This window comes from Pantoea sp. KPR_PJ, from assembly GCF_041386365.1.
Lineage (GTDB): Bacteria > Pseudomonadota > Gammaproteobacteria > Enterobacterales > Enterobacteriaceae > Pantoea.
This window is the reverse complement of record NZ_JABMIK010000012.1, coordinates 1-55,383: the sequence shown is the minus strand read 5'-3', so window position 1 is coordinate 55,383 and position 55,383 is coordinate 1. Positions and strand designations below refer to the sequence as shown.

Below are 55,383 nucleotides of genomic sequence, written 5' to 3'. Positions count from 1 at the left end.
ATGAAAACCCGCGATGCGCAGACGATGCAGCAGGCGCTGAGCAACATGCGTCAGGCAGCGGAAGACGCGAAAAAATCGACGCCGGAGAAACTGGAAGGTCAGCCAGCAGACAGCGCACAGATCAAGGATTATCACGCCGGGCTAGACTCGCTGATTGCGCAGATCGACGTGGTCAACGAACTGGCAAAAGCGAATAATGTGGACGGTGCGAAAACCGAAGCGCAGAAGCTGGCAGATATCCGCAACGCCAATCATAAAAAATTTCGCTGACTTTCAGGCCGGTCCGCGCGACCGGCTTCACTTCATCATCGGCTTTTCTTATCTCATTCCGTTTTTAATCTGCGCTCCGCGCCGCGCTCTGCACGATTCCCTTTTGACCTTGGCTGTTAACGCTCAGATCCGTGCATAACGCGGCCTGTATCACACAATCCATGCATCCTGCGATCTGGCGCACAGACTGCCCTGCGATTTCCACTTCAATGCGGAAAAAGTGCGCCTGCACTTAAGCAGCGTCTGGCCGTAATTTATTTGCAACGCGAATTTTCGTGAACAGGAGTAGCAAGGTGAGCAGCAACGGAGCTTCGGTACAGCAGGCCACGCCAGAAGAGATTCAGGCGCTGGCCGACACGGTCATGACGCAAATCGCGGCGATCTATGCCCAACACACTATAGAGCCAAACGCGGTGCAGCAGCAGATGCTGGCTTCACACGTGCATGCCATGGCGCTGCGTTCACTGACCGGCGAACCGCTGCCAGAGGTTGAGGCGGAACTGTTTGAGGATATATCGCCAGAAACGATGCAGCTGGCGCAACAGGTGGTCGATCTCTTCGGCAACCTGCCGCGCGAGGAAGCCTGGCTTCTCTCCGTCCATATTGAAGTGGCACGTTCTAACTAACTGTTAAATGAGGAAATTATGATGGTAACTGTCGTAATCGGCGATCGTTTAGGTAAAGGACAGAAAGTGGCTGCCGGGATTGAAAAAGCGGGCGGGCGGGCTGTAGTGGTGCCGGGCGTCGCGGCAGATATGAAGCTGGGCGACGTGATGAAGGCTGAAAATGCTGACTTTGGCATCTCCTTCTGCGGCAGCGGTGGCGCAGGGGCGATCACTGCACAGAACAAATATGGCTACAAGGCGCGCCACGGTATGCGTTCCATTGACGAGGGTGTGACTGCCATTAACGAAGGTGCCAACGTGCTCGGCTTCGGCTTTATGGACAAAGAGGAGTTGGGCGAACGGCTGGTGCAGGCCTGGAACAAGAAGCACGGCAGCTAACGATGAAAGAACAATACGTTACCCAGGTGACGGTGCAGGGCAAAGGCGACAGCAAAGAGAAGGCCTTTGCCGATGCCCTCAGCCGCGTGCAGAACCAGGTTCTGCGCGCGACACAAAAGATTCTGCTGCGCATAGAACCCCTTGATGTACGGGTGCTGCGCGCGCAGGAGAGCGTCAGGACGGAGAAATTTCTTTTCTTCTTCCTGGCGCGCCAGCGACGGAGCTACAGCGTAGAGCTGGAGATTTCCGTCAGCGTTACCGTGATCGATACCGGGCAGGTGACATTCACGACGACGCCTTAAAAACAGACGACAACAAAGGTAAAAAAACATGTTTTTAATAATTTTGCTTAAGTCGTTGATCATCGGAGGGCTAGTGGGTGTGGGCGTGGGGGCCGGTGCGGCACGTATGTTCCATGCGCCAACATCGCAGGGCATGGGTGCATTCCGTACGCTCGGCGAGCTCAACGCCTGCGAAGGCGATCCCGCTTCGCACTTCTCCTTTGGTCTCGGCTTCTTCTTCAATGCCTGGGCATCATCCGTGGCGGCAGGTTCCTTCACCCAGGACGTAGACCACCGCATCATTCCTAACTGGGGCGCAGCGGCGTTGATGGTGAAAAACCGCAACCTGGCGGAAACTCTGCACGATCCGAAAAAAATGGCTATCGCCTGCGGCATTATCGGCATGGTCGTGGTCGCCTTCCTTAATTCTACAGCCTCAGCTGTTCCGGCTGCCTTGCAGGTAACGGCGGTAAAAGTGCTGGTTCCGGCAGCAAACCTGCTGGTTAACACCGTGATGCCGGTGATTTTCTGGCTGGCGGCGATCGATGCCGGTAAGAAATCGGGCTTCTGGGCAACGATTTTTGGCGGGCTGGCGCAGCTCATTATGGGTAATGCCGTGCCGGGCCTGGTGCTGGGTATCCTGATCGGTAAAGGCGTCGAAGAGAGCGGCTGGAACAAGGTCACCAAAGTCATGATGGTGGCGATCGTGCTGCTGTTCGTGCTGAGCGGTTTCTTCCGCGGTTTTGATATGAAGCTGCTGCAATCCTTCCAGCTCGGTATCCCCGGCTGGCTCGACATGATCCATAACTCCCTGAGCGGCAAATAAGGTTATCGACATGACTGAAAACAAAGGCTTTTGGTACGCCGACTGGTCTTTCCCGATCTTTGTCGGCCTGCTCTCATCGGGCGTATTTGCCGGTACGCATATGTACTATCTCTACGGCATCGGCGCGTTCAACGAAGTGGCGTTCGTTTCAATGCTGCGTGCCGGGATGGAAACCGGCGTTTACGGCGCGGTGGCGGCCTTCGGCGCAAGCTTCCTGTTTGCCCGCATTATTGAAGGCTCGCTGGTCGGGATTCTCGATATCGGGGGTGCCATCCAGACCGGCGTTGGTCTCGGGGTGCCCGCACTGCTGCTGGGGGCGGGCATCGTTTTCCCCGTGGCTAACTTTGCTGCCTCCCTGGCTACCGGCCTGGTGATTGGCGTGGCGATTGGCTACGTCATTATCCTAGCGCGTAAATTTACCATTAACCAGAGCGACTCTACCTACGGTGCCGATGTCATGATGGGAGCAGGTAACGCCTCTGGCCGCTTCCTGGGCCCGTTGATCATTCTCTCGGCAATGGCGGCCTCAATCCCAATTGGCCTTGGCTCGCTGCTCGGTGCGCTGCTGTTCTATCTGTGGAACAAACCGATCACCGGCGGTGCGATCCTCGGTGCCATGATCCTCGGCGCGATCTTTCCGGTCGCGATCTGACAGAGGCGGCGGACCGCGATCCGGCCGCCGCGATAAGGAGATGCTATGTTCGATCTGATTCTTCGCCGCGCAAGGCTGACGGATGAGCGGCTGGTGGATATCGCGCTTGAGGATGGCAAGATTGCCGCCATTGGCGATGAGATACAGGGGAGCGCCGCAAGGGAGCGCGATCTGGCGGGACGCTACTACGTCAGTGCGGGCTGGATCGATTCCCACGTTCACTGCTACCCCAACTCCCCGATCTACCATGATGAAGCGGACGCGATCGGCGTGTCGACCGGCGTGACGACGGTGATCGACGCCGGAAGTACCGGTGCGGATCATATTGATGATTTTTATGCCCTGACCCGCAGTGCGATCACGCAGGTCCATGCGCTGATCAACATCGCCCGCACCGGTATTGTGACGCAAAACGAGCTGGCGGATATGCGACAGATCGATGGCGACGCGGTGCAGCAGGCGGTAAACCGACTGCCTGCGTTTATTGTCGGCCTGAAGGCGCGCATGAGCAGCAGCGTCGTGGGTGAAAACGGTATTCAGCCGTTGATCAAAGCCAAAGCGATCCAGAAACAGGTGGGAGATCTGCCGCTGATGGTGCATATCGGCAACAATCCGCCCGATCTGGCAGAGATCGCCGATCGCCTGACCGCCGGTGACATCATTACCCACTGCTTTAACGGCAAGCCCAACCGCGTGCTGACGCCGCAGGGTGAACTCAAAGCCTCGGTGCAAAATGCCCTCGCGCGCGGCGTCAGACTGGATGTCGGCCACGGCAGCGCCAGCTTCAGCTTTGAGGTAGCACGCGTTGCCATCGCCCAGGGCATTCTGCCCGACACCATCAGCTCAGACATCTACTGCCGCAACCGCCTTAATGGGCCGGTGCATAACCTGGCGCACGTGATGTCGAAGTTTTTCAGCGTCGGTATGACGCTGCCGCAGGTGATCGACTGCGTTACCTGGAAAGCCGCTGAGGGGCTGCGCCTGACGCGCAAAGGGCGTCTTGACGTGGGCTTCGACGCCGACCTGACCATCTTTAGCGTGACGGACGCCCCCCGCCTGTTTATCGACGCAGAGGGCGAGCAGATCACCGGAGAGAAACATCTTACGCCGCTCGCGGCCATTGTGGCGGGCGAGTGGCATCTGACAGAAGAAGGGAAAGCCAATGTCTTCGATCTATGAAAAATATGGCCTGAAGCCGGTCATCAACGCTTCAGGACGCATGACCATTCTCGGCGTTTCCACGCCGTCAGCGGAGGTGATTGAGACCGTACAGACCGGCCTCAGCCACTATTTTGAAATGAAAGATCTGGTGGATAAAACCGGTGCCTATATTGCGCAGTTGCTGAATGTCGAAAATGCGGTCGTGGTCTCCTGCGCCTCGGCGGGCATTGCGCAGTGCGTAGCGGCGGTTATCGTCAAAGAGAACGACTGGCTGCTGGATAATCTGCACGCTGCACCACTGGAGGTGCCGCACGAGATCGTGGTGCCGAAAGGGCATAACGTTAACTATGGCGCGCCGGTAGGCAGCATGGTCGCGCTGGGCGGCGGTCGTCTGGTAGAGGCGGGATACAGCAACGAGTGCTCACCCGAGCAGCTGGCGGCGGCGATCACGCCGCAGACTGCCGCCATTCTCTACGTGAAATCTCATCACTGTGTGCAGAAAAGCCATCTCAGCGTGGAGCAGGCCGCCGGCGTGGCGCGCAGATACGGCGTGCCGCTGATTGTCGATGCCGCCGCTGAAGAAGATTTGCAGTGCTATTACCAGTTCGGGGCAGATCTGGTGATCTACAGCGGTGCGAAGGCGATTGAGGGGCCGACCAGCGGGCTGGTCACAGGCAGACAGCAGTATGTTGAATGGGTCAAACGCCAGAGCAACGGCATTGGCCGGGCCATGAAAGTGGGTAAAGAGGGCATCCTGGGGCTGACGCAGGCGATTGAGAACTATCTCCGGCTGGAAAAGCCCAGCGGCGCGCAGATGGTAGCGAAAATGACCCCCTTTATTGACAACCTTAACCAGCTGCACGGCGTAAGCGCTCGCGTAGTGTGGGATGCGGCAGGACGCGATATTGCCCGCGCTGAAATAACGTTTGACGAGGCGGCTATTGGTCAGCGCACCGGCGACATCGTGCAGGCGCTGAAGAACGGTGAAACTGCCATCTATTTTCGCGGCTACAAAGCCAATGAAGGCATCATTGAGGCAGACGTGCGCAGCGTCAGCGCTGAGCAGCTGCACACCATCTTCACCTCAATCCAGGCACTACTGAACGGAGGAAAAACCGCATGACGCTAAGCCCTAATTTTTACAAGGATCGTCTGTGTCTCAACGTGCTGGCTGGCTCAAAAGCCAACGCGCGCGCCATCTGGGAAGCGGCTGAGGGACATGTGCTGGTGGGCGTACTATCGAAGAACTACAGCAGCAATGAGGCGGCTATTGCCGATATGCGCGACTATGCCGCGCTAATCGATAACGCGCTCTCGGTAGGGCTCGGCGCGGGCGATCCGAACCAGTCAAAAATGGTGAGTGAGATTTCAGCGGTGCTGCAACCCCAGCATGTTAACCAGGTCTTTACCGGCGTCGGCACCAGCCGCGCGCTGCTGGGCCAGTCGCAAACCGTGGTCAACGGTCTTGTTTCACCAACAGGTACTCCCGGTAGGGTAAAAATCTCAACCGGGCCGCTGAGCGCGCAGGGCACTGACGCCGTGGTGCCTGTCGACAGCGCCATCGCGCTGCTGAAAGATATGGGCGGCAGCTCGGTGAAATATTTTCCGATGGGCGGACTGAAAGCGGTGGATGAGTATCGCGCCGTGGCCGAGGCGTGTGCAGCGCACGATTTCTGGCTGGAGCCGACGGGCGGTATCGATCTTGATAATGTTGAGGCGATCCTGACGATCGCGCTGAAGGCGGGCGTCAGCAAGATCATTCCACACGTTTACAGCTCAATTATCGATCCGGTGAGCGGCGACACGCGTGTGGAAGATGTGCGTCAGCTTCTGGCAATCTGCAAGAGGCTGCTGCCCTGACGATCATCACGTCGGCGCATGCATGGACGATATGCGCCGTTCGTCGTAGTCTGGCGCTTTCCACCCTATTTATGCCATCGCTGTAACAGGTAGACTGCCTTGAGATTTCCAAATCAGCGCCTTGCGCAACTGTTTGACGCCTTACAAAACGAAACGCTGCCCCAGGGTGAGCTGGCGCGGCGTTTTGCTATCTCGACGCGTACCGTACGTACCGACATCAGCGCGCTTAACGCCCTGCTGGAAGAGTATGGCGCGCAGTTCGTGCTTAGTCGCGGTGAGGGCTACCAGCTGAAGATTGAGGATGCGCTGCGCTTCCAGCGGCTGGAGTTGCAAAAACGTTCGCCGCTGCGCGTACCGCGAACCGCGACAGAGCGCGTGCGCTACCTGCTGACGCGGTTTCTTACTGCGGCCTGGTCGCTTAAGCTGGAGGATCTGGCAGAGGAGTGGTTTGTCAGCCGCGCGACGCTGCAAAACGACATGGCCGACGTACGTGAATGGCTGGCGCGCTATCATCTGAATATCGAAAGCAAGCCTCACTACGGGATGAAGCTGTTCGGCAGCGAGGTGGCGATCCGCACCTGCCTGACCGATCTGCTGTGGCAGATCGATCAGGAGCAGGCCGACAGCCCGCTGATCCGGGTTGAGGCGCTGCACAGCGGTATCCTGGAAACGCTGCGCCCCCTGCTGCAACAGTGCCTGACGCGCCACAACGTTCGTCTGAGCGATGAAGGGGAACGCTATCTGCGCCTCTATTGCGCGGTTGCGGTACGACGCATCAGCGAAGGCTATCCGCTCAGCGATCCGGGCGCGGAAGATGTAGGGCTGGATGTGCGTGAGGCCGCGCACCAGCTGATCAATCTGCTGCGTCCGCTGGTAGGAAAACCGGTGTCGCCAGCGGAAGAGAGCTGGCTGCGGGTCAATATCGCGGCGCGCCAGATCCAGGAGGCTGCGCCCAGTGCCATCAACGCCGACGATGCCGATGCGCTGGTGGATTACCTGCTGAGTTATATCAATACGCACTATAACTACCGACTGCAGGGCGATGAGCAGCTGCGTGCCGACCTGCTGACGCATATTAAAACCATGATTACCCGGGTGCGTTATCAGATCCATATTCCTAATCCCCTGCTCGACAATATCAAACAGCACTATCCTATGGCCTATGATGTCACGCTGGCGGCCGTGTCGAGCTGGGGCAAATATACGCCCTATGTCATCAGCGAGAATGAGATTGGTTTTCTGGTATTGCATATCGGTGTCGGGCTGGAGCGCCACTATGATGTCGGCTATCAGCGCCACCCTCGCGTGTTGCTGGTGTGCGACAGCGGCAACTCGACGCTGCGCATGATCGAGGCAATGCTGCTGCGTAAATATCCGCAGCTACAGGTGACTGAGCGCCTGTCGCAGCGTGAATATGAAGCACGCGCGCGCATTGATGAGGACTTTGTCATTTCTACGACGCGGCTGAGCGAGAAGGAGAAGCCGGTAGTGGTGATGTCGCCCTTTCCGACCAGTTTTCAGCTTGAGCAGATCGGCAAGCTGGTGCTGGTGGATCGCACGCGTCCTTATATGCTGGAGAAATTTTTCGATGAACAGCACTTCCTGATTGTCGATCGGCCGATGACCCAGTCCCAGCTGTTTCGACAGCTGTGTGACCGCCTGGAGGCAGAGGGCTATGTCGACGAGAGCTTTTATCCTTCGGTAGAAGAGCGCGAGGCAATTGTCAGCACCATGCTGGGAGAGGGCATTGCGTTACCGCATTCGCTTGGCCTGCTGGCGAAGAAAACCGTGGTTTATACCGTGCTGGCACCGCGGGGTATTGCATGGGGTGAAGATACCGCCTCGGTCATCTTTCTGCTGGCGATCAGCAAAAGCGAATATGAAGAGGCGATGGCTATCTATGACCTGTTCGTCACCTTTTTACGGGAAAGGGCGGTGACCCGGCTGCGCGACAGTAAAGATTTCGCGGGATTTAAGGCGGTAGCGATTGAGTGTCTGGGGAAACTGTAAGCACTCACGCCCGCCTTGCGGTAGGGCGGTTACGGTTAGCTTTTTTTCGCCAGCAAACGGGGGATTTCGCGCAGACACCAGGCTTTGGCCTCACCCATGCTGTCACGACGCCACGCCATAATGATATCCACTTCACGCGTATATTCCGGGCTGACCACGCGCAGCCGACCTTCGGCAATATCCTTTTCCACCAGCGAATAGGGCATGGTAGCAACGCCAAGACCCGCCAGCAGCGCGCGGCGTTTGTCATCCATGCTGCTCACCGTCAGACGCTGCTGCTTATCCAGCAGCTGCACCGTCAATACGGGGCGTTCACGTGCGGTATCGGCCACCGCAATGCCGCGATACTTCACGCGGGTCACTTCCGACTGTGGTTCCGGCTCGTTATGGATAGGGTGATCGGCGCTGGCCACATAAACGCTCATCATGGTGTAAAGCTTGCGGGTATTAATTTCGGTTGAGGCGCGAAAGTGCATGTCGGGTGCGATCACAATATCGGCGCGCCCCTGCTCCAGCCGCTCCCACGCGCCGGCCAGCACTTCCGTCACCAGCGAAATCTGGGTATTCGCTTTTTCCGACAGTTTTTCTACCAGCGGAAACAGCGCCTCGGTAGGTACCAGCGCTTCAGTGACGATAGTGAGATGCGTTTCCCAGCCGCGTGCCAGCGCTTCAGCGTCGGTGGTGAGCTTATCGGCCGCTTCCAGCAGGACGCGTCCGCGCTCCAGCAGCATACGCCCGACGTTGGTAAATTTCGTTCGGTGACCAGAGCGGTCAAACAGCACCACATCCAGCTCCTCTTCCAGCTTCTGCATGGTGTAGCTGAGCGCAGAGGGCACGCGCCCCAGCTCATCCGCCGCCGCCGCAAAACTGCCGCGACGGTCGATTGCATCCATCACGCGCAGCGCTTCAAGGGTTAAGGCACGCTCTTTAGCCATCCGAACTCTCTTTCAGGAAATTTGAATATGCACGGCAGATTAACTGGCTAACAATACGGCGTCCAGCCTTTTACCATAACAGGTATCAAGTCTGCGGCTGCTCTCTGCCGCAGCGAGCTGGAGGTAAATCATGATAACGACACGCAGTGCGTCCGCATGTGGCCAGGCTGATTTCGGCTGGTTGCAGGCGCGCTACAGTTTTTCTTTCGGTCACTATTTCGATCCCAAACTCATGGGCTATGCCTCGCTGCGCGTGTTGAATCAGGAAGTGCTGGCTCCCGGCGCGGCCTTTCAGCCGCGCACCTATCCTCAGGTCGACGTGCTGAACATCGTGTTGCAGGGCGAGGCGGAATACCGCGACAGCGAAGGTAATCATATTGTTGCGCGTGAAGGTGAAGCGCTGCTGCTGGCGACGCAATCGGGCGTCAGCTACAGCGAGATCAACCTGCGTAAGGATCAGCCCTTAACCCGCATGCAGATCTGGCTGGCCGCCTGTCCCGAACGGGAAAATCCGCTGATGCAGAAAATTGCGCTACCGGCGTGCGAAAATATTCAGCTGATCGCCTCCCCTGACGGCGCGGGAAACAGCCTGATGCTGCGTCAGCAGGTGTGGATCCATCAGCTGCGGCTGGAGCCGGGCGAAGAGCAGACGCTGGCGCTGCGCGGGCCGCGCGCCTATTTGCAGTCGATTCATGGATCGCTGGAGGCGGTAACGCGCGGCGAGCATCAGGAGAAACTGGCGTGCGGCGACGGTGCCTTTGTGCAGGAAGAGCAGCTGATACGGTTGCGGGCGAAAACCGCTACGCGGGCGCTGGTGATTGATATACCCGTGTAAGCACATCACTGGCTCAGGTTATTGAATTAGTGAGCAGGGCAATGAATGACAGAGGGTGCGCCGTCAGGGAGAACATCTGGCGAACGCACTTGCTCTGTCGTGCTCGTTCACCGTCAGTGACAAACAGGGCGGCCTGGGCCGCCCTGTTATTTTCGTCGTTATTTCAGCAGGGTAAAGGCGGTGGTCACGTGCTTCACACCGCTGACCCGGCTGGCAATATCTGCCGCCGCTTTTGCCTCTTCAGCCGTCACCAGACCTAACAGAAAGACCTCGCCATTTTCCGTCGTCACTTTCACATTCGATGACTTCACCTGATCGCTGCCCAGCAGCTGCGAACGGATTTTGGTGGTAATCCAGGTATCGGATGATGAGGTCCCCAGCGTTACTTTCTGGCCAATGCGGATTTCGTTATAGACCTCGGTCGCGCCATCTACGCCCATTGCAATCTGTTTTGCCCGGCTGGCGATATCCTGAGAAGGGGCCTGGCCGGTCAACAGGACCTTACCCTGATAGGCCGTGGCGATGACGCGTGCGTCCGTTTTGATCTGCTGATCTTTCGCCAGCGCGTTACTGACGCGCAGCTCCAGCGTGCCATCGTCAACCTGCGTGCCGACGGTACGCGGATCGGTGGCAGTTTTGGTGGCAACAGCCGCGCCGCCGGCAACAACGGCAACACAGCCCTGCAACAGCATGGCGGTTAACAGGATAGCGACAGCGTTCAATGCTTTCATCTTTGCTCCTTCAGTCATTCCTGGTGGGGAAAAAGGGTGTTATCAATCAGGTCACACAGGCAGTTGAGCGTCAGCATATGCATCTCATGGATACGGGCGCTGCGGTGCGACGGAATGCGGATTTCCACGTCGTGCGGACCCAGCAGGCCCGCCAGCTCGCCGCCGTCATAGCCGGTAAGCGCAACGATGGTCATATCACGGGTCACCGCAGCTTCAACGGCTTTAACGATATCGCGGGTGTTGCCGCGGGTGGAGATCGCCAGCAGCACGTCGCCGGTCTGACCCAGTGCGCGCACCTGCTTGGCATAGATTTCATCGTGCTGGCGATCGTTGGCGATCGCCGTCAGCATTACATTATCTGCGCTGAGCGCCAGCGCAGGCAGGCTGGGGCGCTCGGTCTCAAAGCGATTAATCATGCTGGCGGCAAAATGCTGCGCATTGGCAGCAGATGCACCGTTGCCGCAGCTAAGAATTTTGTTGCCGTTAAGCAGGCACTGCACCAGCGTCATCGCGGCGCGCGAAATGGCATCCGGCAGCGCTTCCGCCGCCGCAATCTGGGTTTGTATACTTTCAGTAAAACACGCTTTAATTCTGTCCTGCACACGACCACCTGGTTCTAAACGTCTGCATTAAAGGCATTCGGCAGCCATTCCAGCGCCGTGCCAGTAATGGCGATGATGTCGAAACGGCAATCCACCGTATCGAAACTGCCGCCGCGCTGCGCCAGCCACAGAGCGGCGGCACGCAGCAGCTTCTGCTGTTTGAGTCGGGTGATGCTGGCCAGTGCGCCACCGTAGCGCGCATCGCGCCGGTAACGCACCTCCACAAACACCCAGCATGCGCCATCGCGCATGATGAGATCCAGCTCGCCGCCGCGAAAATGCACGTTGCTGGCGACCCACTGTAACCCGGCGCGCGCTAAATAGCGCCGGGCACGCTGCTCCTGTTCGGCACCGAAGCGCCGACGGTTCAGGAGGCCGGAACGATCTCTCCCTGACGATACTGGCTCCATGACAACGTCCTGTTGATCACGCAATCCGGATTCGCGCTCAGCCTGCCGGTATTGCCGTCGATGGCAAAGCCTGGCGTCTGACGCACCTGGTTAAAGCTGTTCGCCAGCGTCCAGGCATCAATGCCCATCGCATAAAGGCGAACCAGCGAATAGTCGTTATTGAACGACTGTGCTGCCCGCTGCATCAGCGCCGGGTTATGACCCGAGAGCAGCGGAATATCGCTAAACTGCAAGCCTTCCATCTCCAGTCGGAAATCGGGGCCGGCACCCGCCTGGTAGCTACGCGAGCTGGCATAAAGCGACGCTGCGCTGCGGCTACCGGTGCGCATGGCGATCATCGGCTTGATCAGCTGCAGTTCAGCCTGCGTGGAGACGATATAGACCGAATCCACACTGCCGCCGCTGCTGGCCTCTGGCGGTGTGCTCTGCTGCTGCGGCGACGGAATGGTCAACCCGGCAACGGTTACGCCCTGCGGTTCGGCGGGCTGAATATTCACCGGCGTGCCGCTCAGCGCGATGCCCGCACCGCTGTTGATGCCTTGCTTCAGCTCGGCCGTCGAGCCAAAGCGCTGCTGTAGCGGCGCCGTGCCGCCCAGTTTTTGCCACTCCTGCGCAAAGGCGTTAACCACGCGATCGCCGAAGCTGCTGCGCGGCACCAGCAGTAATGGCTGGCGTTTGCCCTGGTTCCACATATGGTGCGCGGCATCGCGCGCTTCGTCTTCAGGAGAAAGCGCAAAATAGCAAATATTCGGATGGTTCTGGATCTGCTCAGGCGCATTTAGCGCCAGCACGTTCAGCGGCGTCTGGCTGTTGGCAACCGCTTCAACGTTATTTTTCAGCAGCGGGCCGACCACGAGCGTCGCGCCATCCTGCTGCGCCTGCTGCATGACCTGCTGAATCGGCTGGCTGCTGGTGTCATACACCTTTACCTGCGCGCTGCTGGAGGGGGCACTCACCGCTGGCTGCGCCTGCGTCTCTGTGGACTGTTGCGTATCTGCAGGGGTGATGGCGGCAGCGGCCGGACTGACGACGCTGTTTGCCTCACCGGTGGAGGCGGGCGGCGCACCCTCTGCGGCTGCTGGTTGCGCAGCCTGCTGAGTGGCAGGCTGTGGTGCGGCGTTCAGCTCGCCATTTTTTGCATCGTTGAAGCCTTTCTGAATCGCACTGGCGAAAACCTGCGCCTGGCCGTTCAGCGGCAGCAGCAGGGCGATGGTGCTGGTAGAGGCTTTGGTATAGTTTTGCGCCTGGCTCAGCGGCGTCGGCAGCGTTTTTGCCGCCGGGTTTTGCGGATAGCGCGTCTGCCAGTCTTTGAGCGCAGACTTCAGCATCTCGCCGTCCTGCGCGTTGGCGCGCCAGACGTTGAGCAGATCCAGCCAGCCCTGAAGGGTATTTTCGTCGGCGTTAATCACCAGGCTGGCGGCATCCTGCGGCGGCAGCTGCGTCAGCGCCTGCCAGGTGGCATCAATATTTTTCTGATGCTCATCACCGCTCAGCAGTGGCTCCTGCGCGATAAAGGCGCGCAGCAGCGCCAGCGAGGTTTTACCCTGGGCGGCGGCAATTTTCAGGCCGTAGTAGCGCGCCTGCTGCTCTTTCGACAGATCCTCCACCTTCACCTGATTCAACTGCTGAATCGCGCCGGGGACATTCTGTTGATTAAACAGGAACTGCGATTTAAGCAGCAGCAGCTCCTGCTGCTGCGTATCGCTGAGCTGGCTGGGAAGCTGGTTGAGCTGCTGGCCCGCCTGCGGATACTTTCCTTCTTTCATCAGGGCACGGATGGCAAGTAATTGCCAGTCCGTCCTGCTATCATCGCTGCTTTGCTGCACTTGTTGCAGATAGTAATCAGACCCACCGGTAATGGGCCCCTGAATATTTACGTTTGAGGTTCGCGGCCCCTGACCGCTACAGGCGGCTAAAATCAGCCCAGCAAGAAGGACAGGCACAAAGCGTCCTGCTTTATGACGAACGACTTTTGAAGGAAGCATACTGTATCCAGTGATGTTTTTTTCAAGATGCTCAATATTAAATCGGCAATTCGGATGAAACAATGAAACAACTCGATCGGGCAGAGATTTCTGCCAGCACGCTCTACATCGTTCCAACCCCGATTGGTAATTTGGGTGATATCACCCAGCGGGCGCTGACGGTGCTTTCGGGCGTCGATCTGGTCGCAGCGGAAGATACACGTCATACCGGGCTGTTGCTACAACATTTCGCCATCACTGCGCGGCTCTTCGCACTTCACGACCACAACGAGCAGCAGAAGGCCGAACTGCTGCTGGCGAAGTTGCAGGAGGGGCAAAGTATCGCGCTGGTTTCCGATGCCGGAACGCCGCTGATCAACGATCCAGGCTATCACCTGGTGCGTCGCTGCCGCGAAGCGGGTATCCGTATTGTGCCGCTGCCAGGCCCGTGCGCCGCCGTCACAGCATTAAGCGCCGCCGGATTACCGTCCGATCGTTTCTGTTACGAAGGATTTCTGCCAGCAAAAACCAAAGCGCGCTGTGATGCGCTGCGCGCGCTGGCGCAGGAACCGCGTACGCTTATTTTCTATGAGTCGACCCATCGCCTGCTCGACAGCCTGGCCGATATGGCGAGCGAGCTGGGCAGCGATCGCTACGTTGTGCTGGCGCGCGAACTGAGCAAAACCTGGGAATCGATCCACGGAGCGCCGGTGGGTGAGCTGCTCGCCTGGATTAAAGAAGATGAAAACCGCCGTAAAGGTGAAATGGTGCTGATCGTCGAAGGCCATAAGGCTGATGAAGAGGCGTTGCCTGCTGAGGCACTACGCACGCTGGCGCTACTGCAAAAAGAGTTGCCGTTAAAAAAAGCAGCGGCGCTGACGGCAGAAATTCACGGCGTGAAGAAAAATGCGCTCTACCGTTTTGCGCTCGATCAGCAAGAGGCGTGACAAACGGGGCCGAATGGCCTAATATCCTGCGCCGAAGCTGACCAGACAGTCGCCGCTTTGTCGTCGTCCCTCTTGTAGGGAGACGGGCAGAGGGGAGGAAAGTCCGGGCTCCATAGGGCAGGGTGCCAGGTAACGCCTGGGGGGCGCAAGCCTACGACCAGTGCAACAGAGAGCAAACCGCCGATGGCCCATTTATGGGATCAGGTAAGGGTGAAAGGGTGCGGTAAGAGCGCACCGCGCGTCTGGCAACAGTTCGCGGCACGGTAAACTCCACCCGGAGCAAGGCCAAATAGGGGTTCGCATGGTACGGCCCGTACTGAACCCGGGTAGGCTGCTTGAGCCAGTGAGCGATTGCTGGCCTAGATGAATGACTGTCCACGACAGAACCCGGCTTATCGGTCAGTTTCGACTCTTCAGGTGAAAACCCCGCGCAAGCGGGGTTTTTGCTTTTTGAGGCCAGTATGCGTGCCTGCCCACGTCGCTTTTGGCCATAGCGTCAGTGTGCCGATTCAGGTAAAAGCGCTGCACAGGCGAGGTTTTAGCTTTTTGAGGCCAGCAGGCATGTCTGCCCACGCCACTGTCGGTTAAAGCATGCGGCTTACCGGTCAGTAATGACGATTCTGGTTCAACCCTGCACAGGCGCGGGGGCACATTCTCCGCTTTCCTCGCGTGTGAGGCGGCGCTGTCCAGCGCGATACGCTCACGCCGTTCCGCAACCCGCTTTCCCCGCGCGCAAGGCGGCGCTGACGCCTTGCGCATTTTGCGCTTCTCCGTGGCTCCCCATGCTAAACTGCGTCCCGGCAACAGAAGGAGCAGCCCGTGGCGAAATACCAGCAACTGACGGATGAGATTCAACAGCAGATCGAAGCGGGTATCTGGCCGCCAGGGACGAAACTGCCGTCGCTGCGCCAGCAGGTAGAGCAGCAGGGATTAAGCCTGATGACGGTGATGCACGCCTATGAGGTGCTGGAGAGCCAGGGCTGGATCGTCTCACGACCGCAATCTGGTTATTACGTTGCGCCGCGCGCGCTGCAAACCGCACCCGCGCAGGTGGCGCTCAGCGAGCAGGTTGATATTAACGACTTCGTCTTCGATGTATTACAGGCGATCCGCGATCCGGCCATCGTGCCCTTTGGCTCGGCCTTCCCCGATCCTGAACTCTTTCCCCAGCGCCAGCTGATGCGTTCACTGACCAATGTTTCTCATCAGCTGACGCCGCTCGACGCGCTGAATAACCTTCCACCCGGCAATGCGGCGCTGCGGCAGATGCTGGCACAGCGCTATGCACGGCAGGGCATCACGCTGTCGCCGGATGAAATTGTGATCACCAACGGCGCGCTGGAAGCGCTTAATTTGAGTCTGCAGGCAGTGACTGAGCCGGGCGACTACGTGGTTATCGAGCAGCCAGCCTTTTATGGTGCGCTACAGGCCATTGAACGTCTGAAGCTAAAGGCGCTGGCGGTGCCGAGCGATGCGCAGCAGGGCATCGATATGCAGCAGCTGGAAGAAACGCTACAGCGCTGGCCGGTGAAAGCGTGCTGGCTGATGACCACGCTGCAAAACCCGCTGGGCGTCACGCTGTCGCCCGCGCGCAAATCGCAGCTGGTGGCGCTGCTGGCACGCTATCAGGTGCCGCTGATTGAGGATGATGTCTACGCTGAACTCTGGGCGGGCAGGGAGCCGGCGCATCCGGCCAAACAGTGGGATCGCCAGGGCAATGTGCTGCACTGTGGCTCTTTTTCCAAGTGTCTGGTGGCGGGCTTTCGCGTTGGCTGGGTTGCGGCTGGGCAGCATGCGCAGCGTATTCAGCGCCTGCAGCTGATGAGCACGCTCTCTACCAGTGCACCGATGCAGCTGGCACTGGCCGATTTCCTTGCCACGCGCCGCTATGATACGCACCTGAAGAAGCTGCGCCAGACGCTGGCGCAGCGTAAAGAGCAGGTGCGCCGGGCGCTCAGTGGCGTCCTGCCGACAGGGGCAAGCATTGGCGAGTCGCCAGGGGGCTATTTCTTATGGGTGACATTGCCGCAGGGCTACGATACGACGCTGCTCTATCAGCAGGCGTTGCAGCAGGGTATTAGCATTGCGCCAGGGAGACTTTTTGCTGCCGGAGAAGAATTGACCCACTGCTTTCGAATCAACGCCGCCTGGCCGTGGGATACACGCGCCGAAGCGGCGATAATTACGCTGGGAAGGCTGATTGCTGAACAGTCCGGTAATTAAACCTGTGCTGCCTGCTGGTGCCCCCAGGTCAGGTAGTAGATGTCGTAAAAATCCACCTCGCCCTTTTGCTGCAGCAGACGCTGGATGCCGCTTTTCACCTGCTCTGGTGCATCCGGCAGGTTCAGGATCTTCTTCACGCCGCCATCAGACACCGGCTGGACGTAATACCATTCACCGTTGTAGCAGACGCGCAAATCCAGCGCGTCGATATCCTCGAAGCGATATTTGGGATTGATATCCAGCAGCATCAGAAAACTCATTACCAGCACAAAAAGGGTGGCAAACCAGAAAGCGGGCCAGCCCAGCATCTCTGTTGAGAAAATCAGCGCCACGCACAGGCCGTAGCAGAGATACATTATCGCCCAGAGGCCGGGGTGAGTTTTCAGGAAAGAGAGGCTGAAACGCGGTCGGTTGTCGCGGCGTTCCTCGCGATTAAGCGTAGCGATTTCGTCGATTAAAATTTGTTTAATGGCGTCCATTGTTCACCTCACCGTCACGTTTCTGCTCAGTAGAACAGATAACAGTGCGCCAGAGGAGACACAGAAATGTGCAAAATTTCTATAACAGTTGGAAGAGGGCGCCGTTCCGCAAGGCAAACGGCGCGCAGGCTTAGCCGCGTCCGTGCGGCTCATCCCAGTCAAACGCCGGACCCAGAGAAATCACGCCGTTCGGGTTGATGGTTTTATGGCTCACATAGTAGTGATGACGAATATGTGGCAGGTTCACCGTATCGGCGATGCCCGGCATCTGATAGATATCACGCAGGAAGCCGCTGAGATTCAGGTAGTCACTGATGCGATGGCGGTCGCATTTGAAATGGGTAACATAGACCGGATCGAAGCGCACCAGCGTTGTCCAGAGACGCAGATCGGCTTCGGTGAGCTGGTCACCGGTTAAATAGCGATGCTGCCCCAGGATCTGCTCCAGCCGCGACAGCGAATGAAACAGGGCTGTCACGGCCTCATCATAAGCGGCCTGCGATGTTGCAAAGCCTGACTTATAAACGCCGTTATTGACCGTATCGTAGATCCAGCCGTTCAGCTCATCGATTTTTTCACGCAGCGCAGGCGGATAGTAGTCGCCCGCGCGCGCGCCCACCGCGTCAAAGGCGCTGTTAAACATGCGGATGATGTCCGCCGATTCGTTGCTGACAATGGTGCCCTGCTGTTTATCCCACAGCACGGGTACGGTCACGCGTCCGGTGTAGTGCGGATCGGCATGCAGATACAGCTGGTAGAGAAACTCATTCTGATGGAGCTTGTCGCCCGTGGCGTCAGGAAATTCGTCGTCAAAGGTCCAGCCGTTTTCTAGCATCAGCGGATGCACTACAGAGACGTCAATCATCGACTCCAGCCCTTTAAGCTGGCGCATCAGCAGTGTGCGGTGCGCCCAGGGGCAGGCGAGAGAGACATAGAGATGATAGCGGTCGCGCTCGGCTTTAAAGCCCGCCTTGCCGGTCGGACCTGCACTGCCGTCCGCCGTCACCCAGTTCCGCCAGACCGCTTCAGAGCGTTTAAAGCGTCCGCCGGTTGATTTCGTATCGTACCAGGTGTCATGCCAGACACCGTCGATCAGTTGACCCATATCGCCTCCAATGCAGACAGGGCGAGGAGTATCCTCGCCCTGCTAAGTATATGTGGCATTACGCCAGATGTATGCTTAACGCAGTGCCGCAGCCGGGGCGGCTTTCTTGCGCAGCAGGCGGTCAATGCTGTAGGCACCCGGACCCACCAGGCCCAGCACCAGGAAACCACCCGCGATAGAGAGGTTTTTCATGAACATCAGCTGGTTAACGCCTTCTGCGAAGTTGCTGTGGAACAGAAACGCCGTCAGCACGGTGAATGCGGCCGTAAACAGCGCGGTGAAGCGGGTCAGAAAGCCAAACAGAATCGCCAGACCGCCGCCCAGCTCCAGCAGGATAACCAGCGGCAGCATAAAGCCAGGAACACCCATGGCTTCCATATACTGCTGGGTCCCGGCATAGCCAGTAATTTTGCCCCAGCCTGCGGTAATAAACAGGACAGGCATCAGAATACGCGCCAGCAAAAGCCCTGTATCTTCGAATTTTTTCATCATTTACTCCAGCTAAGTTTATGGCAGGCAGGTGAGCCTGCATTTAAGAAGTCCCGGCAAAAGGCGGTGCAGCCGTTCGCTGAGCTGATAGCTGGAGATAATAGTCGCGCCGGGAAAAGGTTGTAAGCGATATATTCTGTAGATGTCTTTCAGGAAATCTGATGAAGCGAAGCCGGTGCTTTCACACCGGCTGAAGTGAGGGAATTTAGCGCTGCGGCAGGGCCGACTTTAACATGCGCCAGGTACTCCATACGCCAAAGCCACGCTTGAGCAGACGTACAAACTTATTAGGACTGCGTACCGACCAGATAGCGAGCGCGCTGCTGCCAATAGCCAGGTAGCGCCGCATACTGAGGAATGTCAGCCAGCCACGGTCATAATGCGCCGTGCCAAGCAGGAAATCGCGCTTGCCTGCGCTGAGATCCAGCCGCTGCTGCTGGATATCGCCCAGCAGCGCATGGATGCGAGCCTCACGTTCCAGTTTGCTGCTCATGCGCGCTCATCCTCCAGCAGCTTACGGTCGGTCTCCAGCTCTTTGCGGGTATGGTGCAGCAGCGTAGACTGTCGAGACTTACGCAAACTCCACACACCGAAAATTAACGCCAGAAGAAAGAGAACGCCGGTAGTGATACCGATTGCCATCAGACGGTACTGCGCGTCGACGGCCCAGATAATCAACACCATCAGGCTCATCAGCCCAAACGCCGTAAACAGCATGGTCAGACCCACCATCAGCAGCAGCTGAATCAGGTTAGCCTTTTCCGCTTCCAGCTCGACCACCGCCAGACGAACGCGGGTCTCGACCATGCTGACCAGCGTGGTGACAATGCGCTGACCAATGTTGATGACCCCTTTGCCGGGGCCGTGGCTCTGCTGTGAATCCGCCATGATTAACGCCGTGAAATCAGAATGCCGATCGCCACGCCAATCGCCGCACCGATACCCACGCCATGCCAGGGGTTTTCACGCACATAGCCGTCCGCTTTTTGCGCGGCTTCACGCGTGGTTTGTGCCAGATACTCACCGGAATCGCCCAGTTTCTCACGTGAGCTGTCGAGGGCGACGCGCGCTTTCTGACGCAGCTTATCCAGTTCGCTTTTTGACTTGTCCGTTGTGCTGCTCAGCACCTCTTCCAGCGTGTCCGCCAGGTTCTTTAATTCAGCACGCAAATGTTCTGATGAAGTGTCTTTAGACATAAAATGTTCCTTTTAGCTTCAGTGATAGGGTCGGGATCAATAGGGCTCCGCCTGTAACTTTTTCAGCTCCTGGCGTGCTTCTTTCAATTTACGCTCGCGCCTGGCGATTTTTTCCTTGTCATCGCCGTCCTGACGCTCCTCTTTTAGCTCACGTTCACGCTCAGTCACTTTTTTCTGCTGCGCTTTAATACGCGCCTGATGAGCCGCCTTCAGTTCTTCATCGCTACAGCTGGCGCGTACTTCAGTTAATGCCCGCTCCAGACCGTTTACGCGACGCTGATTGTTATGCTGCTGCGCCATAGCAATTTCGCGCTGAATATCCTGCTCTTTCTGCTGACAGAGTGATTCCTCCGCCATCAGCGAACCTGACAGAGAAAACAGCGCGAGGCCAAGAAGTAATGAGTGTTTCATCTGGCTTGTTACCTTCCTTTGTTGCTGACCTGCCATGACCAGACAGCGTGATGGCCTGGCTTGTCAGAGAGCGGATCCATCCATCAAGCATAGACAGCGCCTGTAAAAAGTTCAAAAAAGACGAGGGGATAGAGACTATTCCGCCGCCACCTCGAGAGACGAGAAGGCGACGGCAAATCAGGAGATATTGAGCGTGGAGGAAGAGGCGGATGCTGAGTCAGGCTGTCTGGCGACCACAAAGCCATCCGGCAGCAGGCGACGCAGCACTTTCTGGGCGGCAAGGCTCTGCTCTTCGCTTTCGAAATGAATGATCAGGGCATCGCCTGAAGGCGTAATGCTTTTGATACGAATACCCTGTGCCGTGAGCTGCTGATAGAGATAAAACCCATCCGGCAGCGGTCCACCGGCATGAGAAACGCGGATTTGAACCACGCTTTCGTGCCGCAACAGCGTGGGCGTAATGCAGATTGCCAGCAGCAGCAGCGTGGCGACGATGAGCCAGGGCAGCATCCGACGCGGTACGTGACCATGAATTTTCATCATTCGCCCTTGCCGTGTTGATTTGCCTGGCGCTTGCGCCACAGGACCAGCAGGGAGCCGAACAGGCCAATTACCAGCAGCACCAGCGGCAGCAGCATCAGGCAGAACATCAGTTCATCTTCATAGCGGCGGAAAAGGGGGGTTTTACCCAGGGCAAAGCCAAGCACGGTCAGAATCAGCACCCACAGCAGCGCGCTCACCCAGTTAAAAAACTGAAAACGGGCATTGTTCAGGCCAGAGAGCCCAGCGATGGTCGGCAGCAGCGTACGCACAAAGGCGATAAACCGCCCGATTAGCAGCGCAGAGAGCCCGTGACGGTGAAACAGACTGTGGGCGCGCGCATGGTACTGCGCAGGCAGGTGCGAAAGCCACTTTTGCACCGTTGGCGTATTGCCGAGCCATCGCCCCTGAATATAACTCACCCAGCAGCCAAGGCTGGCTCCGGTTGTCAGCACCAGAATGGTCAGAGGAAAACTCATGGTGCCTTTGGCAATCAGCACGCCAACCAGAATCAACAGACTGTCGCCCGGCAAAAATGCGGCGGGCAGCAGGCCATTTTCCAGAAACAGGATCATGAAAAGCACGCCATAAATGGCCCATACCAGCGTTGGATCAGAAAGCGTTTCATAATCCTGTTGCCACAACGCTTGCAGCAACGCATGCAAAATATCCATCAATCATTCCTGAACATCATTGTTTAACGCGTCTCAAAGGACATAAGCGCAGACTGGCATGGAGTTGTCATTTTTGGGTACACAGTCTGTGCAGGATTTTCCGGATCCTTCCAGAATTGATTGTTAAATCAGCAACTTTTTAAACCCTGTCGCAAAGGGTAAGAAAGGGGCGATAACTGTAACAAAAATCACAGGTCTGAGACAGGGGAATGTGCCCGCCGCACAGGAGTTTTACCTTTTGATACGACCCGTCAAAAGGAGCTTTACACGACCTGACACTATTGCAGATTAACTGACTTTGCTGCGCGAAAACGCAGCGGAATCAAGGCAGATTGCTGGCACCGTCCGGCAGGATAACGGGGTTTTCAGCAAACATGTAACGATCCACATTGAATTCAAAGTCATCCGCAGTCGCGTTAAACAGCATCTGCTTAGTATTTTCCAGATGTTGCCACATTGCCAGTTTGCTGGCGGCAGGATCTTTACGCATCAGCGCTTTGAGGATTTGGTCATGGTCATCGCACCAGCTGAGGATACTGCGCTGGTCGATATGCTCATGTAGTTTGAGCCAGTAGGGGTTGTGCAGGCGATGCAGCCACATCTTCTCGACGATAGCGGCCAGCGCGCTGTTTTGGGTGGATTGTGCGATGCGGACGTGAAACCGCATATCCCACTGCGAGTCGCGGAAGTGATCTTCCTGACGGGCTTTTTCCTGAATTGCCATCAGGTCAATAATGTCCTGGCGCGTTACCTGCGTTGCAGCAAACTCGGCGATGTTGCTTTCAATCAGCTGGCGTGCCTGAAGCAATTCGAAGGGGCCAAAGCTGGCAAATTCGAGCTGGCTGGAGGTCATCACGCGGTTCTGTTGCTGGCTGGCAACCACGTGAATGCCGGAACCTTTGCGTACCTCAACGTAGCCCTCTACTTCCAGCATGATGATCGCTTCGCGCACCACGGTGCGACTCACATTCATCTCTTCGGCAAGCAGGCGCTCGGCCGGCAGTTTATCGCCTACGGCATAAACGCCTGATTCGATGCGACTTTTCAGATCGCTGGCCAGTTGCTGGTAGAGTCGACGAGGTTCAGTCAGGTCCATAGCGCATTCTCGTGTCGTAAATGAAGTTGTTATACCACTTTGCGCCGAAAGAGGGAACGATCCTGCGCGCTTCCTGCGCAGGATCGTTAAGGGGCAGGGGCGGTGCCGGTTTAGCTGCCCACGGGGGCAGCCTGCGGCACCTTCACCTCTTTCTCCAGCTCGGCAACAGGCTTATTGCGCAGGACCGTCCAGATCACCACTGCACCCAACAGATCAAACACCGCCAGCGCGGCAAACAGGGGACTGAAGCCCAGCGTATCGGCCAGCGCGCCAACCACCAGCGCAAACAGAGTGCTCGCCGTCCAGGCCGCCATGCCGGTAAGGCCATTCGCCGTTGCGACTTCGTTGCGTCCAAAGACGTCGGAGGAGAGGGTAATCAGCGCGCCGGAAAGAGCCTGATGCGCGAAGCCGCCCACGCAAAGCAGCGCAATCGCAACGTAGGGACTGGTGAACAGGCCGATGGTGCCGGGGCCAATCATCAGAACTGCACCCAGCGTCACCACCAGTTTGCGCGATACAATCAGGTTCACGCCAAACCAGCGCTGAAACAGCGGCGGCAGATAGCCTCCAAGAATACAGCCGAGGTCGGCAAAGAGCATTGGCATCCAGGCGAACAGCGCAATCTCTTTCAGGTTGAAGCCGTAGACCTTAAACATAAACAGCGGGATCCAGGCGTTAAAGGTTCCCCAGGCGGGCTCCGCCAGAAAACGCGGCAGTGCGATGCCCCAGAACTGGCGATTGCGCAGGATCTGGCGCGCCGACATTTTTTGCGTATTGCCCGTCTGATGCTGCGCCTCCTGACCGGAAATAATGTACTGACGCTCCTCTTCGCTGAGTTTGGTTTGCTGTTTGGGATGCTTATAGAAAATCAGCCAGCAGATAGCCCACATCAGGCTCAGTACGCCGGTAATAATAAACGCCATCTGCCAGCTGTGCGCCACAATCGCCCACACCACCAGTGGAGGAGCCAGCATCGCGCCAATCGAGGAGCCAACGTTAAAGTAGCCTACGGCAACGGAGCGCTCTTTGGCCGGGAACCATTCGCTGCTGGCTTTCAGGCCCGCCGGGATCATCGCGGCTTCCGCAGCACCGACCGCACCGCGTGCCAGAGCGAAACCGCCCCAACTGCCCGCCATCGCTGTGGCGGCACAGAAGATTGCCCACAGCACCGCAAACACCGCATAACCGATCTTGGTGCCGAGCATATCGAGCACATAGCCCGCGACCGGCTGCATCACGGTATAACAGGCAGAGTAGGCCGCCACGATATAGGAGTACTGCTGAGTCGTGATATGTAAATCGGTTTGTAGCGTCGGCGCGGCGACGGCGATGGTATTACGGGTGAGATAACCCAGCACGGTACCCAGCGTCACCAGCCCGATCATATACCAGCGTAGCCCTTTAATCTTACGCATCATTAACCTCTTCCAGTTCTGTCTGCGGTCTTGCCGCTGTTGTTATCTGGAGCGGGACAGCCGTGATTCGACACTTCTCACGCCCGCAGGCCGCGCTAAAGCGGCCTTTGTCTTTACCTTGCCATTACGGAGCGAGAGCGTAACTTGTTATACAACTTTAAAAGTTGAATGCCATCACAAAAGCCCCTTTTGCAATGTGGGATACTTTAAATGCGCGTAATGACAGCCATTTAGCACGCTACAGAGAGTAAAAACGTCCATGACTGCGTGAAATTGCTGCCAGTTATGTGAGCAGGATCTCAAAGAATTCTGTGGCTGGCTAAAATTGGTATGATAACTTTGAACGCATTAAGGCTTTAGCCAGGAGGAAGCACATATGTCGCGTTTTATGACCGAGGATTTTTTGCTGGATACCGAATTTGCCCGTCGCCTCTATCACGACTATGCGAAGGATCAGCCAATTTTCGACTATCACTGTCATCTCCCGCCGCAGCAGATTGCCGAAAATTATCGCTTTACCAATCTGTATGACATCTGGCTGAAAGGCGATCACTATAAATGGCGCGCCATGCGCGCGAACGGCGTGCCGGAATCGTTCTGCACCGGTGATGCCAGCGATCGTGAAAAATTCAATGCCTGGGCGCGCACCGTACCCCATACCATTGGCAACCCGCTCTACCACTGGACACATCTTGAGCTGCGCCGCCCGTTCGGCATCACCGACACGCTGCTCTCTGAGAAAACGGCTGACAACATCTGGGCGCGCTGTAATGCGCTGCTGGCACAGGATGACTTTACCGCGCGCGGCATCATGCAGCAGATGAACGTGAAGATGGTTGGCACCACTGACGATCCGCTGGACGATCTGCAATATCACCACGCGCTCGCGCAGGAGCGCAGCTTCAACGTTAAAGTGCTGCCAAGCTGGCGCCCAGATAAAGCCTTTAACATCGAGGCGGAGAGTTTCCTGCCGTGGATTGAGAAGCTGGAATCGCTGACCGACATCAGCGTGCGCCGCTTTGACGACCTGCGCAGCGCGCTCAGCAAACGTCTCGACTATTTTGCCGCTCACGGCTGTAAAATTTCGGACCATGCACTTGATGTGGTGCTCTACGCTGAGGCAGACGACGCGACGCTTGACGCGATTCTGGCGAATCGCCGCGCGGGCAACGCGCCGGACCTGCAGGCGATTGCGCAGTTCAAGACGGCCGTGCTGGTATGGCTGGGCAGCGAATATGCCCGTCGCGGCTGGGTGCAGCAATACCATATCGGCGCGCTGCGCAATACCAACCGTCGCCAGTTTGCGTTGCTGGGGCCGGACGTGGGCTTTGACTCCATCAACGATCAGCCACTGGCCGAGCCGCTGGCGAAGCTGCTGGGCGCGCAGAACCTGCAGAACGCGCTGCCGAAAACCATTCTCTACTGCCTGAACCCGCGCGATAACGAAGTCCTGGCGACCATGGCAGGCAATTTCCAGGGCGAAGGCGAAGCAGGCAAAATGCAGTTTGGATCTGCCTGGTGGTTCAACGATCAGCTCGATGGCATGCAGCGGCAGATGACACAGCTGGCACAGATTGGCCTGCTGAGCCGCTTTGTTGGCATGCTGACCGACAGCCGCAGCTTCCTCTCTTATACGCGCCATGAATATTTCCGCCGCCTGCTGTGCCAGATGATTGGCCATTGGGTGGAGAAAGGCGAAGCGCCGGGTGACGAGGCGCTGCTGGGCCAGATGGTACAAAACATCTGTTTTAACAACGCTCGTGATTACTTCGGTATTGAGCTGGGAGCCTGATCATGCAGCGGCTAAACCGTCACGACTTTCCCGGCGCGATCTACAGCGAGCGCGTTATCCAGTTCGGCGAAGGCAATTTTTTGCGCACCTTCGTTGACTGGCAGCTTGACTGGCTGAATCAATACCAGGGCACCGACGCGGGCGTCGTGGTCGTGCGGCCGCGCAACCGCGCTGTCAGCGACACGCTAAACCAGCAGGATGGACTTTACACTACGCTGATTCGCGGCCTGAACGAGCAGGGTGAGCGCGTCAGTGAAACGCGACTGATCCGCAGCCTGAACCGTGAGATCCAGCCTTATACCCAGCACAGCGACTTTCTGGCACTGGCGCACGCGCCGCAGATGCGTTTTGTTTTCTCCAACACCACGGAAGCGGGCATCGCCTTTTCTGCGGGCGATCGCCTTGAGGATGCACCCGCTTCAAGCTTTCCCGGCAAGCTGACGCAGCTGCTTTGGGCGCGCTTCCAGCACTTCAGAGGGGCAGAGGACAAGGGCTGGCTGATTGTGCCCTGCGAGCTGATCGATCATAACGGCGATGCGCTACGTGAACAGGTGCTGCGCTATGCACAGCACTGGCAACTGCCGGAAGCGTTCACCGCCTGGGTTACGCAGCACTCGGTTTTCTACAACACGCTGGTAGATCGCATCGTTACCGGCTTCCCGCAGGAGAGTGAAGCGCTGGCCGCGCAGCTCGGCTATGACGACCATTTCCTGGTGGCGGGCGAGGTCTACTACCAGTTTATTTTGCAAGGGCCGCGTGCGCTGTTTGACGAGCTGAAGCTCGACGCGCTGGCGCCGCAGGTGCGGCGGGTGGATGATATCGCGCCGTGGAAAGCGCAGAAAGTGGCGATCCTCAATGGTGCGCACACGGCGATGGTGCCGGTGGCATTTCAGGCCGGGCTGGAGAGCGTTGGCGAAGCGATGGCGGATCCGGCCATTGCGGGCTTTGTCGATCGCCTGCTGCGCGAGGAGATCATTCCCACGCTGGATCTGCCGCGTAGCGAGCTGCACACCTTTGCTGACGCGGTCGAGCGGCGTTTCCGCAATCCCTTTATTCGCCACGCGCTGCTTGCTATCGCGCTGAACAGCATGACTAAATTCCGCACCCGCCTGTTGACGCCGCTGCTGGCATCACACGCGCAGCGGGGCGTCTGGCCGCCACGATTGACCTTTGCGCTGGCGGCACTGATCGCCTTCTACCGCGGTACCGCGGCGGAAAAGTGCTGGCCGCTACAGGATGATGCGCACTGGCTGGCGCGCTATGAGCAACTCTGGCAGGCGGTGCACGCCGACCAGATGTCACCCCAGCAGCTGGTACGCGAGGTGTTAAGCGACGTGCAGCACTGGGGTGAAGATTTAACCCGGCAGCCGCAGCTGGTGGCCGAGGTCAGCCGACACCTGCAAAACATTCTCGCCCACGGTATGCGTGAGGCGTTGAGCACACTGGGATAACGCTATGCAAGATGCGATTAAAATTCACTCTCTGGATAACGTTGCCGTGGCGCTGCGCGATTTAGACGCCGGGCAGCGTATTGAGCTGCAACAGGTGGCGGTAACGCTGCAGCAGGCGATTACGCGCGGCCATAAATTTGCGCTGCGGCCTCTCGCCGAGGGGGAGCTGGTGATCAAGTATGGGCTACCGATCGCCCATGCCACACAGCCGATCGCTTCAGGCGAGCTGATCCACTCCAGCAACGCGCGCACCAACCTGAGCGATCTGGATGAGTACGACTATCTGCCGGCGTTTATTGAGGTGCCGCCGCAGCCTGGCGATCGCGAAGTGCAGATCTATCGTCGCGCCAACGGTGAGGCAGGGATCCGCAATGAGCTGTGGATCCTGCCGACCGTAGGCTGCGTCAACGGCATTGCACGCCAGATCCTGCAACGTTTTCTGAAAGAGAGCGATAACGCGGCGGGCACCGATGGTGCCTTCCTCTTCAGCCACACGTTCGGCTGTTCACAGCTGGGACAGGATCATGAGAACACCCGCACCATGCTGCAAAACATGGTGCGTCATCCCAACGCGGGCGCGGTGCTGGTGATCGGTCTCGGCTGTGAAAACAATCAGGTTGATGCTTTCCGTGAGACGCTGGGGCTGCCGGAAAGCGACCGTATTCAGTATATGGTTTGCCAGCAGCATGATGACGAAGTGGAAGCAGGGCTGGTGCATCTGCGCGCGCTCTATGAGGCGATGCGCCATGACCAGCGTCAGCCGGGCAGACTGAGCGAGCTGAAGTTTGGCCTGGAATGCGGCGGATCTGACGGCTTTTCTGGCATTACCGCCAATCCGCTGCTGGGCCGCTTCTCCGATCAGATGATTGCCAACGGCGGCACGACGGTACTGACCGAGGTGCCGGAGATGTTTGGCGCAGAGCGTATCCTGATGAGCCGCTGCCGCGACGAATCGACCTTCGATAAAACCGTGTCGATGATCAACGACTTCAAGCAGTACTTTATCGATCACCAGCAGCCGATTTACGAGAACCCGTCGCCAGGCAACAAGGCTGGCGGTATCACCACGCTGGAGGAGAAATCGCTGGGCTGCACGCAGAAAGCGGGTTCCAGCCAGGTGGTGGACGTGCTCAGGTATGGTGAGCGGCTAAAAAGGCCGGGCCTGAATTTGCTGAGCGCGCCCGGTAATGATGCGGTGGCCACCAGCGCGCTGGCGGGGGCGGGCTGTCATATGGTGCTGTTCAGCACCGGGCGCGGCACGCCTTACGGCGGATTTGTGCCGACGGTGAAGCTGGCGACCAACTCGCCGCTGGCGGAGAAGAAGCCGCACTGGATCGATTTTAACGCCGGTCGATTGCTGGAGGGAATGAGCATGGAGGCGCTGCTGGAGGATTTCGTCGACACTATCGTGGCGATTGCCAACGGCGAACTCACCAACAATGAGAAGAACGATTTCCGCGAGCTGGCGATTTTTAAAAGCGGCGTGACGTTATAGCCGGGCTACAGGGCACTGACGCTGATGTCGCTGTTTCAGACGGCGCAAAAGCTCAGAGAACAAATGGCATGGAACGAAGAGCAAAGCGTCCCGCGACAGGGATGTCGCGGGACGGGCGAGCAGGGATGCGTAAAGCGCCTTTGCGATCGGTCCATGCCACTCGCGACAGCGCCCAGCGAAAAACAGCAATGGCGACCTGTATGGTCGCCATTCTGTTATCAGGCCCGGCTGGTTTCGCGCTCGGCTTCCGCCTGGCAAACCGCCGCGGTAAACAGGATATCGGTTGAGGAGTTAAGCGCCGTTTCGGCGGAGTCCTGCAACACGCTAATAATGAAACCGGCTGCAACCACCTGCATCGCCAGATCGTTAGGAATGCCAAACATGTTGCAGGCCACCGGGATCAGCAGCAGCGAACCGCCTGCCACGCCCGATGCGCCACAGGCGCAGAGTGACGCCACCAGGCTCAGCAGAATAGCGGTCGACACGTCAACGTGAATGCCCAGCGTATTCACCGCCGCCAGCGTCAGCACGGTAATGGTAATGGATGCCCCCGCCATGCTGATGGTCGCGCCCAGCGGAATTGATACAGAATAAGTATCTTCATCCAGGTTCAGACGTTTCGCCAGTGCCATATTCACCGGGATATTAGCTGCCGAGCTGCGGGTAAAGAAGGCGGTCACGCCGCTCTCGCGCAGGCAGGTAAAAACCAGTGGATAGGGATTGCGGCGGATTTTGCTGTAGACCAGCAGCGGATTGACCACCAGCGCCATCAGCACCATACAGCCCAGCAGCAGCGCCAGCAGATGGGCATACTGCCACAGTGCGCCAAAGCCGGTTGAGGCCAGAATTGAGGCGACCAGGCCGAAAATGCCGATCGGTGCACAGCGGATCACGCAGCGCACCAGCCAGGTAACGGCGTCCGAAGCATCATTGAGCAGATCGCGTGTGCCCTGTGCGCTGTGGCGAAAAGCGAGGCCCAGACCGATCGCCCACACCAGAATGCCAATGTAGTTTGCTTCCATCAGCGCCGTGATCGGATTTGCCACCATCTTCATCAGCAGGCCGCGCAGCACTTCGGTAATACCGGAGGGCGGCGTAATCTCCGTGGTGCCAACTGCCAGCGTCAGCGTTTGCGGCATCAGGTGACTCATCACTACCGCGATCACCGCAGCGAAAAAGGTGCTGAGCAGGTAGAGGGCAATAATGGGTTTAATACTGGTTTTCTGTCCCTGCTGATGATTGGCAATGGAGGCAATTACCAGCACCAGAACCAGCAGCGGTGCAACAGCCTTCAGCGCGCTGACAAACAGCTCGCCCAGCAGGCCGACCGCCAGCGCAGCATCTTTGGAGATCCAGGCCAGCACCATACCGGCCACCAGCCCTACCATGATTTGTTTTACCAGGCTTCCTGCGAGTAACGCGCCCAGACGACCGGAAAGAGAGTTAGTCATAGATGTTCTTTACGTTGTAGCGGGATGTGGCTTCAGAAGGCGTTGATTAACGCGCCCGAAGCGGTTTGCCTGGCGGAGTATAAGGAAAAGATCGGGCGAGGAAAGAGATAATTCTGCCTGTGCGAGGGGGATCGGTTTTCAGTTATGCTGCATGAGAGAAATGTGACAGAGCGATGAAATGTCACACCCCGGACTGGCAAAATAAAACAGGGGCATTACCTGCCCCTGTAGCGGATTATTGTGAGATCTTTTTCTGGTCGCTTTTGCGATTCACCCAGGCGTTAATCAGCAGCGTTGAGCCGAGGATAATGCCCACCACGCTCAGCGAGATCGAGACCGGAATGTGATAGAAGTCGACGATCAGCATTTTAATACCGATAAACACCAGCACAACCGCCAGCCCATACTTCAGCATGGAGAAGCGTTCAGCCACGTTGGCCAGCAGAAAATACATGGCGCGCAGACCGAGGATGGCAAACAGGTTAGAGGTCAACACGATAAAGGGATCGGTGGTCACAGCAAAGATTGCCGGAATACTGTCGACCGCAAAAATTACATCGCTTAATTCCACCATGATCAGCACCAGCAGCAGCGGTGTGGCAAACAGCACGCCGTTTTTGCGGGTGAAGAACTTCTCGCCGTCCAGGTCGTCGGTCATGCGCAGGTGTTTGCGTAACCAGCGAACCACCGGCTTATCGCCGACCGCGTTCTCATCATCCTCTTTGGCAAACGCCATCTTCACGCCGGTCAGCAGCAGGAAAACGCCGAACAGATAGAGGATCCAGCTAAACTGCGTCACCAGCCAGCTGCCAGCAAAGATCATGATCGTTCGCAGCACAATCGCGCCCAGCACACCGTAAATCAGCACGCGGCGCTGTAGCGCAGCGGGAATAGAGAAGTAGCTGAACAGCATCAGCCAGACGAAGACGTTATCGACCGCCAGCGCTTTCTCGAGCACGTAGCCGGTTAAAAAGGCCATCGTCTGCGTGGTGGCCACCTCGCGTCCGGCGCTGTCATTGAGATACCACCAGAAGGCGGCGCTGAACAGCAGCGATACCGACACCCAGATGAGCGACCAGACGGCCGCCTGTTTAAAGCTCATGGTCTGTGCACCGCGACGCCCCTGTAAAAAAAGGTCGATCGCCAGCATGATCAGCACCACTACCGCAAAGCTGCCCCAGAGAAGAGGCGTTCCTACAGTCTGCATAGCGTTTCCTGCCCTGAAATAAAAAACGGCTGAAGTCAGAAGACGTCAGCCGCTTTTATGGGAACATAAGCAAACCTCGCCTTCCGGCAAGGTCTCACTTACAACGCAGAATCAGATTCCGGGTTGCCTGCCGACCGGATGCGTGCGCATCGTAATGACGATCGTGCAGCTTACAAGTTACTCCCCTTTGCTGGTAGTTAAGATAGGCGGTGGTGGTCAAAGTGGCAATAGCGGCCCATTCATATTTTGACATATTTACACAGCGCAGCCGTCGGCCGGGAAGATGACGCCCGTCTGACGACGGATCTCCGTGAGTAAGGCGGCAGTGATGCGCGACGTTTCCAGCCCTGGATGCTCAACCTGACGCTGGCGCACCAGCTGCACAAAGGCCTGGGCCTCATACAGCATGGTGTTGATATGTTGCGGCTGAGAGCGATCTGTCGAAGTGCCGCCGCGTGGTACCAGCGTAACCGACTGCATCTCCGCCAGCTTTTCGATCAGCAGCGTACCTGCTTCCCCCTGGATCTCGCTGGGAATAAGCGATTGACTGATCTTGGAGTGCAGCAGCGTGACGTCAAAATCGCCGTAGTCGAGCAGCACGCTGCCGTGGCCGTCAACGCCACTGGCGAGCAGTGAGGCGCTGGCTTTCACCCCCTGGGGTGCGCCCCACAGCGCCACTGCCGTTGCCAGGCAGTAAAAGCCGATGTCCATGATCGATCCGTTCGACCAGTGCGGATTAAAGGTGTTGGGATTCTCGCCGTCGAGATAGCGCTGATAGCGCGACGAGTACTGACAGTAGCTAAACAGTGCCTTGCGCAGCGGGCCCAGGGCGGGCAGCGCCTGCTGAAGCTGATTAAAGTTGGGCAGGCTGGCGGTTTTGAACGCCTCAAACAGGATCACCTGATGCTGCCGGGCGCAGGCGATCATCTGTTCCACCTCATGCAGGTTTGAGGCGAGCGGTTTTTCACAGATAACGTGCTTCCCGTGGGACATAAACAGCATGGCCTGCTCACAGTGCAGCGCATTCGGGCTGGCCAGATAAACCGCATCTACCTCATCGCTGGTCGCCAGCGCTGCCAGTGAGGTAAAGAGATGCTGACAGGGGTAATCCTGGGCAAAGGTTTCCGCCTGCTGCTGCGAACGCGAATAGATGGCGTTCAGGCGCAGATGGCCGGTTTCGTGCGCGGCGTCGATAAACTGGCGCGTTATCCAGTTTGTTCCCACAATGGCAAAACGGATCACATTGGCTCTCCTGCAGCAAATAAGCGGCAGAGTAGCACGCCGGGCATCAGGCGCAAGCGCAGGCAAGCAGGGGGAGTTTGATCCTGCGATCCTCCTTCCAATATAGTGATGGCGCAACGTTGACGGGTTGATAAGGGTGGAGAAATCGTTTGAAAGGAAGTAAACACGCGTTGAACTGGACCACGCTGCTGGTGGCGATTCCGGTAGGCCTGGCGGCGTCGCTGGTCACGCTGGCGTTTCGTGGCATTATCGAACTCATAAACCGTCTGCTGTTCAGCAGCAGCAGCGACATTACTGTGGCGATGCACGCCTGGCCATGGATCTTCTGGCCGCTGCTGGTCGGGGCGGGCGGGGTGCTGGCCGGATTTTTTCTGCGCTATGCAGTCAGCATTGAAAAACAGCAAACGGTAAAGACCGACTATCTGGAAGTGATCAACGCACGGCTTGATGCGGTGCCCACCCGCACCTCGCTGTTTCGGGCACTCTCTTCAATTGCCAGCATCGGATCGGGTGCCTCAATTGGTAAAGAGGGGCCGATGGTGCAACTCTCGGCCCTGTGCGGCAGCGTGCTGGGGCGCTGGATGCCCGCCTCGCTCAACCTGAAAAACAGCGATGTGGTCGCGATGGCGGCCGCAGCAGGTCTCTCATCGGTCTACCACGCGCCGCTGGCGTCGGCGATTTTTGTCGCGGAGATCGCCTTTGGTATCTCGGCGCTACAGCGCCTGATCCCGCTGGTGATCTCCTCATCAGTCGCCGTAATGACCATGTGGTCGCTTGGCTTTCGCAATGCGCTTTATCCGCTGGCAGATGCCAGCTTCCAGACAGATGTCAGCAGTGTGCTGGTCACGGTGGTGATTGGCCTGGCTGCCGGGCTGGCAGGCTGGCTGCTGATCAAGCTGATTGCACGCAGCAAAGCGCTGTTCAGCCATATCGCATCTCTGCCGCTGCGTCTGGGAGCGGGAGGGGTGGCGGTAGGGCTGCTGGCGCTGATCTCTACCGATATTCTGGGCAACGGTTATGACGTCATCGTCAATATCATGGCGGGAAAGTATCTGCTGCCGGGCCTGCTGCTGCTGCTGCTGCTGAAAACGCTGGCGACCACGCTGTCGGTAGGCTCTAACGCGGTGGGCGGGCTGTTTACGCCGTCGCTACTGATTGGCGCGCTGCTTGGCGTGGCGCTGGCGACGCTGGGCGCTATGCTGCATCTGCCGCTCGGTAACGTGCTGCTCTACGCGGCCATCGGCATGGCGGCGGTGCTGGCAGCCGTCAGCCAGGCCCCACTGATGGCAATCCTGATGGTACTGGAGATGACGCTTAACAGTACGTTGCTGTTTCCGGTCATGATCGCAGCGGTGCTGGCCTCGATGGTGGTGTATCGGTTGCAGTCCGCCAGCACCTATCCAGTGGTTGGCAACCACTTTAACCGCTCTGAAGCCAAATATGATTTCGACAACATGCGCGTAGCGGAGCTGATCATTCCCGGTGCTGCTCTACAGCCGCAGGAGTCAGTGGGGCAGGCGCTGGCGGTCAGTTCGCTGAAGCGTGAGCGTTACGTCTACGTCATCAATGCGGCAGGTGCGTTTCTTGGGGTGGTCTCTGTTCATGATATTGCACGCAAAGTGCTGGCGCAGGAGATCACGCTGGACTCACCGGTTGCCACGGTAATGGATGACAATTTCCCGTTTGTCTATCAGAACCAGAGCATGCGCGAGGGCTGGGAGGCGTTTGCCCGCGTCACGCTGGAGCGCCTGCCAGTGCTGAACAATCCACAGGAGAAACGCTTTCTCGGTGCGCTGACAAAAACCAGCCTGATTCAGAAAGCGCAGGAGTTCCTTTAGGCCGCATTGCCACGCATCGCCTGGTCTGTCATCCACAGCCGGGCGTCAAACTCCAGCTGGTGATAGTCTGGCTCCATGTGGCAGCAAAGCTGGTAAAAGGCTTTGTCATGATCCTTCTCTTTGAGATGCGCCAGCTCGTGCACCACAATCATGCGCAGAAAAGGCTCAGGGGCAAGGCGGAAAAAGGTGGACACGCGGATCTCCGCCTTCGCCTTGAGGTTGCCTCCCTGTACGCGAGAGATGGCGGTGTGCAGGCCGAGCGCGTGCTTCATCACTTTGATTTTGTTATCCCAGATCACCTTGCTGATCGGCGGCGCATTGCGCATATAGCGATTTTTTAACGCCAGCGTGTAGTCGTAGAGCGCTTTATCGCTGACGATATCGTGCGTGTCGGGATAGCGCGTCTGCAAAAAAGCGCCGAGTTTTTCATGGTCAATCAGCGTCTGAACCTGCTGAAGAATGTTCTCAGGATAACCCTGTAGATAGATAAGTGCGGACATTAGGGATTCCCGGCGAAAGACAGTATACTGCGCCCCCCTTTTGGGGCGTAAAACAGCCAGATTGTACCAGCCGGAGAATTCATGAGCCAACTTGAACTAGTCGATCGCACCCTGACCCTGCACCGTTTCCCGCAAATGCGTGAAGAGAGTCCGCTTCAGGCATGGGATGCCGCTGATGAATATCTGCTGCAACAGACGCTGCCGGAAGGGCCGGTTCTGGTGTTCAACGACAGCTTTGGCGCGCTGACCTGTGCGTTAAATCCGCGCCCGGTGTGGCACGTCAGCGACTCCTGGCTGAGCCAGCAGGCCACGCGGCAAAACCTGCGTGTTAACGCGCTTGATGACGGCGACGTGCACTTTCTCAGCAGCCTTGATGTGCTGCCTGCGGCCCCTGCGGCGGTACTGATTAAGGTGCCAAAAACGCTGGCGCTGCTGGAGCAGCAGCTGCGCGCCCTGCGCGACGTGATTACCGCTGATACGGTGATCCTGGCGGCGGCGCGCGCTAAAGAGATCCACAACTCCACGCTGCAGCTGTTTGAAAAAATTCTCGGCGAAACCCGCACGTCGCTGGCGTGGAAAAAAGCCCGCCTTATCTATACGCGGTTTAGCGCACCCGCGCTGGCTCCACAGGCGCAAACGACCGTCTGGCCGCTGGACGGAACGCCCTACCAGATCCACAACCATGCCAACGTCTTCTCCCGCAGCTCGCTGGATATTGGCGCTCGCTTCTTTATGCAACACCTGCCGGAAAATATCGAAGGCGAGATAGTCGATCTTGGCTGTGGCAACGGGGTTATCGGCCTGATGGCGCTGGAAAGCAACCCGCAGGCGGAGGTGATTTTCCTTGATGAGTCCTTTATGGCAGTGGCGTCGAGCCAGCTTAACGTTGAGGTGAACCGGCCGCAGGATCTGGCGCGCTGCCAGTTTCGCGTTAACAACGTGCTGAGTGGCTACCCCTCCGATCGCCTGCACGCGGTACTCTGTAACCCGCCGTTCCACCAGCAGCATGCCGTGACCGATCATCTGGCGTGGCAAATGTTGCGCGATGCCAAACGCTGCCTGCAATATGGCGGCGAACTGCGCATCGTCGGCAACCGCCATCTCGACTATCACCACAAGCTCAAAAAGCTGTTTGGCAACTGTACGCTGGTGGCCTCGAACCAGAAATTTGTGGTGCTGCGCGCGGTGAAAATGCGCTGATTACAGGGTCAGCGCCAGCCGGGTCGCCTGAGCAATAGCCCGTCGGGCATCCAGCTCCAGCGCGACGTCAGCCCCGCCAATAAGCCAGACAGACTGGCCGCGCGCGCGTAGCGCGGCCTCCAGCTCACGCTGCGGCTCCTGACCCGCGCAGACAATCACGTTATCTACCGGCAATAGCTCCGCGATGCCGTTGCGGCGCAGATGCAATCCGCTGTCATCAATCCCCAGATAGGTTACGCCCCCCCACATCGTTACGCCGCGCGCCTGAAGGGTCGTGCGATGGATCCAGCCGGTGGTCTTTCCCAGCCCCGCGCCGGGCTTGCCGGGCTTGCGCTGTAACAGCCAGATCGCGCGCGCGGCGGGCAACGGTTGTGCAGGCCTGAGACCACCGCGCTGCGTCAGCGTCAGGTCGATGCCCCATTCGCGGCAAAAGCGCTCAATATCATTATCCTTCTCCTCTGCGGGCTGCGACAGAAACATCGCGGTGTCAAAGCCAATACCGCCTGCGCCGATGATCGCCACGCGCTTGCCCACCGGCTTTTTGTCACGTAGCACCTCAAGATAGCTCAGCACGCTTGGGTGATTGATGCCGGGGATGGCGGGAGTACGCGGCTGAATACCGGTTGCCAGCACCACCTCATCGGCCGTCTCCAGCATAGCAGGCGTTACCCGGCAGCCGGTGTGCACCTCCACCCCGGCGGCGGCGAGCTGGTGGGTAAAGTAGCGCAGGGTTTCGCTGAATTCCGCTTTACCGGGGATCTGGCTTGCGATGTTGAACTGGCCGCCGATGGCGTCAGCAGCGTCATAGAGCCGGATCCGATGGCCGCGCTGCGCGGCCTGCAGGGCAAATGCCATGCCTGCCGGCCCTGCGCCTACGACCGCAATCTGTTTAGGGAGAGAGCAGGGCGCAACCGGCATCAGGGTTTCATGGCAGGCTCGCGGGTTGACCAGGCAGGAGGTGACCTTGCCTGCAAAGATTTGATCCAGGCAGGCCTGATTACAGGCGATGCAGGTATTAATGCTCTCCGCTGCGCCGCGCTGCGATTTACTGACGAAGGCAGCATCGGCCAGGAAGGGGCGCGCCAGCGAAACCATATCGGCGCATCCGTTCTGCAGCAGCTGCTCGGCGACCGCGGGATGATTAATACGGTTGGTGGCGATGACCGGCACGGTGACGTGCTGGCGCAGCCGCTGCGCTGCCCAGCCAAAGGCGGCGCGCGGTACGGAGGTTGCGATGGTAGGAATGCGCGCTTCGTGCCAGCCGATACCGGTGTTAAACAGGGTGACGCCGCACGCTTCCAGCGCCGCAGCCAGCGTCAGGGTTTCGTCGAGCGAGTTCCCCTCTTCAACCAGATCGAGCATCGACAGGCGAAAAATGACAATAAAGTCGGAGCCTACCGCCTCGCGCACCGCACGCGTGACGGCGAGAGCGAACGCGCGACGGCGCGACGCATCGCCGCCCCAGCGATCGCTGCGCTGGTTGGTACGTGCCGCCAGAAACTGATTGATCAGGTAGCCCTCAGACCCCATGATTTCGACGCCGTCATAGCCTGACTGCTGCGCCAGCCGGGCGCAGCGGGCAAAATCGGCGACGGTTTGCAGAATCGCCTGCTCATCCAGTGCCTGAGGGAGAAAGGGGTTAATGGGGGCCTGAATCGCAGAGGGAGCGACCAGATCTTTTTGATAGCTGTAACGGCCGGTATGCAGGATTTGCAGCGCAATTTTACCGCCTTCAGCATGGACGGCCTGGGTGATCTGACGGTGCCAGTGGCACTGGTCAGGCGAGGTCAGCATCGCTCCCTGTGCCATCGCCACGCCCTGCGCATTGGGGGCGACCCCACCAGTAACAATCAGCGCCACGCCTTCGCGTGCGCGTTCGCCATAAAACGCGGCAAGACGCTCTGCGCCGTCAGGGTGTTCTTCCAGCCCGGTATGCATCGACCCCATCAAAAAGCGGTTACGCAGCTGGGTAAACCCCAGGTCGAGCGGGGCAAAGAGAGCAGGGTAAGCAGAACGGTTCACGGCGGCATCACTCAGGGTAAGTGGTCGGATGAGTGTACTGTAGCCGCCGTGATGTTAAACAAAAGTGAAAATTTTTCGCGCTGTGAGGCGCATCAACTTTCAGCCGCTGCGGCGGCGTATCCACGAGTAGCGTGACTGGTAGCCGCTGTTGAAATGGGTGTTGCGGCGATAGCTGGAGCCCGCTTCCGCCATACAGTAGGTGCAGTAGCCGACGTTCTCGATACTGGCCGGCTTCACGCCTGTTTGCATCAGTAGTTCCGTCGCCAGCTGAGGCAAATCAAACCAGATACCCTTTTGCGTTGCCCTGGCCTGCGGCCTGACCGCCAGCGGGTTAGAGGGCTGCTCGCGGTGCCAGCAGTGCGCCAGCGGGCCGGGAAGGGATTGCGCAACTGGCGTCAGCATCGCCTCACCCAGTTCATAGCAGCAGGGGGCGATGGCCGGACCGATAGCCACCTGGAGATCGGCGGGCGTGGTTCCCGCCTCGCACAGCCGATCGACGGCACGGCCCAGCACGCCAGCCAGCGTGCCTTTCAGTCCGGCGTGGACGGCCGCGACGCGCCGATGCCGGGTATCAGCAATCAGAACCGGCAGGCAGTCAGCGGTGTAAACCGCCACCGGTCGCGTGCCCAGGCCAATCACGCCGTCCGATTCACAGCTTTTAGGGGGAACGTTCTCTTCGTCATAGACTACCGTTGCACTGTGGCGCTGGTGTCCATAGGCAGCCTCTTCAGGCGGCGCTTCGCCTGCGGGCTGAAAAGCATATTCAACCCACTCCAGCGCATCGAGCAGCGTGGAACGTACGCGGATACCCATATGAATCTCCTCTGAAGCGTTTGACTGCTGCCAGCTTACGTTAACTGCTACATTTTGACAGTGTTACCGCTTACCACTTTACCGGATAAAGGATGACAGAATGAAAATGACCGCAACGCTGCTCAGCAGCGGATTGCTGGCGCTGACGCTGAGCGGCTGCGCCTCTCACTCCACGCGTGATGCTCAGCAGCAGCTCGGCCAGCAGTCGGTACTGGCCGTTAACTGGTTTCAGCAGTCGGGTGAATACCAGGCGCTGGCGTGGCAGGCATTTAACGGCGCGCAGCTCGCCTTTGATGCCGCGCCGTCGCTGACCGGCAAGCCAAAGGCGGTGATTGTCGATCTGGATGAAACCATGATCGATAACAGCGCCTACAGCGCCTGGCAGGCGAAAAACGGGCAGCCGTTCAGCGCAAAAACCTGGTCGGCATGGACTCAGGCGAAGCAGGCGCTGGCGGTGCCGGGTGCGGTCGACTTTGCCAACTACGTAACGTCGCACGGCGGCACGCTGTTCTACGTCTCCAACCGCGATCAGAAAGATTACGATGCTACGGTTGCCAACCTGACGCAGCTCGGCTTCCCGCAGGTCAATCAGCAGACCGTGCGTCTCAGTACCGGCAGCTCTAACAAACAGGCGCGCTTCGACGCCATCAGGGCAGCAGGCTATAACGTTGTGCTTTACGTGGGCGATAATCTGAATGACTTTGGCGGTGCCACCTGGCATCAGGGTAATGCGCAGCGTCGCGCCTTTGTCAGCCAGAACCATCAGCGCTTTGGCACGCAGTTTATCGTGTTGCCTAACCCGCTCTATGGGGACTGGGAAAGCGGCATGGCGGAAAACTACAACAAGCTGACGCCACAGCAGCAGCTGTCAACGCGCGAGAGCGAGCTGAGAAGCTGGAGCGGTCGCTAATTTTCCGTTGCGAGCGTCTGCCAGGCCAGACGCTTTTTTTATTTATCTTTACGTTTAAGCGTAATTATTTCTCTGCATACTAATTTAATTATCTCTTACGTCTGAAACCTTATTAATAAGAGAATCTCACTGCCTCAAATCACTTCTCCCAGTTTTAATCACTATTGATTAGCGGATTAATTCGGAATTTTCTGTATAAAGAGGCCACCCATAACTGGGTGATTTTTTCGGACACACTCTCTGTAGTGTCAATTTTTGTCAGCATGATTTTTTCTGAAAAATGAGTTTTTTTTAATTCATTGCTTTAATTGATTTTTTAAAGGGGTTTGTGCGTTTTAATGAGAAGGGTTAAAAATATATATTTACATTTAGTTTACCTGTAGTGAATTGTATCTTACAAAAACAGGCTGACTCTGGCCGTTAAAAAATTTACCAGTGCGTAATTAATCATAAACGTCTATAACCATTTTTCGTGATCGGCGGCATGGGCTGACAGGCTGCCGATTATTCACTGCGAGTCGGCTTACTGCCCGATTCCCCTGAAGACGCCATTCCCGGTGGTTGAGAGAGATGATTGTGACGACCCTGAAACCTTTACTAGCGATGAATCCCTGCCGGATGCGACAGCGCCGCAAGTCTGTTTTTGATTATTTTGACAAAGGCCATCAGCCAGCCCGCTTGTCACGCCGGACCGGCTGTTCTGGCAGTCGCGCATCGACCCGGCATCTGACAGGCTTTGACCCTGGCGAACGCTGTCCCGACCGCTATACCACTGACCCGGCGGTGGACAATGACACAGGCCAGCACGGTGCGCCCGTGCTACGCATTCTGCTTTGCGATCAAGGGGGCGGTGGGAGCGTGCAGACAGCGCGGACTCTGCCGCAACGCACGCTGGCGCAGCCTGTCCCCCTGTGGCGTCATCTGTCCGACGGCATTAATCGGCTTCAGCCCGGCCCACTCAATGTACTCACCCCGTCCTCATCACAGGAACCTTCGCCATGAATGTGAATACGCTTCGTCAGGATATTCCCGCCGGTCTGGTGGTTTTTCTGGTCGCGCTGCCGCTCTGTCTGGGCATTGCGCAGGCGAGCGGACTGCCGCCTTTCACCGGGTTGTTAACCGGCGTGATCGGCGGTCTGCTGGTTACCGCGCTGAGTCCGTCGCGCTTTGCCGTCAGCGGCCCGGCAGCGGGTCTGGTAACCATTGTCGTCGCGTCAATGGAAACGCTCGGCAGCGTTAGCGCTTTTCTGACCGCGCTGGTGCTGGCAGGCCTGATGCAGTGTGCGCTGGGCCTGCTGCGCGCCGGGCGCTTTATTTCGCTGGTGCCGGGTAGCGTGATTAAAGGAATGCTGGCGGCAATCGGTATTCTGCTTATCATCCAGCAGATCCCGGTGGCGTTTGGCATAGAGGGCGATGCCGGGCTGGCGGGGTTTGCCAGCGGTGAAACGGTATTCTCACTGCCTGCCATGGTGGTTACCGCCGTTAGCCTGTTGATTCTGTGGCTGTGGACAACGCCGCTGGTAAAAAAAGCAGGCGTGCTGGCCTGGATCCCCGGCCCGCTTATTGCCGTTCTGTTTGGCTGCGCCGCGACGGTAGCGGGCGGACGCCTGATGCCAGAGACGGCCAGCGAGCTGTCACGCATTGCGCTGCCAGCATTTGACAGTGTTTCAGCGCTGGTGGCGGAGCTGGAAAGCCCGGCATGGCGTGCGTGGCAAAATCCCTCGGTCTGGATTGTGGCGGTAACGCTGGCGCTGGTGGCGAGTCTGGAGACGTTGCTGAGCCAGGAAGCGCTGAAAAAGCTGCGCCCGCAAAATCCGCCGCCGTCGCCCAACCGCGAAATGTTTGCACAAGGCATCGGCAATCTCACTGCGGGCCTGCTGGGTGCCATGCCGATTACTGCCGTAATTGTGCGTAGCTCGGTAAACGTCAGTACCGGCGCGCAGACCAAACTCTCTATCCTGATCCATGGCGTGCTGCTGTTGATTTGCGGACTGTGGTTCAGCGAGATGCTCAATGCCATTCCGCTCGCCAGCCTGGCAGCGGTATTGCTCTACACCGGCTATAAACTGGCAACGCCGCAGCTGTTTGCTGAGCAGTTTAAGATGGGAACACAACAGTCTGTGCCGTTCCTTGCCACCATCGGCGGCATTATCCTCTTTGGTATGCTGGCGGGCATCGGCCTTGGCCTGGTCACACAGATGCTGTTTAGCCTCTACAAGAGCCACCGCAATGCGTTGCAGCTGACGCGCTATGACGATCACTATGTGTTGCGCTTTCAGCAGAACCTGACCTTTATGCATAACCCCAAACTACAGGGGCTGCTGGCGGAGATTCCAGAGAACAGCGTAGTGATTGTCGATCATGATAACGTGCAATATCTGGATCCGGACGTGAAGGCGGTACTGAAAGACTTTGGCGACAACGCCGACAAACGCGGTATTCGCCTCAGTCAGTGGCCGGTCGCCGTGAAATAGCCAAAATCGCTATCCCGTTGCAGGTAATTAAAAAAATCGGCTATCTCAGATAGCCGATTTTTTTATTTCGGGCATAATTGCCGCGCCTAAATCCAGGCGCTGCGGCCCCAGTGGGCGAGTAGCGCTGAATAGTGATATGTCATTACTGGATTGTCTGGATGACAAACAGGCTTTAATAGCAGGTGGCGATTGTCCGGGACGACAGGGTGCGGGAAATTTTCAGGCTACAGGGTTCAGACCGATGCGCATTACACTGTTTGCACAGCACCATACTAAAAAAAATGCCCTTTCGCTGTTTCTGCTGACGCTGCTGTTCTGCTTCCTGGGCAGCCACTTACGCATTCCGGCCGAGCTTTCACTGTTCTGGCCGGTCAATGCGATTGTCGCTGCGGTTATTGTTCGCCACCCTTATCTTCACCGCATCCGCTACTATCTCGCCACCTTCGCCGCCATGGTGGTAAACGATACGGTCTTTTCTGGCTGGGCGTGGATGGCCGTCACGCTGAACATAGCCAACCTGCTTTTTATCCTTATTTCCGCCTCTATGCTGGTAAAACACTACCTGCGGGACACCGATCGTCGACAGATCAGCAATGCGCTGCGCATTTTTCCCGCCTGCCTGCTGGCGGCGCTTGCCTGCGCCACCTGGGGCGGGCTGGCACAGGGTATCGGTTTCGACGCCCGTTTTGCCACCGCCTGGGGCGACTGGTTTAGCGAACAGTTTTCTACCGGGCTGATGCTGCTGCCGTTTTTGCTGACGCGTAACTGGCGCAGCCTGTCATTCACCGCGCTGCTGTTGCCAGGCAAATGGCTGCCGCTGCTGAGCGTGTTACTGTCACTGGTGGCAGGAGCCATGATTGGCGGCGCAGGCAGCCTGACGTTTCCCGTACCGGCTCTGATCTGGTGCGCAATCGTCTTACCTATCCCGGTGACCAGCCTGGTGATCCTGCTGACCGGTATTACAGAGATTGTGCTGGTTTCGCACGGAGTCATGAATATCCAGGGCGACGACAACCTGCTGTCGTTAAGCCATCTCACCTCGGCGCGTCTTGGCGTCGCGACGATTGCCATCAGCCCGCTGATTGTCGCCGTCAGTATGGATGCGGTACGCCAGCTTAACCAGCGGCTCGCTTTACGCGCCAACTACGATTTTCTTACCCAGTTGCTGTCGCGCTCCGGGCTTTATGAGAGCCTGAAAGAGGAGGCGTTTTTCAGCCAGCGCAGCGTTGGCGTCATCCTGCTGGACGTCGACTATTTCAAAACCATCAATGACAATTTTGGTCATGATGCTGGCGACGGCGTGCTGGAAGAGATTGCGCTGCGGATGCAGAAGGTGGTGGGGGATCAGGGGCGCATTAGTCGCTTTGGCGGTGAGGAGTTCGCTATCGTGCTGTTTGATGCGTATCCGCAGCAGCTGTTCCAGCTGGCTGAAGCGGTACGGCGGGCGATTGGGAAAGAGAAGTTCTGGCTACAGGGGAATACCGTTACCGTAACCGTGAGCCTGGGGCTGGCGCACGGCACGGCAGGGGAGGAGCGCGACTGGCATAGCGTGATTAATCAGCTGATCTCCGCTGCGGATAAAAACCTCTACCTCTCTAAGCGCAACGGGCGCAACCAGACTTCGCCTGCCTTGAGAACGCGCGCGCTGGCCAGCGACGTGGCGTAAAACACCACGCCGCCTCGCCGCTATACGCTGCTTTTTAACTGGCTGATCTGCTGATGGCGATCCAGTGCCAGCTCAATCAGCCGGGTGATCAGATCGCGATAGCCGAGACCCGCCGCCTGCCACAGTTTGGGATACATACTGATATTGGTAAAGCCGGGCAGCGTATTGACTTCGTTGATGATAATCTCGCCTGCGTCAGTCAGGAACACATCCACGCGCGCCATGCCGCTGCACTCCAGCACCTGAAACGCCTTTAGCGCGATGGCGCGGACAGCCTCGCTGGTGGCATCATCAATGGCCGCCGGCACCTGCGTCTGCGCGCCGGTTTCGCTGATGTATTTGGTTTCGTAGGAGTAGAAGGCGTCATGTACCACGATCTCACCACACGGGCTGGCCTGCGGCTCGTCGTTACCGAGCACCGCGCACTCGATCTCCCGGCCCCGAATGCCTTTCTCTATCAGCACTTTGCGGTCGAAAGCAAAGGCAACATCCAGCGCATTTTCAAACGCTTCTGCGTTTTCCACTTTGCTGACGCCAACGGAAGAGCCCTGATTCGCTGGTTTAATAAACAGCGGCAGGCCGAGCTGCGCAATCACGTCTGATGCCTGTATCTGCGCGCGCTGCGCCTGGGTGAGGCTGATCCAGGGGGCAACCTGTAGCCCGGCATCCCGCAGCAGACGTTTGGTAATGTCTTTATCCATGCTAACCGCAGAGCCGAGCACGCCAGACCCGACAAACGGCAGTCCCGCCATGCGTAACAGCCCCTGTAGCGAACCATCTTCACCGAGCGAACCGTGCACGATAGGGAAAATGACATCGATTTGCGCCAGCGCGTCGCCGCTCTGGCGTGCAATGATCTGCTGCTGTGTTTCGCCCGGCACCAGCGCCACGCTTTCGCCCGCGCGGTTGAGAGCGATAAGCGCCGGATCCTGAGCGTTGATCAGAAAGTCAGAGGCGTCGTTAAGGTGCCACTCTCCTTGTTTATCAATGCCTAACAGCACCGGTTCAAAACGCGTTTTATCAATCGCATCAAGGATGTTTTTAGCCGACTGTAACGATACTTCGTGCTCGGAGGATTTGCCGCCGAACACAATGCCTACCCGCAGTTTTGTCATTAGAGCTTGCCCGAAAGATGTTGCCAAACCCACAAGATAACATGTGGATTTGGCTCTGTAACAGTCTGGCGTCAGCTCAGTGAAGGGCAGCAGAAAGAAGTGTGCGGCACTGGCCGGCATCGGCACCGGCCTGCGCCTTCTGTTCAGCGCTCAGCGCCTGCCAGGCGCTGACCACCTGCTCACCGAGGCGCGGCTGAAAGTGAATTTTTTGCAGCGCATAGTCTGAGTTACCACCTTCGATAACGCGGCGCATATCGGTTATAGAGCGGCTGTTGTCGTGATGGGGAAGGGTGCAGAACACCGAGACATAGTAAGCTTTATCCTCGTTGCTGTAGTGCGGCATCAGCCAGTACCAGCCAGCGGCAGCGAGGATCAGAAACAGGGGAAGGAAAATTTTCAGTCTGGAAGTCATCGTCGTCATTACGCTTAGCAGAAAGGGAGACGTCGCGGGTGAGAATCGGTTGAGACCATCAAGGGCGACGCTTATCAACAGGAAAAGCGCGGCACCTTTACATCAGCGTCATCACTACCACTCCCGTCGCTGAGATCTCATTCAGCGCGCATTCAAATTCAGCCTCGCCGCCGCATACTCTGACCCGTCCGCCAGGCAGGCGAAAGAGATTGCGCAGGCTGACCATACCTTCAATGTCCAGCAGCCATTTGCCATCCACCACCGCTTTGTAGCTGCGGTTAATGATGTACTGCTGCTCGCCTTCGATAACCGCCAGCAGATGACTGTGTGGCGCCACCTTATCGAGAAAAAGCGTCTCTTCCAGCGTGACGACATCAACAGCAGTGAGTTCACCATTTGTTAACTTTACCCGCTCGAGCGTGACCAGATTCTTTAACGGGTGACTGTCGCTGCCTTTACTGGACGTTAGCGCCTGAACCGCACTGGGGGGATTTCCCTGTCCATAGAGCAGCCAGTTGAGTTCTGCATCGGTATCAAGAAGGCACTGCACCACCAGGTCCGCAGGAAAAGTATCTCTTTTGTAACGCATTGCCAGGTTACTCGATGAGAGTCCAACGTGATCCGCATACTGCGATTTCTGTTTGAACCCATAAGCCTGAATCAGCCTGTCAAGGATAGCTCCGCCGCTCCCGTTGAAATTAGTGACTAACATTTTTGAGTATCACCTTGTGTTACTAACAAATTTGAACTAGTATCGATTTGCAGTGAATATTATCGCATCTGACTGACGTTACGTTAACCGGAGATGATGCCTTATGAGGCCTGATATTACAAATGTCTTCGCTGCGTTTCCAGCACGCCTCGTCCCCCTCAATGACGGGAGAGTCAGCGATGCTGACCGCGCTGGCGGTGGGTTGGCGGCAGTTCGCGCCGCCGTTTCAGGGCGACTCCCAGCGATGGGTTGGCCCAAAAAAGAGCACGCTGCGCCGGGTGGGCTGACCCGACTCTTTTTCTGTTAATTTTAAACGGTACTGATTCACTTATGATGAATACTCATACCCGGCCTGCGGCCATGAACTTTGATGAGTTTCAAAAAAGCTGGCGTCAGATGCGAAACAACAATCGCAATCCAGCGCTGGTCGCCTTTAACCGACAAAGCGATGAATTTAAGTTTTGCGTGCTGACGCTCGCGAACCGCGAAAAGCCCGGCAGCTTTCGGCTTCAGGAGGTAGGCAACGCGTTTGAAACCTTCGATGAAGCGCGTCGCAAGCTGATCATCGCCGCCATGAATAAACTGGTGGGCTGGGGGAGGCTGCTACCCCGCTCTTTTTCCGACGCAGACCGCTATCTGTCTGACTAACTCCCCCCGATCGCCAGTTATTGACGTTAACCCGTCGGGCATCCCTTTGCCCAAATTCAGGAGAAATAAAATGAAACACCCTCACTACAACGGTGACAGCGACGTGCTTAACACGCTGTTAATGGCCGTGCGCCATGAAGAACGTAAAGGTCGTGCTCAGGCCGTTGCCGAGCGTCTGAACACGCTGGCCACGCATATCAGCCGCCAGGGATTAAACGGTATTGAAGCCGCAGAGCTGATCCGCCATGAGGCGCTGCGCTACCGCAATGAGTCACTGGAGCTGCACTGATGGCGGATACCATAGATATCGCGCAGCAATGGCAGGCGGAACAGCTGGCGCTCGATATTGCCGCCGTGACGCAGCGTGCGAAAGGGATCAGCGCCTTTTTCTGCGAAGAGTGTGACAGCGCCATTCCTGAGGCACGGCGTCAGGCCGTCAGCGGCGTCAGCCGCTGCGTGAGCTGTCAGGCGATCGCCGAGCAGCGCAGCCGACACTATCAGGGTGGCCGATAATGCAGCTGCTTTTCCGGCCGTGGCAGGCACCGCGCAAGGCGATCGTCTCGCCGTATCCCACCTATGCTGAGATGCGCCAGCGCAGCCGCCAGCACGCCGCGCTATCCCAGTCGTGGACGATGCTGGCGCAGCAGCCATCGCTGGTGCAGCAGGCCATCAGGCTGCGACACGGCAGGCTGGAAAGCGAGCGCGGCCCAGATGCCGCCGCCCGCTGGATGACCACAACCTTTACCCAGCGGCTGCTGCCGCGCGTTGAAATGGCCTGTGCTCCCTATCGGCTGGATGCGATGCCACGCGGCACCGTCACGCTGCTGAGCAGCCACGCCGATGCGCCACAGGGCGCGGCGGCAGCGGCGGGCACGCTGTGGGAGCTGATGCAGCGTTTCAACCGCCTGCCCGACCTGACGCGGGCCGACGTCGATCTGCTGGCGGGTGACATCGCCAGTTTTATTCTGGCCGAGCTGGTGCAGCGGCATGATCAGAGCCGTAGCGAATCGGACTGGCGTTACAGCCATCGTCTCTACCTGACGGCGGCGACCCTTACCCAGGCTTTTCGCCAGACGCCACCGCTGTGGCAGAAAGTCACCACGCGACTTTTCTCGCCGGAAGAGGTGGCCCCCGCCATTCTGCGGATGCAGGGCGAGAACTGGTGGAAAGGCAGGCTGCGCCGCATTGCCGCCGCCTGGCGCGAGCATTTACAGATTGCGCTGGCACACGTCAGCAAACAGCGTTCCCCTTACGCCAGTCGTGCTACGCAGGCCGAATGGCGCGAGCAGAAGCGACGCACCCGCGACTTCTTACAGAGCATGGAGCTGGAGGATGAAGAGGGCAACCGCATCAGCCTGATCGACAAACATGACGGCAGCGTCGCCAACCCCGCCATCCGACGCTGCGAACTCATGACGCGCATTCGCGGCTTCGAGACCCTCTGTAATGAGATGGGTTACGTGGGCGAGTTCTGCACACTGACCGCGCCCGGCCGCTACCACGCGACGCTCAGCAGCGGCCATCTCAATCCCAAATGGTGCGGTGCCAGTCCGGCGGAGACGCAGCGCTATCTCTGTCAGCTGTGGCAGAAGGTGCGGGCCAGGCTGCATCGCGAGCAGATTCGACTGTTTGGCATACGTGTCGCTGAACCCCACCATGATGGCACTCCCCACTGGCACCTGCTGCTGTTTATGCGTCCGCAACAGGTGGCACAGGTTCGCCAGATCCTGACAGAGTACGCCTGCCAGCAGGAGAGCGATGAGCTGACCAGCGAAAAAGCGCGGAAGGCGCGCTTTCACACCACCACCATTGATGCACATAAGGGGAGCGCTACCGGCTATATCGCCAAATACATTGCCAAAAATATCGATGGCTATGCGCTGGATGGCGAGCGCGACAGCGAAAGCGGCGATCTGCTACAGAATTCCGCAGCTGCGGTTTCTGCCTGGGCGGGGCGCTGGCACATTCGTCAGTTTCAGTTTGTCGGCGGTGCGCCTGTTACCGTCTGGCGCGAGCTTCGCCGCCTGGACGAAGCGGCAAACCTGCGCAGGTTGAGTGACGCGCTGGCTGAGGCGCACGAGGCAGCCGACAGCGGTAACTGGGCCGCCTACGTTCATGCCCAGGGGGGGCCTTTTGTGCGCCGCGCTGCGCTGGCGGTGCGCCCCTGGTATCAACCGGCTGCGCAGCCTAACGACTGGGGTGAAGAGGTGTCACGCATTAAAGGGGTCTGCGTGACCGTGGCGGGTGACACCAAACCATTGCTGACTCGCAGGGTGAACTGGACGCTGGTGCCGAAGCGTCACGCTGATGCGAAAGTGGTGAAAGAGGACGCATCGCGCTGGCATATGCGTTCAGGTTCGAGTTCTGTCATTAACTGTACGCGGCGGGGGGCGGAACGCGGCGGCGTATTAGCGCAGGTGAATCATTGCGTTGCTATGGTGGCGATAAAACGCGCAGGTGGCTTTCCCGAGCCGCTTTCCGGCAGCCTGCTGGCGTCGTCCTGACGCGCTTTTTGCGGGTTTATTCCCGATTTGACGTAACAGCGCCTGCGGCAAAAAAGCCGCTATATCAAGGTGCTAAGCGAGCGTACCTGTACGCTTAATTTTCTTTATATCGGATTACATGCTATGTTACTGTATGGATATACAGTTATAAATGGGGGGAGGGATAGTGGATACTGATTTACAAGAACAGGTAATGCTTGAGCGCGTAGAGCTCATTGCAAGACTGACCACTGAAGGCGTTTGCAGGGATCGCGACCGGGAAGTGGCCCTCGCTTTGATTGCCGAAATAGCTGGCGACATGATTATTAAAAACAGAGAGTTTGCCGTTTCGTTCTCCGCGATACCCACGAACAAATAATAAGTCAGGTATGGCTATGAGAACGTTCTCTTTGACACACAGAAAGCGGCTGACGCCGAACTTTTCCCCCTGATGTGCACGCCCTCTGGCGTGGGCAGAACTGACGCATAACGGCACCCGACGGGTGCCGTTTTTTTTTGTGCCATGACCTCTCTGTTTACTCATATTCCAGCGGACGGGCGGGCGTTGAGCCAGTCGCGCGTAGCGGGGAGACTGGCGATACCGGACGACGCGCAAGCGGCACCGGACGTAACCGCAGAGCAGGCCTGAACCGGTGCCTGCTGCCACCCCCCAACGGAGAAGAAGAACAGTGACGCCTATTTTTAGCCAGCCCGTCAGCGGCTCCGCGTGGAAGCGGTCGCCATGAACACCTACGCACGTCAGGGCGATACGGTAGATGAGATCTGCTATCGCTATTACGGCCGCACGCAGCAGGCGGTAGAGCAGGTTTATGCGGCGAATCCTGGCCTCGCCGAATGTGGCGCGCTGCTGCCGCACGGTCAGCCGGTGACGCTGCCCGACCTGCCGCAGGCTGCAACAGGCGAAACCGTAAACCTGTGGGACTGAAGATGGAGAAAACCAGTTCCCTGATTAATTACCTGGTCAGTCTGTTTCTGATGTGGCTGGGCCGCCACACCATCCAGGATATCGCTTTTCTGGTCGGCTCCGGCGTGGCGGTAAGCACCTTAATCGTCAACGTGGCGACCTTTTTCATTAACTGGCACTACCGCCGCAAAACCTATGAGCTTCAGCGCCAGAGGCGAGGAGGCACGCTTGAGCCAGATCGCTAAACGCTGTGCTGTGATCAGCGTCGTGGCCATCGCCGCGCTGCTGCCGCAGTTTTCCACGCTAAAAATCTCCTCGGGTGGACTGCAGCTGCTGGCCGATGCGGAGGGCTGTCGCACCTCGCCGTATCAGTGCAGCGCCGGCGTCTGGACAAACGGTATCGGCCACACCGCAGGCGTGACGCCGCACAGCGAGGTAAGCGAGCGGCAGGCAGCGGTAAATCTGGTGGATGACCTGATTCGGGTCGAACGTCAGCTGGCCCTCTGCATACCGGTGACGATGCCGCCGCCGGTATGGGATGCGCTGGTGAGCTTCGCGTTTAACGTCGGCACTTTTGCCGCCTGCCACTCCACGCTGGCGAGCGAGCTTAAGCAGCAGCAGTGGCGCGCCGCCTGCGACCAGCTACCGCGCTGGATCTATGTTAACGGCGTAAAAAGCCGTGGGCTGGCGCAGCGACGCGAGCGGGAGCGCGCCTGGTGTCTGCGCGGTGTTCCATGATGCGCCTGGTCCTCGCGCTGCTGGGCATGCTGCTGCTGGCGCTGGGGATGACCGGATGGCGTAACGCGCAGCTTAGCGAACAGCTGCACGAGGCGCAGCGCATCAGTGCGGCGCTCTCCGACCGCCTTGCCAGCCGCGACCAGATTATTACCCGGCTCACCGCGCAGGCGCAGGCGAGCAGTCAACGTGAGGCGGCGCTGCGTCACCAGCTGAGTCAGGCCAGCCACCTCGTTCTCAACCGTGAAGTGCAAATAGCGAGAGAAACCCATGCCAGTCAGCGGTTACGCGAGTGGTCTGCTACCGCTTTGCCTGATGATCTTATCCGGCTGCACAGCCGTCCCGCCTTCAACAACGCCCGCGATTATCTGGGCTGGTTGTCCGCGCGTGAACAGCTGTCCGCTGCCGGGCAACAGCCTGCAAACGCAGGGCGATCTGGCGGCCGATAACCGCCAGCTAGAGGCTGCGCTCGTTTCGTGCGGGTTGCAGATTGAAATGATTAAAGCGTGTCAGGAGCAACAGGATGCAGAAACCTCAACAGCTGCGCGCGGCGTTGAACCGCAGCGTACCCCTGCTACAGCAGAACCCTGAGCGGCTGTCCATGACCCTTACCGCCGGAACCGTGGTGGCGACCAGCGCGCCGTCGCTCTCCTTTGAGTATCGCTATCGGCTCGAGCTGGTGATTGCCAGCTATCAGCAGGCACCTGAGGCAGTGATCGTGCCGCTGCTCGCCTGGCTGCGCGATAACCAGCCGGAGATGATGGGCAACGTCAGCAGGCAGCGCAGCGACGTTACCTTCGCTATCGATGCGTCAGATACCCTCAGCATCACGCTTCAGCTCAGCGAACGCGTGCAGGTGATCCAGTCGGGTGAGGCGCTTCAGGTCAGCTTTCCCGGCGAGCCCGCGCCACCGGCTGATGACGCGGCACCGCTGCAGCTCTGGGTGCACGGCGCACTGGTTAGCGAGTGGCAGCGGTAACGCTGTTGTGTCATCTCTCAGCGGTCGGCATTGCGTTGCTGGCCTAAGGCACCACGGGTAACACTAGCCCTATGAACGAACATATCAGCGAAATCCTGCGCCTGCTGCGCAACCTTATCCGCATCGGCACCGTCTCGGCGGTAGACGCCCAGCGTGCGCGCTGTCGCGTACGCAGCGGTGATAACGAAACCGGCTGGCTGCCGTGGCTCAGTGCCCGCGCCGGACGCGCCCGCGCCTGGAGTGCGCCCTCTGTTGGCGAACAGGTGCTGGTGCTCAGCCTGGGCGGTGAGCTGAACAGCGGCTTTATCCTGCCGGGCGTTTTCTCCGACAGCTATCCTGCGCCTTCCGCCTCGGCTGACGCGCTGCACTGGTCGTTTCCTGATGGCGCGGTTATTGAGTATGAGCCGCAAAACGGCGCACTCAGAGTAAGCGGCATTCAGCAGGCCACTATCCAGGCCACCTCCCGCATCCTGTTCGATGCGCCGCTGGTGCAGTGCACCACTGCGCTGAAAACCGCCACGCTGGAGGTCACTGACGGGGCCACCCTGCAGGGCAACGTCACGCACAGCGGCGGCAGCCTGAATTCTAACGGCATCGTGGTTGATGCCCACCGCCATAGCGGCGTGCAGTCAGGCGGTGCGCTATCCGGAGGACCGCAGTCATGAGTGATAAATACGTGGGGATGAACCGCGACAGCGGCCAGACGCTGACGGATTTAGCGCATATCCGTCAGTCAGTACGCGACATTTTGATTACGCCTCTGGGCTCACGGGTGATGCGTCGCCGCTACGGATCGCTGCTGTCGGCGCTGATCGATCAACCACAAAACCCGGCGCTGCGTCTGCAAATAATGTCCGCCTGCTATATGGCGATTTTGCAGTGGGAGCCCCGCATTCAGCTGAGCGCGATCGACTATGAGGCGTCGTACGACGGCAGCATGACGGTAGAACTGACCGGCAGCCGCCGTGATACGGCGCAAGATTTTACCCTGACTATCCCTGTGAGCTGAACCTATGGCAACCATTGACCTGAGCCAGCTGCCTGCCCCTGACGTGGTGGAGACGCTGGATTATGAAACCCTGCTGGCCGAGCGTAAGGCGACGCTGATCTCTCTCTATCCGGCCGAGCAGCAGGCCGCGATTACCCGCACGCTGACGCTGGAGTCGGAGCCGCTGGTAAAACTGTTGCAGGAGAACGCCTACCGCGAACTGATTCTGCGTCAGCGCATCAACGAGGCGGCAAAAGCCAGTATGGTCGCGTGGGCAACCGGCAGCGATCTCGATCAGCTTGGCGCCAATAACGGTGTGACCCGGCTGACGCTGCGTGCCGCAGATAACAGCACCATTCCGCCGACCGCGGCGGTGAGGGAGAGCGACGACAGTTTTCGCGTGCGTATTGCGGCCGCGTTTGAAGGGCTGAGCGTGGCCGGGCCAGGCGGAGCTTATGAATATCACGCCAGAAGCGCCGATGGTCGCGTGGCGGATGCCTCAGCCATCAGCCCCTCCCCTGCGGAGGTGGTGATTACCGTACTGAGCCGGGAAGGTGACGGCAGCGCGCCTGCCGATCTGCTGACCAAGGTTGCCAGCGCGCTGAACGATGAGAATGTGCGGCCGGTGGCCGATCGCGTCAGCGTACAGTCGGCCGCTATTGTCAGCTACCGCGTCGAGGCGACGCTCTATCTCTACCCCGGTCCCGAGGCGGAGCCGATCCGCGCGGCTGCCGAAGCGAAGCTGCTCGCCTTTATCACCGCGCAGTCGCGGCTGGGGCGCGATATCCGCCGGTCGGCGCTGTTTGCCGCGCTACACGTGGAAGGCGTACAGCGCGTTGAGCTGGCTCAGCCCACGGCAGATGTGGTGCTGGATAAAACCCAGGCCGCCTGGTGCAGCGGCTACAGCATTGCGGTAGGCGGTTCTGATGAGTAGCCGGCTGCTGCCTGCTGGCTCCTCAACGCTGGAAGTGGCTGCCGCCAGGGCGTGCGCCGAGATTGAGGCGATGCCGCTGCCGCTGCGTCAACTGTGGAATGCACAGACCTGCCCGGTTGAGCTGCTGCCTTATCTCGCCTGGGCCTGGTCCGTGGATCGCTGGGATACTGGCTGGAGTGAAGCAACTAAACGCAGCGTGGTGGCCGCCTCAGAGTATGTGCATCGCCATAAAGGCACGCCTGGCTCACTGCGACGCGTGGTTGAACCGCTCGGCTATCTGATCCGTATCACCGAATGGTGGCAGTCCGGCGAAGCCCCGGGCACGTTTCGCCTTGATGTGGGCGTGCTGGAGACCGGGATTACCGAGGAGATGTACAACGAGCTGGAGCGGTTGATTACAGATGCCAAACCGTGCAGTCGGCATCTGATCGGCCTCTCTATTAATCTGGATTCCAGCGGAACGCTGCCGATGGCGGCTGCCAGCTACAGCGGCGACGAGCTGACGGTTTACCCCTATACCCCTGAAATCATCACCGTAACCGGGCCGGGCTACACCGGCACCGCGGTACATTTAATTGACCTGACGGAAGTGCGCACATGACAACGAAATATTATGCCCTGCTGACCAATCAGGGCGCAGCGAAGCTGGCCAACGCCGCAGCGCTCGGCACGAAGCTGCAAATCACAGCGATGGCGGTCGGCGACGGCGGTGGTTCACTGCCGACGCCCAACGCCTCGCAGACGAAGCTGGTGGGAGAAAAGCGCCGTGCGGCGCTTAATTCGCTCAGCATTGATGCCAACAACAGCAGCCAGATTATCGCCGAGCAGATTATCCCGGAAAACGAAGGCGGCTTCTGGATCCGCGAAATCGGCCTGTTTGACGCCGATGGCGTGATGATTGCCGTCGCCAACTGCGCAGAGACCTACAAGCCGCAGCTGCAGGAGGGCAGCGGCCGGACCCAGACGGTGCGCATGATTATCATCGTTAACAGCACCGATGCGGTCACGCTGAAGATCGACCCGTCGGTGGTGCTGGCGACGCGCCAGTATGTGGACGAGGGCGTGATTGAGGCGAAGCAGTATGCGGATAAGGGGCTGGCCGACCATATTGCTGCGGCTAATCCGCATCAGCAGTATCTGCAAATCGCTAATGCGCTGGCGGAGGTGAAGAGTGCAGGGAAGGTGGCGGAGGTTCTACAAAACCTTGGTTTAGGAGAAGCAGCTAAACGCGTGGTCGGCACTGGCGATAAGCAGCTGCCGGACATGTCTACTTTC

Annotated in this window: 63 protein-coding genes, 1 other RNA gene and 1 pseudogene (1 of these 65 only partly in view); 40 read left to right on the top strand and 25 right to left on the bottom strand. The window is 58.2% G+C overall.

Going from position 1 to position 55,383, the window contains the following annotated elements; all coding sequences use genetic code 11:
- The 10 genes from cybC to HP564_RS19205 all read left to right on the top strand — a co-directional run.
- Positions 1-270, top strand: partial view of a cytochrome b562 gene (gene cybC / locus HP564_RS19250; protein ID WP_371245442.1) — the 3' portion only. Its footprint begins 117 nt before the window's first position; the window shows 270 of its 387 coding nt (coding positions 118-387); its start codon lies off the left edge, out of view; the stop codon is at positions 268-270.
- Between the two features lie 293 nt (positions 271-563).
- A complete protein-coding gene (locus HP564_RS19245; RefSeq protein WP_371245441.1) occupies positions 564-896 on the top strand; it encodes a glycine dehydrogenase in 333 nt (110 codons plus the stop codon).
- 21 nt (positions 897-917) lie between these two features.
- Positions 918-1,274 carry an SFCGS family glycine-rich protein gene (locus HP564_RS19240; RefSeq protein ID WP_081140782.1) on the top strand — a complete coding sequence of 119 codons (357 nt, stop codon included), beginning with the start codon at positions 918-920 and terminating at the stop codon, positions 1,272-1,274.
- Positions 1,275-1,276: 2 nt separating this feature from the next.
- Positions 1,277-1,576 (top strand): DUF4312 family protein, encoded by a 300-nt coding sequence (locus HP564_RS19235; RefSeq protein ID WP_371245440.1) that lies wholly within the window; start codon positions 1,277-1,279, stop codon positions 1,574-1,576.
- Between the two features lie 28 nt (positions 1,577-1,604).
- On the top strand, positions 1,605-2,381 hold the full coding sequence (locus HP564_RS19230) for a DUF4311 domain-containing protein (protein WP_371245439.1): 777 nt from the start codon (positions 1,605-1,607) through the stop codon (positions 2,379-2,381).
- Positions 2,382-2,391: 10 nt separating this feature from the next.
- Positions 2,392-3,033 carry a DUF4310 family protein gene (locus tag HP564_RS19225; RefSeq protein ID WP_371245438.1) on the top strand — a complete coding sequence of 214 codons (642 nt, stop codon included), beginning with the start codon at positions 2,392-2,394 and terminating at the stop codon, positions 3,031-3,033.
- A 45-nt stretch (positions 3,034-3,078) separates the two neighbouring features.
- Complete coding sequence (locus HP564_RS19220) at positions 3,079-4,212, top strand: amidohydrolase/deacetylase family metallohydrolase (RefSeq protein ID WP_371245437.1); 1,134 nt, start codon at positions 3,079-3,081, stop codon at positions 4,210-4,212.
- A complete protein-coding gene (locus tag HP564_RS19215; RefSeq protein ID WP_371245436.1) occupies positions 4,196-5,317 on the top strand; it encodes a DgaE family pyridoxal phosphate-dependent ammonia lyase in 1,122 nt (373 codons plus the stop codon). Before HP564_RS19220 ends, HP564_RS19215 begins: the two co-directional genes overlap by 17 nt.
- Positions 5,314-6,054 carry a KDGP aldolase family protein gene (locus tag HP564_RS19210; RefSeq protein ID WP_371245435.1) on the top strand — a complete coding sequence of 247 codons (741 nt, stop codon included), beginning with the start codon at positions 5,314-5,316 and terminating at the stop codon, positions 6,052-6,054. The genes HP564_RS19215 and HP564_RS19210 overlap by 4 nt, the downstream gene beginning before the upstream one ends.
- A gap of 99 nt (positions 6,055-6,153) precedes the next feature.
- Entirely contained in the window at positions 6,154-8,064 is a 1,911-nt protein-coding gene (locus HP564_RS19205; RefSeq protein ID WP_371245434.1) for a transcription antiterminator, read from the top strand.
- A 35-nt stretch (positions 8,065-8,099) separates the two neighbouring features.
- Here HP564_RS19205 and HP564_RS19200 read toward each other — a convergent pair whose 3' ends face one another.
- Positions 8,100-8,999 carry a LysR family transcriptional regulator gene (locus tag HP564_RS19200; protein WP_371245433.1) on the bottom strand — a complete coding sequence of 300 codons (900 nt, stop codon included), beginning with the start codon at positions 8,997-8,999 and terminating at the stop codon, positions 8,100-8,102.
- 130 nt (positions 9,000-9,129) lie between these two features.
- Between HP564_RS19200 and HP564_RS19195 the strand changes: the two genes are divergently transcribed.
- Positions 9,130-9,834 carry a pirin family protein gene (locus HP564_RS19195; RefSeq protein WP_371245432.1) on the top strand — a complete coding sequence of 235 codons (705 nt, stop codon included), beginning with the start codon at positions 9,130-9,132 and terminating at the stop codon, positions 9,832-9,834.
- A gap of 158 nt (positions 9,835-9,992) precedes the next feature.
- Here the strand turns inward: HP564_RS19195 and dolP are convergent, their stop codons facing one another.
- The 4 genes from dolP to HP564_RS19175 are packed head-to-tail and all read right to left on the bottom strand — an operon-like array spanning position 9,993 to position 13,562.
- Positions 9,993-10,565, bottom strand: coding sequence for a division/outer membrane stress-associated lipid-binding lipoprotein (gene dolP, locus HP564_RS19190; RefSeq protein ID WP_371245431.1), 573 nt, complete (start codon positions 10,563-10,565; stop codon positions 9,993-9,995).
- A 14-nt stretch (positions 10,566-10,579) separates the two neighbouring features.
- On the bottom strand, positions 10,580-11,167 hold the full coding sequence (gene diaA / locus HP564_RS19185; protein ID WP_371245430.1) for a DnaA initiator-associating protein DiaA: 588 nt from the start codon (positions 11,165-11,167) through the stop codon (positions 10,580-10,582).
- A 14-nt stretch (positions 11,168-11,181) separates the two neighbouring features.
- Positions 11,182-11,577: a YraN family protein gene (locus tag HP564_RS19180; RefSeq protein ID WP_371245429.1), complete on the bottom strand. Its 396-nt coding sequence runs from the start codon at positions 11,575-11,577 to the stop codon at positions 11,182-11,184.
- Positions 11,535-13,562 carry a penicillin-binding protein activator gene (locus tag HP564_RS19175; RefSeq protein WP_371245428.1) on the bottom strand — a complete coding sequence of 676 codons (2,028 nt, stop codon included), beginning with the start codon at positions 13,560-13,562 and terminating at the stop codon, positions 11,535-11,537. The genes HP564_RS19180 and HP564_RS19175 overlap by 43 nt, the downstream gene beginning before the upstream one ends.
- Positions 13,563-13,624: 62 nt before the next feature.
- Between HP564_RS19175 and rsmI the strand changes: the two genes are divergently transcribed.
- From rsmI to HP564_RS19160, 3 genes are all read left to right on the top strand, one after another.
- Positions 13,625-14,488, top strand: a complete 864-nt coding sequence (gene rsmI, locus HP564_RS19170; protein ID WP_371245427.1) for a 16S rRNA (cytidine(1402)-2'-O)-methyltransferase — start codon at positions 13,625-13,627, stop codon at positions 14,486-14,488.
- Positions 14,489-14,521: 33 nt separating this feature from the next.
- Positions 14,522-14,899, top strand: an RNA gene (rnpB, locus tag HP564_RS19165) — RNase P RNA component class A.
- Between the two features lie 408 nt (positions 14,900-15,307).
- Positions 15,308-16,711, top strand: coding sequence for a PLP-dependent aminotransferase family protein (locus HP564_RS19160; RefSeq protein ID WP_371245426.1), 1,404 nt, complete (start codon positions 15,308-15,310; stop codon positions 16,709-16,711).
- Here the strand turns inward: HP564_RS19160 and HP564_RS19155 are convergent.
- From HP564_RS19155 to HP564_RS19105, 11 genes are all read right to left on the bottom strand, one after another.
- Entirely contained in the window at positions 16,708-17,190 is a 483-nt protein-coding gene (locus HP564_RS19155; RefSeq protein ID WP_371245425.1) for a YlaC family protein, read from the bottom strand. The two genes, HP564_RS19160 and HP564_RS19155, sit on opposite strands and share 4 nt — an antisense overlap.
- 130 nt (positions 17,191-17,320) lie before the next feature.
- On the bottom strand, positions 17,321-18,295 hold the full coding sequence (locus HP564_RS19150; RefSeq protein ID WP_371245424.1) for a glutathione S-transferase family protein: 975 nt from the start codon (positions 18,293-18,295) through the stop codon (positions 17,321-17,323).
- 75 nt (positions 18,296-18,370) lie between these two features.
- Entirely contained in the window at positions 18,371-18,784 is a 414-nt protein-coding gene (locus HP564_RS19145; RefSeq protein WP_371245423.1) for a DoxX family protein, read from the bottom strand.
- Positions 18,785-18,989: 205 nt separating this feature from the next.
- The gene (locus HP564_RS19140; protein WP_371245422.1) at positions 18,990-19,277 is read right to left on the bottom strand and encodes a YqjK-like family protein; all 288 of its coding nucleotides are present in this window, start codon (positions 19,275-19,277) and stop codon (positions 18,990-18,992) included.
- Positions 19,274-19,672: a phage holin family protein gene (locus tag HP564_RS19135; RefSeq protein ID WP_371245421.1), complete on the bottom strand. Its 399-nt coding sequence runs from the start codon at positions 19,670-19,672 to the stop codon at positions 19,274-19,276. The genes HP564_RS19140 and HP564_RS19135 overlap by 4 nt, the downstream gene beginning before the upstream one ends.
- A gap of 2 nt (positions 19,673-19,674) precedes the next feature.
- Positions 19,675-19,980, bottom strand: coding sequence for a YqjD family protein (locus HP564_RS19130; RefSeq protein ID WP_371245420.1), 306 nt, complete (start codon positions 19,978-19,980; stop codon positions 19,675-19,677).
- 36 nt (positions 19,981-20,016) lie between these two features.
- Entirely contained in the window at positions 20,017-20,391 is a 375-nt protein-coding gene (locus tag HP564_RS19125) for a DUF1090 domain-containing protein (protein ID WP_371245419.1), read from the bottom strand.
- A gap of 177 nt (positions 20,392-20,568) precedes the next feature.
- Positions 20,569-20,931: an EnvZ/OmpR regulon moderator MzrA gene (gene mzrA / locus HP564_RS19120; protein ID WP_371245481.1), complete on the bottom strand. Its 363-nt coding sequence runs from the start codon at positions 20,929-20,931 to the stop codon at positions 20,569-20,571.
- On the bottom strand, positions 20,931-21,605 hold the full coding sequence (locus HP564_RS19115) for a DedA family protein (protein WP_371245418.1): 675 nt from the start codon (positions 21,603-21,605) through the stop codon (positions 20,931-20,933). The genes mzrA and HP564_RS19115 overlap by 1 nt, the downstream gene beginning before the upstream one ends.
- A gap of 322 nt (positions 21,606-21,927) precedes the next feature.
- Complete coding sequence (exuR, locus tag HP564_RS19110; protein ID WP_371245417.1) at positions 21,928-22,701, bottom strand: transcriptional regulator ExuR; 774 nt, start codon at positions 22,699-22,701, stop codon at positions 21,928-21,930.
- 110 nt (positions 22,702-22,811) lie between these two features.
- Positions 22,812-24,116 (bottom strand): MFS transporter, encoded by a 1,305-nt coding sequence (locus HP564_RS19105; protein ID WP_371245480.1) that lies wholly within the window; start codon positions 24,114-24,116, stop codon positions 22,812-22,814.
- Positions 24,117-24,492: 376 nt separating this feature from the next.
- Here HP564_RS19105 and uxaC point away from each other — a divergent pair, with 376 nt between their 5' ends.
- Genes uxaC through HP564_RS19090 form a run of 3 tightly spaced genes read left to right on the top strand, consistent with a single transcriptional unit; the run spans position 24,493 to position 28,854 of the window.
- A complete protein-coding gene (uxaC, locus tag HP564_RS19100; RefSeq protein ID WP_371245416.1) occupies positions 24,493-25,908 on the top strand; it encodes a glucuronate isomerase in 1,416 nt (471 codons plus the stop codon).
- 2 nt (positions 25,909-25,910) lie between these two features.
- Positions 25,911-27,359 carry a tagaturonate reductase gene (locus HP564_RS19095; protein ID WP_371245415.1) on the top strand — a complete coding sequence of 483 codons (1,449 nt, stop codon included), beginning with the start codon at positions 25,911-25,913 and terminating at the stop codon, positions 27,357-27,359.
- 4 nt (positions 27,360-27,363) lie between these two features.
- Positions 27,364-28,854, top strand: coding sequence for a UxaA family hydrolase (locus HP564_RS19090; protein WP_371245414.1), 1,491 nt, complete (start codon positions 27,364-27,366; stop codon positions 28,852-28,854).
- A 218-nt stretch (positions 28,855-29,072) separates the two neighbouring features.
- On the opposite strand, the gene sstT is transcribed toward HP564_RS19090, so the two are convergent.
- The 3 genes from sstT to HP564_RS19075 form a co-directional block, all read right to left on the bottom strand.
- On the bottom strand, positions 29,073-30,305 hold the full coding sequence (sstT, locus tag HP564_RS19085; protein WP_371245413.1) for a serine/threonine transporter SstT: 1,233 nt from the start codon (positions 30,303-30,305) through the stop codon (positions 29,073-29,075).
- A 235-nt stretch (positions 30,306-30,540) separates the two neighbouring features.
- The gene (locus tag HP564_RS19080) at positions 30,541-31,512 is read right to left on the bottom strand and encodes a TerC family protein (protein ID WP_371245412.1); all 972 of its coding nucleotides are present in this window, start codon (positions 31,510-31,512) and stop codon (positions 30,541-30,543) included.
- A 255-nt stretch (positions 31,513-31,767) separates the two neighbouring features.
- Positions 31,768-32,754 carry a Gfo/Idh/MocA family protein gene (locus tag HP564_RS19075; protein ID WP_371245411.1) on the bottom strand — a complete coding sequence of 329 codons (987 nt, stop codon included), beginning with the start codon at positions 32,752-32,754 and terminating at the stop codon, positions 31,768-31,770.
- 149 nt (positions 32,755-32,903) lie between these two features.
- Between HP564_RS19075 and HP564_RS19070 the strand changes: the two genes are divergently transcribed.
- Entirely contained in the window at positions 32,904-34,592 is a 1,689-nt protein-coding gene (locus tag HP564_RS19070) for a chloride channel protein (RefSeq protein ID WP_371245410.1), read from the top strand.
- Here HP564_RS19070 and HP564_RS19065 read toward each other — a convergent pair.
- Positions 34,589-35,092 (bottom strand): YgjP-like metallopeptidase domain-containing protein, encoded by a 504-nt coding sequence (locus HP564_RS19065; protein ID WP_371245409.1) that lies wholly within the window; start codon positions 35,090-35,092, stop codon positions 34,589-34,591. The genes HP564_RS19070 and HP564_RS19065 overlap by 4 nt on opposite strands.
- A gap of 81 nt (positions 35,093-35,173) precedes the next feature.
- Between HP564_RS19065 and rlmG the strand changes: the two genes are divergently transcribed.
- Complete coding sequence (gene rlmG, locus HP564_RS19060) at positions 35,174-36,292, top strand: 23S rRNA (guanine(1835)-N(2))-methyltransferase RlmG (protein WP_371245408.1); 1,119 nt, start codon at positions 35,174-35,176, stop codon at positions 36,290-36,292.
- Here the strand turns inward: rlmG and HP564_RS19055 are convergent, their stop codons facing one another.
- Positions 36,293-38,314, bottom strand: coding sequence for an FAD-dependent oxidoreductase (locus tag HP564_RS19055; RefSeq protein WP_371245407.1), 2,022 nt, complete (start codon positions 38,312-38,314; stop codon positions 36,293-36,295). It lies immediately after the preceding gene.
- A 99-nt stretch (positions 38,315-38,413) separates the two neighbouring features.
- On the bottom strand, positions 38,414-39,127 hold the full coding sequence (locus HP564_RS19050) for a polyphenol oxidase family protein (protein WP_371245406.1): 714 nt from the start codon (positions 39,125-39,127) through the stop codon (positions 38,414-38,416).
- A gap of 100 nt (positions 39,128-39,227) precedes the next feature.
- On the opposite strand from HP564_RS19050, the gene HP564_RS19045 reads away from it, so the two are divergent.
- From HP564_RS19045 to HP564_RS19030, 4 genes are all read left to right on the top strand, one after another.
- Entirely contained in the window at positions 39,228-40,037 is an 810-nt protein-coding gene (locus tag HP564_RS19045; RefSeq protein ID WP_371245405.1) for a 5'-nucleotidase, lipoprotein e(P4) family, read from the top strand.
- Positions 40,038-40,613: 576 nt separating this feature from the next.
- A complete protein-coding gene (locus HP564_RS19040; RefSeq protein WP_371245404.1) occupies positions 40,614-41,039 on the top strand; it encodes a hypothetical protein in 426 nt (141 codons plus the stop codon).
- Positions 41,036-42,511: a SulP family inorganic anion transporter gene (locus tag HP564_RS19035; RefSeq protein ID WP_371245403.1), complete on the top strand. Its 1,476-nt coding sequence runs from the start codon at positions 41,036-41,038 to the stop codon at positions 42,509-42,511. The genes HP564_RS19040 and HP564_RS19035 overlap by 4 nt, the downstream gene beginning before the upstream one ends.
- Before the next feature lie 241 nt (positions 42,512-42,752).
- Positions 42,753-44,177 carry a diguanylate cyclase gene (locus tag HP564_RS19030; RefSeq protein WP_371245402.1) on the top strand — a complete coding sequence of 475 codons (1,425 nt, stop codon included), beginning with the start codon at positions 42,753-42,755 and terminating at the stop codon, positions 44,175-44,177.
- Positions 44,178-44,197: 20 nt separating this feature from the next.
- On the opposite strand, the gene ddlA is transcribed toward HP564_RS19030, so the two are convergent.
- From ddlA to HP564_RS19015, 3 genes are all read right to left on the bottom strand, one after another.
- Entirely contained in the window at positions 44,198-45,292 is a 1,095-nt protein-coding gene (gene ddlA, locus HP564_RS19025) for a D-alanine--D-alanine ligase (protein WP_371245401.1), read from the bottom strand.
- A 76-nt stretch (positions 45,293-45,368) separates the two neighbouring features.
- Positions 45,369-45,713, bottom strand: a complete 345-nt coding sequence (locus HP564_RS19020; RefSeq protein ID WP_371245400.1) for a hypothetical protein — start codon at positions 45,711-45,713, stop codon at positions 45,369-45,371.
- An 88-nt stretch (positions 45,714-45,801) separates the two neighbouring features.
- On the bottom strand, positions 45,802-46,416 hold the full coding sequence (locus tag HP564_RS19015; RefSeq protein ID WP_371245399.1) for a phage repressor protein CI: 615 nt from the start codon (positions 46,414-46,416) through the stop codon (positions 45,802-45,804).
- 122 nt (positions 46,417-46,538) lie between these two features.
- On the opposite strand from HP564_RS19015, the gene HP564_RS19010 reads away from it, so the two are divergent.
- The 17 genes and pseudogenes from HP564_RS19010 to HP564_RS18930 all read left to right on the top strand — a co-directional run.
- Entirely contained in the window at positions 46,539-46,703 is a 165-nt protein-coding gene (locus tag HP564_RS19010) for a hypothetical protein (protein WP_371245398.1), read from the top strand.
- A gap of 43 nt (positions 46,704-46,746) precedes the next feature.
- On the top strand, positions 46,747-47,064 hold the full coding sequence (locus HP564_RS19005; RefSeq protein WP_371245397.1) for a hypothetical protein: 318 nt from the start codon (positions 46,747-46,749) through the stop codon (positions 47,062-47,064).
- A 70-nt stretch (positions 47,065-47,134) separates the two neighbouring features.
- Positions 47,135-47,353, top strand: a complete 219-nt coding sequence (locus HP564_RS19000) for a DUF2732 family protein (protein WP_371245396.1) — start codon at positions 47,135-47,137, stop codon at positions 47,351-47,353.
- A complete protein-coding gene (locus tag HP564_RS18995; protein ID WP_371245395.1) occupies positions 47,353-47,577 on the top strand; it encodes a TraR/DksA C4-type zinc finger protein in 225 nt (74 codons plus the stop codon). Before HP564_RS19000 ends, HP564_RS18995 begins: the two co-directional genes overlap by 1 nt.
- A complete protein-coding gene (locus HP564_RS18990) occupies positions 47,577-49,568 on the top strand; it encodes a replication endonuclease (protein ID WP_371245394.1) in 1,992 nt (663 codons plus the stop codon). The genes HP564_RS18995 and HP564_RS18990 overlap by 1 nt, the downstream gene beginning before the upstream one ends.
- Before the next feature lie 166 nt (positions 49,569-49,734).
- On the top strand, positions 49,735-49,926 hold the full coding sequence (locus HP564_RS18985) for a hypothetical protein (protein ID WP_371245393.1): 192 nt from the start codon (positions 49,735-49,737) through the stop codon (positions 49,924-49,926).
- 363 nt (positions 49,927-50,289) lie between these two features.
- On the top strand, positions 50,290-50,493 hold the full coding sequence (locus tag HP564_RS18980; protein WP_371245392.1) for a tail protein X: 204 nt from the start codon (positions 50,290-50,292) through the stop codon (positions 50,491-50,493).
- Positions 50,494-50,495: 2 nt separating this feature from the next.
- Entirely contained in the window at positions 50,496-50,717 is a 222-nt protein-coding gene (locus HP564_RS18975; protein WP_371245391.1) for an HP1 family phage holin, read from the top strand.
- Positions 50,701-51,210, top strand: coding sequence for a lysozyme (locus HP564_RS18970; protein WP_371245390.1), 510 nt, complete (start codon positions 50,701-50,703; stop codon positions 51,208-51,210). The genes HP564_RS18975 and HP564_RS18970 overlap by 17 nt, the downstream gene beginning before the upstream one ends.
- Positions 51,207-51,557: pseudogene (locus HP564_RS18965) on the top strand (LysB family phage lysis regulatory protein); the annotation flags it as partial. The gene HP564_RS18970 and the pseudogene HP564_RS18965, both read left to right, overlap by 4 nt.
- The gene (gene lysC, locus HP564_RS18960; RefSeq protein ID WP_371245389.1) at positions 51,478-51,798 is read left to right on the top strand and encodes an Rz1-like lysis system protein LysC; all 321 of its coding nucleotides are present in this window, start codon (positions 51,478-51,480) and stop codon (positions 51,796-51,798) included. The pseudogene HP564_RS18965 and the gene lysC, both read left to right, overlap by 80 nt.
- Positions 51,731-52,186 carry a phage tail protein gene (locus HP564_RS18955; protein ID WP_371245388.1) on the top strand — a complete coding sequence of 152 codons (456 nt, stop codon included), beginning with the start codon at positions 51,731-51,733 and terminating at the stop codon, positions 52,184-52,186. Before lysC ends, HP564_RS18955 begins: the two co-directional genes overlap by 68 nt.
- A gap of 71 nt (positions 52,187-52,257) precedes the next feature.
- Complete coding sequence (locus HP564_RS18950; RefSeq protein ID WP_371245387.1) at positions 52,258-52,851, top strand: phage baseplate assembly protein V; 594 nt, start codon at positions 52,258-52,260, stop codon at positions 52,849-52,851.
- Positions 52,848-53,195, top strand: a complete 348-nt coding sequence (locus HP564_RS18945; RefSeq protein WP_371245386.1) for a GPW/gp25 family protein — start codon at positions 52,848-52,850, stop codon at positions 53,193-53,195. Before HP564_RS18950 ends, HP564_RS18945 begins: the two co-directional genes overlap by 4 nt.
- Positions 53,196-53,199: 4 nt before the next feature.
- On the top strand, positions 53,200-54,108 hold the full coding sequence (locus HP564_RS18940) for a baseplate J/gp47 family protein (protein ID WP_371245385.1): 909 nt from the start codon (positions 53,200-53,202) through the stop codon (positions 54,106-54,108).
- The gene (locus HP564_RS18935; RefSeq protein WP_371245384.1) at positions 54,101-54,709 is read left to right on the top strand and encodes a phage tail protein I; all 609 of its coding nucleotides are present in this window, start codon (positions 54,101-54,103) and stop codon (positions 54,707-54,709) included. Before HP564_RS18940 ends, HP564_RS18935 begins: the two co-directional genes overlap by 8 nt.
- The coding region (locus HP564_RS18930) for a phage tail protein (RefSeq protein ID WP_371245383.1) at positions 54,706-55,383 on the top strand (678 nt) is incomplete at its 3' end. The genes HP564_RS18935 and HP564_RS18930, both read left to right, overlap by 4 nt.

Bases quoted from the DNA above. Each gene is read 5' to 3' on its own strand.
- rsmI (WP_371245427.1), top strand. From the start codon at position 13,625: ATGAAACAACTCGATCGGGCAGAGATTTCTGCCAGCACGCTCTACATC.
- HP564_RS19200 (WP_371245433.1), bottom strand. From the start codon at position 8,999: ATGGCTAAAGAGCGTGCCTTAACCCTTGAAGCGCTGCGCGTGATGGAT.
- HP564_RS19030 (WP_371245402.1), top strand. From the start codon at position 42,753: ATGCGCATTACACTGTTTGCACAGCACCATACTAAAAAAAATGCCCTT.
- HP564_RS19065 (WP_371245409.1), bottom strand. From the start codon at position 35,092: ATGTCCGCACTTATCTATCTACAGGGTTATCCTGAGAACATTCTTCAG.
- sstT (WP_371245413.1), bottom strand. From the start codon at position 30,305: ATGACTAACTCTCTTTCCGGTCGTCTGGGCGCGTTACTCGCAGGAAGC.
- HP564_RS19140 (WP_371245422.1), bottom strand. From the start codon at position 19,277: ATGAGCAGCAAACTGGAACGTGAGGCTCGCATCCATGCGCTGCTGGGC.
- HP564_RS19145 (WP_371245423.1), bottom strand. From the start codon at position 18,784: ATGAAAAAATTCGAAGATACAGGGCTTTTGCTGGCGCGTATTCTGATG.
- HP564_RS19090 (WP_371245414.1), top strand. From the start codon at position 27,364: ATGCAAGATGCGATTAAAATTCACTCTCTGGATAACGTTGCCGTGGCG.
- HP564_RS19000 (WP_371245396.1), top strand. From the start codon at position 47,135: ATGAAACACCCTCACTACAACGGTGACAGCGACGTGCTTAACACGCTG.
- HP564_RS19155 (WP_371245425.1), bottom strand. From the start codon at position 17,190: ATGGACGCCATTAAACAAATTTTAATCGACGAAATCGCTACGCTTAAT.
- HP564_RS19210 (WP_371245435.1), top strand. From the start codon at position 5,314: ATGACGCTAAGCCCTAATTTTTACAAGGATCGTCTGTGTCTCAACGTG.
- HP564_RS18980 (WP_371245392.1), top strand. From the start codon at position 50,290: ATGAACACCTACGCACGTCAGGGCGATACGGTAGATGAGATCTGCTAT.
- HP564_RS18995 (WP_371245395.1), top strand. From the start codon at position 47,353: ATGGCGGATACCATAGATATCGCGCAGCAATGGCAGGCGGAACAGCTG.
- HP564_RS18975 (WP_371245391.1), top strand. From the start codon at position 50,496: ATGGAGAAAACCAGTTCCCTGATTAATTACCTGGTCAGTCTGTTTCTG.
- HP564_RS19180 (WP_371245429.1), bottom strand. From the start codon at position 11,577: ATGGAGCCAGTATCGTCAGGGAGAGATCGTTCCGGCCTCCTGAACCGT.
- HP564_RS19240 (WP_081140782.1), top strand. From the start codon at position 918: ATGGTAACTGTCGTAATCGGCGATCGTTTAGGTAAAGGACAGAAAGTG.
- HP564_RS19150 (WP_371245424.1), bottom strand. From the start codon at position 18,295: ATGGGTCAACTGATCGACGGTGTCTGGCATGACACCTGGTACGATACG.
- HP564_RS19225 (WP_371245438.1), top strand. From the start codon at position 2,392: ATGACTGAAAACAAAGGCTTTTGGTACGCCGACTGGTCTTTCCCGATC.
- HP564_RS18945 (WP_371245386.1), top strand. From the start codon at position 52,848: ATGAGTGATAAATACGTGGGGATGAACCGCGACAGCGGCCAGACGCTG.
- HP564_RS18935 (WP_371245384.1), top strand. From the start codon at position 54,101: ATGAGTAGCCGGCTGCTGCCTGCTGGCTCCTCAACGCTGGAAGTGGCT.
- HP564_RS19020 (WP_371245400.1), bottom strand. From the start codon at position 45,713: ATGACGACGATGACTTCCAGACTGAAAATTTTCCTTCCCCTGTTTCTG.
- HP564_RS19230 (WP_371245439.1), top strand. From the start codon at position 1,605: ATGTTTTTAATAATTTTGCTTAAGTCGTTGATCATCGGAGGGCTAGTG.
- HP564_RS18950 (WP_371245387.1), top strand. From the start codon at position 52,258: ATGAACGAACATATCAGCGAAATCCTGCGCCTGCTGCGCAACCTTATC.
- dolP (WP_371245431.1), bottom strand. From the start codon at position 10,565: ATGAAAGCATTGAACGCTGTCGCTATCCTGTTAACCGCCATGCTGTTG.
- HP564_RS19220 (WP_371245437.1), top strand. From the start codon at position 3,079: ATGTTCGATCTGATTCTTCGCCGCGCAAGGCTGACGGATGAGCGGCTG.
- HP564_RS19005 (WP_371245397.1), top strand. From the start codon at position 46,747: ATGATGAATACTCATACCCGGCCTGCGGCCATGAACTTTGATGAGTTT.
- lysC (WP_371245389.1), top strand. From the start codon at position 51,478: ATGCCAGTCAGCGGTTACGCGAGTGGTCTGCTACCGCTTTGCCTGATG.
- HP564_RS19010 (WP_371245398.1), top strand. From the start codon at position 46,539: ATGTCTTCGCTGCGTTTCCAGCACGCCTCGTCCCCCTCAATGACGGGA.
- mzrA (WP_371245481.1), bottom strand. From the start codon at position 20,931: ATGAAAATTCATGGTCACGTACCGCGTCGGATGCTGCCCTGGCTCATC.
- HP564_RS19175 (WP_371245428.1), bottom strand. From the start codon at position 13,562: ATGCTTCCTTCAAAAGTCGTTCGTCATAAAGCAGGACGCTTTGTGCCT.
- HP564_RS19195 (WP_371245432.1), top strand. From the start codon at position 9,130: ATGATAACGACACGCAGTGCGTCCGCATGTGGCCAGGCTGATTTCGGC.
- HP564_RS19080 (WP_371245412.1), bottom strand. From the start codon at position 31,512: ATGCAGACTGTAGGAACGCCTCTTCTCTGGGGCAGCTTTGCGGTAGTG.
- HP564_RS18955 (WP_371245388.1), top strand. From the start codon at position 51,731: ATGCAGAAACCTCAACAGCTGCGCGCGGCGTTGAACCGCAGCGTACCC.
- HP564_RS19235 (WP_371245440.1), top strand. From the start codon at position 1,277: ATGAAAGAACAATACGTTACCCAGGTGACGGTGCAGGGCAAAGGCGAC.
- ddlA (WP_371245401.1), bottom strand. From the start codon at position 45,292: ATGACAAAACTGCGGGTAGGCATTGTGTTCGGCGGCAAATCCTCCGAG.
- HP564_RS19015 (WP_371245399.1), bottom strand. From the start codon at position 46,416: ATGTTAGTCACTAATTTCAACGGGAGCGGCGGAGCTATCCTTGACAGG.
- HP564_RS19130 (WP_371245420.1), bottom strand. From the start codon at position 19,980: ATGTCTAAAGACACTTCATCAGAACATTTGCGTGCTGAATTAAAGAAC.
- rlmG (WP_371245408.1), top strand. From the start codon at position 35,174: ATGAGCCAACTTGAACTAGTCGATCGCACCCTGACCCTGCACCGTTTC.
- HP564_RS19115 (WP_371245418.1), bottom strand. From the start codon at position 21,605: ATGGATATTTTGCATGCGTTGCTGCAAGCGTTGTGGCAACAGGATTAT.
- HP564_RS18940 (WP_371245385.1), top strand. From the start codon at position 53,200: ATGGCAACCATTGACCTGAGCCAGCTGCCTGCCCCTGACGTGGTGGAG.
- HP564_RS19050 (WP_371245406.1), bottom strand. From the start codon at position 39,127: ATGGGTATCCGCGTACGTTCCACGCTGCTCGATGCGCTGGAGTGGGTT.
- HP564_RS19045 (WP_371245405.1), top strand. From the start codon at position 39,228: ATGAAAATGACCGCAACGCTGCTCAGCAGCGGATTGCTGGCGCTGACG.
- HP564_RS19105 (WP_371245480.1), bottom strand. From the start codon at position 24,116: ATGCGTAAGATTAAAGGGCTACGCTGGTATATGATCGGGCTGGTGACG.
- HP564_RS18990 (WP_371245394.1), top strand. From the start codon at position 47,577: ATGCAGCTGCTTTTCCGGCCGTGGCAGGCACCGCGCAAGGCGATCGTC.
- uxaC (WP_371245416.1), top strand. From the start codon at position 24,493: ATGTCGCGTTTTATGACCGAGGATTTTTTGCTGGATACCGAATTTGCC.
- HP564_RS19035 (WP_371245403.1), top strand. From the start codon at position 41,036: ATGAATGTGAATACGCTTCGTCAGGATATTCCCGCCGGTCTGGTGGTT.
- exuR (WP_371245417.1), bottom strand. From the start codon at position 22,701: ATGGACCTGACTGAACCTCGTCGACTCTACCAGCAACTGGCCAGCGAT.
- HP564_RS19095 (WP_371245415.1), top strand. From the start codon at position 25,911: ATGCAGCGGCTAAACCGTCACGACTTTCCCGGCGCGATCTACAGCGAG.
- HP564_RS19215 (WP_371245436.1), top strand. From the start codon at position 4,196: ATGTCTTCGATCTATGAAAAATATGGCCTGAAGCCGGTCATCAACGCT.
- HP564_RS19125 (WP_371245419.1), bottom strand. From the start codon at position 20,391: ATGAAACACTCATTACTTCTTGGCCTCGCGCTGTTTTCTCTGTCAGGT.
- HP564_RS19135 (WP_371245421.1), bottom strand. From the start codon at position 19,672: ATGGCGGATTCACAGCAGAGCCACGGCCCCGGCAAAGGGGTCATCAAC.